This is a genomic window from Actinomyces sp. ICM58, assembly GCF_000283035.1.
Taxonomy (GTDB): Bacteria; Actinomycetota; Actinomycetes; order Actinomycetales; family Actinomycetaceae; genus Pauljensenia.
This window is the reverse complement of record NZ_ALIY01000061.1, coordinates 1-40,903: the sequence shown is the minus strand read 5'-3', so window position 1 is coordinate 40,903 and position 40,903 is coordinate 1. Positions and strand designations below refer to the sequence as shown.

Annotated in this window: 34 protein-coding genes; 24 read left to right on the top strand and 10 right to left on the bottom strand. The window is 67.3% G+C overall.

Features of this window, described 5'->3' with window-relative positions:
* Positions 1 to 41 precede the first annotated feature (41 nt).
* Entirely contained in the window at positions 42 to 2,756 is a 2,715-nt protein-coding gene (gene valS, locus HMPREF1138_RS03210; RefSeq protein ID WP_009056397.1) for a valine--tRNA ligase, read from the bottom strand.
* A gap of 225 nt (positions 2,757 to 2,981) precedes the next feature.
* Between valS and HMPREF1138_RS03205 the strand changes: the two genes are divergently transcribed.
* Positions 2,982 to 4,334 carry a M20/M25/M40 family metallo-hydrolase gene (locus HMPREF1138_RS03205; RefSeq protein WP_009056436.1) on the top strand — a complete coding sequence of 451 codons (1,353 nt, stop codon included), beginning with the start codon at positions 2,982 to 2,984 and terminating at the stop codon, positions 4,332 to 4,334.
* A 66-nt stretch (positions 4,335 to 4,400) separates the two neighbouring features.
* Here HMPREF1138_RS03205 and HMPREF1138_RS03200 read toward each other — a convergent pair whose 3' ends face one another.
* From HMPREF1138_RS03200 to HMPREF1138_RS03190, 3 genes are all read right to left on the bottom strand, one after another.
* Positions 4,401 to 5,765, bottom strand: a complete 1,365-nt coding sequence (locus tag HMPREF1138_RS03200; protein WP_009056396.1) for a Na+/H+ antiporter family protein — start codon at positions 5,763 to 5,765, stop codon at positions 4,401 to 4,403.
* 75 nt (positions 5,766 to 5,840) lie between these two features.
* Positions 5,841 to 6,647 carry a pyrroline-5-carboxylate reductase gene (proC, locus tag HMPREF1138_RS03195; protein ID WP_009056420.1) on the bottom strand — a complete coding sequence of 269 codons (807 nt, stop codon included), beginning with the start codon at positions 6,645 to 6,647 and terminating at the stop codon, positions 5,841 to 5,843.
* A 162-nt stretch (positions 6,648 to 6,809) separates the two neighbouring features.
* The gene (locus HMPREF1138_RS03190; protein ID WP_009056419.1) at positions 6,810 to 8,654 is read right to left on the bottom strand and encodes a helicase HerA-like domain-containing protein; all 1,845 of its coding nucleotides are present in this window, start codon (positions 8,652 to 8,654) and stop codon (positions 6,810 to 6,812) included.
* A 206-nt stretch (positions 8,655 to 8,860) separates the two neighbouring features.
* Here HMPREF1138_RS03190 and HMPREF1138_RS03185 point away from each other — a divergent pair, with 206 nt between their 5' ends.
* The 5 genes from HMPREF1138_RS03185 (at position 8,861) to HMPREF1138_RS03165 (ending at position 16,071) form a co-directional block, all read left to right on the top strand.
* On the top strand, positions 8,861 to 9,598 hold the full coding sequence (locus HMPREF1138_RS03185) for a ComEA family DNA-binding protein (protein WP_238318597.1): 738 nt from the start codon (positions 8,861 to 8,863) through the stop codon (positions 9,596 to 9,598).
* A 20-nt stretch (positions 9,599 to 9,618) separates the two neighbouring features.
* The gene (locus tag HMPREF1138_RS03180; RefSeq protein WP_009056443.1) at positions 9,619 to 11,145 is read left to right on the top strand and encodes a ComEC/Rec2 family competence protein; all 1,527 of its coding nucleotides are present in this window, start codon (positions 9,619 to 9,621) and stop codon (positions 11,143 to 11,145) included.
* Between the two features lie 209 nt (positions 11,146 to 11,354).
* Positions 11,355 to 12,332, top strand: a complete 978-nt coding sequence (gene holA / locus HMPREF1138_RS03175; protein WP_009056405.1) for a DNA polymerase III subunit delta — start codon at positions 11,355 to 11,357, stop codon at positions 12,330 to 12,332.
* 57 nt (positions 12,333 to 12,389) lie between these two features.
* Complete coding sequence (locus tag HMPREF1138_RS03170; protein WP_009056448.1) at positions 12,390 to 14,138, top strand: ABC transporter ATP-binding protein; 1,749 nt, start codon at positions 12,390 to 12,392, stop codon at positions 14,136 to 14,138.
* A 1-nt stretch (position 14,139) separates the two neighbouring features.
* Positions 14,140 to 16,071, top strand: coding sequence for an ABC transporter ATP-binding protein (locus HMPREF1138_RS03165; RefSeq protein ID WP_009056435.1), 1,932 nt, complete (start codon positions 14,140 to 14,142; stop codon positions 16,069 to 16,071).
* Between the two features lie 280 nt (positions 16,072 to 16,351).
* Here the strand turns inward: HMPREF1138_RS03165 and rpsT are convergent, their stop codons facing one another.
* Together rpsT and HMPREF1138_RS03155 are read right to left on the bottom strand one after the other, a co-directional pair.
* Entirely contained in the window at positions 16,352 to 16,618 is a 267-nt protein-coding gene (gene rpsT, locus HMPREF1138_RS03160) for a 30S ribosomal protein S20 (RefSeq protein ID WP_009056395.1), read from the bottom strand.
* 261 nt (positions 16,619 to 16,879) lie between these two features.
* Entirely contained in the window at positions 16,880 to 17,536 is a 657-nt protein-coding gene (locus tag HMPREF1138_RS03155) for a type II toxin-antitoxin system PemK/MazF family toxin (protein WP_009056427.1), read from the bottom strand.
* Positions 17,537 to 17,690: 154 nt separating this feature from the next.
* Between HMPREF1138_RS03155 and HMPREF1138_RS03150 the strand changes: the two genes are divergently transcribed.
* The 10 genes from HMPREF1138_RS03150 to HMPREF1138_RS03105 all read left to right on the top strand — a co-directional run bounded on the left by HMPREF1138_RS03150 (position 17,691) and on the right by HMPREF1138_RS03105 (position 28,708).
* Positions 17,691 to 18,710, top strand: a complete 1,020-nt coding sequence (locus HMPREF1138_RS03150; protein WP_009056415.1) for a hypothetical protein — start codon at positions 17,691 to 17,693, stop codon at positions 18,708 to 18,710.
* Positions 18,711 to 18,814: 104 nt separating this feature from the next.
* Positions 18,815 to 20,671 (top strand): translation elongation factor 4, encoded by a 1,857-nt coding sequence (gene lepA, locus HMPREF1138_RS03145; RefSeq protein ID WP_009056456.1) that lies wholly within the window; start codon positions 18,815 to 18,817, stop codon positions 20,669 to 20,671.
* A gap of 11 nt (positions 20,672 to 20,682) precedes the next feature.
* A complete protein-coding gene (gene trmB, locus HMPREF1138_RS03140; RefSeq protein WP_081495960.1) occupies positions 20,683 to 21,507 on the top strand; it encodes a tRNA (guanosine(46)-N7)-methyltransferase TrmB in 825 nt (274 codons plus the stop codon).
* A 9-nt stretch (positions 21,508 to 21,516) separates the two neighbouring features.
* The gene (gene hemW / locus HMPREF1138_RS03135; RefSeq protein ID WP_009056398.1) at positions 21,517 to 22,824 is read left to right on the top strand and encodes a radical SAM family heme chaperone HemW; all 1,308 of its coding nucleotides are present in this window, start codon (positions 21,517 to 21,519) and stop codon (positions 22,822 to 22,824) included.
* A 298-nt stretch (positions 22,825 to 23,122) separates the two neighbouring features.
* Positions 23,123 to 23,812, top strand: coding sequence for a SatD family protein (locus tag HMPREF1138_RS03130; protein ID WP_009056446.1), 690 nt, complete (start codon positions 23,123 to 23,125; stop codon positions 23,810 to 23,812).
* Entirely contained in the window at positions 23,805 to 24,638 is an 834-nt protein-coding gene (locus tag HMPREF1138_RS03125) for a hypothetical protein (RefSeq protein WP_009056409.1), read from the top strand. The genes HMPREF1138_RS03130 and HMPREF1138_RS03125 overlap by 8 nt, the downstream gene beginning before the upstream one ends.
* Before the next feature lie 133 nt (positions 24,639 to 24,771).
* Positions 24,772 to 25,566, top strand: coding sequence for a DUF3097 family protein (locus HMPREF1138_RS03120; RefSeq protein ID WP_009056450.1), 795 nt, complete (start codon positions 24,772 to 24,774; stop codon positions 25,564 to 25,566).
* Between the two features lie 126 nt (positions 25,567 to 25,692).
* Positions 25,693 to 26,736 (top strand): heat-inducible transcriptional repressor HrcA, encoded by a 1,044-nt coding sequence (gene hrcA / locus HMPREF1138_RS03115; protein WP_009056394.1) that lies wholly within the window; start codon positions 25,693 to 25,695, stop codon positions 26,734 to 26,736.
* A gap of 58 nt (positions 26,737 to 26,794) precedes the next feature.
* A complete protein-coding gene (gene dnaJ, locus HMPREF1138_RS03110; RefSeq protein ID WP_009056423.1) occupies positions 26,795 to 27,913 on the top strand; it encodes a molecular chaperone DnaJ in 1,119 nt (372 codons plus the stop codon).
* 6 nt (positions 27,914 to 27,919) lie between these two features.
* Positions 27,920 to 28,708 carry a 16S rRNA (uracil(1498)-N(3))-methyltransferase gene (locus HMPREF1138_RS03105; protein ID WP_009056437.1) on the top strand — a complete coding sequence of 263 codons (789 nt, stop codon included), beginning with the start codon at positions 27,920 to 27,922 and terminating at the stop codon, positions 28,706 to 28,708.
* Here HMPREF1138_RS03105 and HMPREF1138_RS03100 read toward each other — a convergent pair.
* A complete protein-coding gene (locus tag HMPREF1138_RS03100) occupies positions 28,705 to 29,604 on the bottom strand; it encodes an aldose-1-epimerase (protein WP_009056411.1) in 900 nt (299 codons plus the stop codon). The two genes, HMPREF1138_RS03105 and HMPREF1138_RS03100, sit on opposite strands and share 4 nt — an antisense overlap.
* 118 nt (positions 29,605 to 29,722) lie before the next feature.
* Between HMPREF1138_RS03100 and HMPREF1138_RS03095 the strand changes: the two genes are divergently transcribed.
* From HMPREF1138_RS03095 to HMPREF1138_RS03075, 5 genes are all read left to right on the top strand, one after another.
* Positions 29,723 to 31,054 carry an aminopeptidase C gene (locus HMPREF1138_RS03095; RefSeq protein WP_009056429.1) on the top strand — a complete coding sequence of 444 codons (1,332 nt, stop codon included), beginning with the start codon at positions 29,723 to 29,725 and terminating at the stop codon, positions 31,052 to 31,054.
* Positions 31,055 to 31,156: 102 nt separating this feature from the next.
* Positions 31,157 to 32,173: an adenosine deaminase gene (gene add, locus HMPREF1138_RS03090; protein WP_009056403.1), complete on the top strand. Its 1,017-nt coding sequence runs from the start codon at positions 31,157 to 31,159 to the stop codon at positions 32,171 to 32,173.
* A 164-nt stretch (positions 32,174 to 32,337) separates the two neighbouring features.
* The gene (locus tag HMPREF1138_RS03085; protein WP_009056441.1) at positions 32,338 to 33,114 is read left to right on the top strand and encodes a gamma-glutamyl-gamma-aminobutyrate hydrolase family protein; all 777 of its coding nucleotides are present in this window, start codon (positions 32,338 to 32,340) and stop codon (positions 33,112 to 33,114) included.
* Entirely contained in the window at positions 33,111 to 33,788 is a 678-nt protein-coding gene (locus tag HMPREF1138_RS03080) for a sugar O-acetyltransferase (protein ID WP_009056399.1), read from the top strand. The genes HMPREF1138_RS03085 and HMPREF1138_RS03080 overlap by 4 nt, the downstream gene beginning before the upstream one ends.
* Entirely contained in the window at positions 33,785 to 34,423 is a 639-nt protein-coding gene (locus tag HMPREF1138_RS03075) for a peptide deformylase (protein WP_009056421.1), read from the top strand. Before HMPREF1138_RS03080 ends, HMPREF1138_RS03075 begins: the two co-directional genes overlap by 4 nt.
* Positions 34,424 to 34,459: 36 nt before the next feature.
* On the opposite strand, the gene pflA is transcribed toward HMPREF1138_RS03075, so the two are convergent.
* From pflA to pflB, 3 genes are all read right to left on the bottom strand, one after another.
* A complete protein-coding gene (gene pflA / locus HMPREF1138_RS03070; RefSeq protein WP_009056400.1) occupies positions 34,460 to 35,338 on the bottom strand; it encodes a pyruvate formate-lyase-activating protein in 879 nt (292 codons plus the stop codon).
* A 134-nt stretch (positions 35,339 to 35,472) separates the two neighbouring features.
* Positions 35,473 to 35,724 carry an autonomous glycyl radical cofactor GrcA2 gene (grcA2, locus tag HMPREF1138_RS03065; protein WP_009056454.1) on the bottom strand — a complete coding sequence of 84 codons (252 nt, stop codon included), beginning with the start codon at positions 35,722 to 35,724 and terminating at the stop codon, positions 35,473 to 35,475.
* 124 nt (positions 35,725 to 35,848) lie between these two features.
* Complete coding sequence (pflB, locus tag HMPREF1138_RS03060) at positions 35,849 to 37,954, bottom strand: formate C-acetyltransferase (protein ID WP_009056417.1); 2,106 nt, start codon at positions 37,952 to 37,954, stop codon at positions 35,849 to 35,851.
* A gap of 275 nt (positions 37,955 to 38,229) precedes the next feature.
* Between pflB and HMPREF1138_RS03055 the strand changes: the two genes are divergently transcribed.
* From HMPREF1138_RS03055 to HMPREF1138_RS11370, 3 genes are all read left to right on the top strand, one after another.
* Entirely contained in the window at positions 38,230 to 39,537 is a 1,308-nt protein-coding gene (locus tag HMPREF1138_RS03055; protein WP_009056401.1) for a homoserine dehydrogenase, read from the top strand.
* 1 nt (position 39,538) lies between these two features.
* The gene (gene thrB / locus HMPREF1138_RS03050) at positions 39,539 to 40,489 is read left to right on the top strand and encodes a homoserine kinase (RefSeq protein WP_009056438.1); all 951 of its coding nucleotides are present in this window, start codon (positions 39,539 to 39,541) and stop codon (positions 40,487 to 40,489) included.
* A gap of 165 nt (positions 40,490 to 40,654) precedes the next feature.
* On the top strand, positions 40,655 to 40,903 hold a 249-nt coding region (locus HMPREF1138_RS11370; RefSeq protein ID WP_443110648.1), incomplete at its 3' end, for a Rho termination factor N-terminal domain-containing protein.

The following is a 40,903-nucleotide window of genomic DNA, read 5'->3' as shown; positions in this document are numbered from 1 at the left end:
CGTGGTGTTCCACGGGCGGCCCCCCAAGGCCAGCTTAAGGGTCAGGCCTTCTTGCGCTTGGCAGGAGCCTCGCCCAGCTCGAAGGACTCGACAACGGCCTCGGTGGCCTCAGTGTCATCGGAGGCGGCCACGGTCAGGGCGCCCACTGCCTTCGATGCGGCCTCCAGGTCGCCCTTCACGGACTCCAGGGCCTCCACCTGAGCCTGCGGGGCGCGCACCGTCACAGCCAGGAACGGCGTGCGCGGCGACACCTTCGCCTCAGACTTCACGCGGCGCAGTGCGATCAGAGCAGAGGACGCGGCCTCCAGCACCGAGGGATCGCCCTCGACGCCGGCCAGGTCCGCCACCACCGGCCACGGGGCGGTGTGCACGCTTCCCTCGCGGTACCAGCTCCACACCTCTTCCGTCACATACGGCAGGTAGGGGGCCAGCAGGCGCACGACGTTATCAATAACGATCGCCAGAGCCGCACGGGCAGACGCGGCCGAAGCCTCGTCCCACGCGCCATCACGGTTGTAGGCGCGCTCCTTGGCCAGCTCCAGGTAGTCGTCGCAGAACGTCCAGAAGAACGACTCCGTGACCTCGAGCGCGCGAGAGTGCTCGTAGGATGCCAGGGCAGCCGAAGCCTCGTCAATGACGGAGGCCAGCGCCGCCAGCACCGAACGATCCAGCGGCACCGTCACCAGCGCCGGATCCAGATCGATCGCCGCGCCCTCGCCGCCCATCGTCAGGGCAAACTTCGAGGCGTTCAGCACCTTGATCGCCAGGCGGCGACCAATCTTCATCTGCTGCTCGTCGAAGGCCGCATCCAGGCCCAGGCGAGCCGACGCCGCCCAGTAACGCACGGCATCCGAACCGTACTTCTCCAGGATGCCCATCGGGGTCACGACGTTGCCCTTAGACTTGGACATCTTCTTGTGGTCCGAATCCAGGATCCAGCCCGACAAGCCCGCGTGCTTCCACGGGAGCGCACCGAACTCCAGGTCCGCGCGCACCACGGTCGAGAACAGCCACGTGCGGATGATGTCCTGGCCCTGCGGGCGCAGATCCATCGGGTACGTGCGAGCGAAGAGGTCCTCGTCATCCAGCCAGCCACAGGCCAGCTGCGGGGACAGCGAGGACGTCGCCCACGTGTCCATGATGTCCAGCTCGCCCACGAAGCCGCCGGCCACGCCGCGCTGATCCTCCGTGTAGCCCTCCGGCACGTCCGTCGACGGATCAACCGGCAGAGCAGCCTCAGACGGGGTGATGATGTCGTCATAGTTGACCTGGCCGTCCGCGTCCACGCGGTACCACAGCGGGAACGGCACGCCGAAGAAGCGCTGACGGGACACCAGCCAGTCGCCCTTCAGGCCCTTCACCCAGTTCTCGTAGCGCACGCGCATGAAGTCCGGGTGGAACTCCAGCTCGCGGCCGCGGCCGATGAGCTCCTCGTTCAGGTCCGCTCCCGAGGACGGGTTCGTCCACGCGCGGCCACCGTTACGGATATACCACTGGCGCGAGGTGACGATCTCGAGGGGCTTGTCGCCCTTCTCGAAGAAGTTGGTCTGACGCATCGTCTTGGTCGGCTCGCCCTTCAGCTCGCCCGACTCGCGCAGGGCGGCCACCACGGCCTCGCGCGCGGAGAACGTCGTCTTACCGGTGATCTCGGCGAAAGCCGCGCGGCCCGCATCGGTCGTGATCCACTCGGGGGTCTCGGTGATGATGCGGCCGTCCTTGCGCAGGATCGCGCGCAGCGGCAGCTCCAGGTCACGCCACCAGTCAATGTCGGTCGTGTCGCCGAAGGTACAGCACATGGCGATGCCCGCGCCCTTGTCCATCTCCGCCTCGGGGTGGGGCAGGATCGGCACCTCGACGCCGTACACGGGGGAGGCGACCGTCGTGCCGAACAGCGGCTTGTAACGCTCGTCGTCCGGGTGAGCGATCAGGGCGACGCAGGCGGCTAGCAGCTCGGGGCGCGTCGTCTCGATGCACACGTCCACGCCGTCCTCGACGGGCGCGCCGGCGGCGGCAGCCTTCGCGGCGGCCTCGGCGTCGGTGATGTGGAAGGCCAGGCGGTGGTAGAAGCCCGGGTACTCGCGGCTCTCCAGCTCAGCCTGGGCGACCGCCGTCTGGAAGGTGACGTCCCACAGGCCCGGGGCCTCGGCCTGGTAGGCCTCGCCGCGCGCCAGGTTACGCAGGAACGCAGCCTGGGCGACCTTGCGCGCACGCGCACCGATCGTCTGGTAGTTCTGCTTCCAGTCCACGCTCAGGCCCAGGTAGCGCCACAGCGCCTCAAACTGAGCCTCGTCCTCGACGGTGAGGCGCTCGCACAGCTCCACGAAGTTCTTACGGGAAATCGGCTTTTGGTCGCGAGCCTTGATCGACTTGCCGTCGCCGCCCACGTGCGGGGGCTCAAAGTCGGGGTCGTAGGGCAGCGTCGCATCCACGCGCACGCCGAAGTAGTTCTGCACGCGGCGCTCGGTGGGCAGGCCGTTGTCGTCCCACCCCATCGGGTAGAACACGGACTTACCGATCATGCGCTGGTAGCGGGCCACGACGTCGGTGTGCGTGTAGGAGAACACATGGCCGATGTGCAGGGAGCCGGATACCGTCGGCGGGGGAGTGTCGATCGAGTACACCTGCTCGCGCGTCGCGGTGCGGTCAAAAGCGTAGGTGCCCTGGTTTTCCCAGGCCTCACCCCACTTGGCTTCGAGGCCTTCGGGGGCGGCGCGGTCGGGCACGCGAGGCGCCTGCGCACGGGTGTTCATGGCCATAATTGAGTTGTCTCCATCCGAGTCGTGGACTGTTTGCCCCACTAGCGTACTTTTGTGCGGGTACGCCGGTCCAACGCAGCGCCGACGCAGCGGGTGCGGGTTGCTCACACGGGCCGTTACAAAAGTTCCTCTCGTGGCGCGGTCGGGTGAAGTGAAGCGCGCGGGGATACCGTGGTGTCAGGCAGGGGAACCGGGACGAGGCCTCCTCGGGAAAGGGGATCAACCGTGAGCACGCAATCGCTGGGCGAACAGACCGTGGACCTGTTGGCGCGCCTGGTGCGCCTGGGCTGCGTCAACGACTTGACCGCCGATTCGGGCGGGGAGGAGCGAGCCGCCGACCTCCTTGAGGACTTCTTCGCCGATCTGCCCGTGTCAATCGAACGGATCACCCCGCACCCTGGGCGCACCACCCTCGTAGTCACGGTCGAGGGTGCGGATCCGCGCAGCGGCGGCACGCCCCTGACCCTCATGGGGCACACGGACGTCGTGCCCGTCGATGAGGCCAAGTGGACGCGCGATCCCTTCGGCGCCCAGATCGAGGACGGCGTCATGTGGGGGCGCGGCACGGTCGACATGCTCCACCTGACCGCGGCGATGGCCGTCGTCACCCGCGAAGTCGCGCGCCGCGCCCAGGACGGTAATCCTCCCGCGCGTTCTCTGGTGTTCGTGGCCGCCGCAGACGAAGAAGCACGAGGAGGGCTCGGCGTCCCGTGGATCGGTGAACACCGGCCGGACGCCTTCCCCTGGGAGGCGGCCCTATCCGAGATGGGAGGGGCGCGCATCGTGGGAGCCAGGGGAGGGGAGAGCATCGTCATCGTCGTCGGCGAAAAGGGGGCCGCCCAGCGCCGCCTCCACATCCGCGGCGACGCCGGCCACGGCTCGGTGCCGCTGGGCCGCACGAGCGCCGTCGAGCGGCTCGCACAGGTGAGCGCGGCGCTGTCCTCCGCTCGCTGGCCCGCCGCCACGGACGAGGTCTGGGCCGGCTTCGTGCGCGCCTTCGAGTTCGATGCGGCGACCGAAGAGAGCTTGATCCACGGAACCTACGAGGGCGACTACTCCGAGTTCGGGGACCTGGCCGCCTACGCCCACGCCGTCTCCCACGTGACCGTCGCCCAGACCGTGGCCCGCTCGGGCGGGCCCATCAACGTCATGCCCTCCCACGCCACCCTCGAGCTGGACATCCGCACGCTGCCCGGCATCGACGACGATGATGTGGACGCCGCCATCACCGCGGCCCTCGGCGACCTCGCCGAGCACGTGACCATCGAGCGCCTCCTCAGCGAGCCCGCCACGGCCTCGTCGATCGACACCGGCCTGTACCGAGCGATCGAAGCGGCGCTGAGTCGACGCTACCCGGGCGTGCGCGTCGTCCCCGTCCTCATGCCCGGTGGAACCGACCTGCGTGTGGCCCGCAGGCGTGGGGGCATCGGATACGGGTTCGGGGCCTACGACAGCGGCGCCAGCCTGGGCGACGTCTACGCCCAGCTCCACGCCCACGACGAACACATCGCCCTTGCGGACGTGCGCGCGACCGCCGAGGTGCTGCACAATGTCACGACCACCTACCTGGGCGCATAACGAGGCCGGGGCCAGGTCACGTGAACAGTGAACCCAGCCCCGGCCTCGTCAATGAGAGCGACGGTATTACAGGACCATCGCCGCGATCCAGCCACCGATCAACAGCGGAATGTTGTAGTGGATGAACTCGGGGATGACCGTGTCCCGCATGTGGTCGTGCTGACCATCCACGTTCAGACCGGCTGTCGGGCCAAGCGTCGAGTCGGACGCGGGAGAACCGGCGTCGCCCAGCGCGCCCGCCGTGCCGATGATCGCGACCGTGGCGACGGGGGAGAAGCCCAGCGCTATGCACAGGGGCACGTAGATCGCGGAGATGATCGGCAGGGTCGAGAAGGACGAGCCGATGCCCATCGTGATGACCAGGCCCACCAGGAGCATAATGACGGCGGCCAGCGCCTTGGAGCCGTTGAACATCGCGGAAGTCTGCTGGACGAGGGGCTCAATCTGGCCCGACGCCTTCAGAACCGCGGCGTAGCCCTGCGCGGTGATCATGATGAGGCCGATGAGGCTCATCATCTTCATGCCGCCACTGAACACGTCGTCGGCCTGCTGCCACGGCACGACGCGCATGGCGAGCATGAGGCACAGGCCCACGAGGGCACCCACGAGCAGCGGGTCGGCCTCGGAATCCATCTTGGTCAGGACAGCCTGGATGACGAAGCATGCGACGAGGGCCACGACGGCCGCCCAGACCTTCTTCATGTCGACGGGCTTGTTGTCGCTCTTGCTGAATTCCGTCTCGCGCTGCTCGTACTCGCGCGGCTTGCGGTAGGAGACGAACAGGGCAATGAGGCAGCCCACGGCCATCGAGGCGGCGGGGATCGTCATGGCGGCCATCGGGTTGACGATGCCCTCGACAGGCAGGCCCGCGTCCTCAATATTCTTGTAGAGAATGTCGTGCAGGAAGATACGACCAAAGCCAATCGGCACAAACATGTAGGTGGTGACGATGCCGAAGGTGATCGCACAGGCGACCAGGCGGCGGTCCATCTTCAGCTCGTTCATGACGCCGATGAGCGGGGGTACCAGCAGCGGAATGAACGCGATGTGAATCGGGATGAGGTTCTGGCTCATCACGCCCATGACGAGGACTCCACCGAGGATGCCCCACTTCGCGGAGCGAGCCACGCGCGCCGAGTTAGAGTCGTCAGCGTTGCGCAGCTTAGCGATGATCCAGTTCGCCAGCAGGCGCGGCAGGCCCGAGTGGGCCACCGACATTGCGAACGCGCCGAGCAGGGCGTAGGACAGGGCGATCTTAGCGCCGCCGGCGAGGCCATCCTGGAAGGCGACCATCGTGCCGGATATACCCAATCCGGCCACCAGGCCGCCCACCAGCGAGGCGACGAAAAGAGAGATGACGACGTGCACGCGAGCGATGCTGAGGGCCAGCATGACAATCACGGAGAGCACGACTGCGTTGAAAAGCAACATGAGCGTTCCTGTGTTGAGGGTGCGCGAAAGCGCCAAATAAGGGGGAGATAAGCCGCGTCGCGGCAGGGTGTAGTGTCAGCCGAGATGGGAATCGGCGTGGATGGAGGCGTCGACGGCACCTACCAGTGCACTCGACAAACCACCTTCCTCGGCGGCCAGCAATCCTGCGATCGTGGTGCCGCCGGGGCTCGTCACCCGGTCAATGAGTTGCGCGGGGATCGTGCCCGCCTCGCGCTCGGCGAGGAGCAGCGCGGCCGACCCCACCATCGCCTGCGCCGCGATCTCGACGGCGCTGTCCTTGGACAGCCCGTACTTGAGGCCCGCGCGGGCGAAAGAATCAATGATGTGGAAATACCAGGCCGGAGAGCACGAGGCCAGGGCCTGGAAAACAGGGAAATAGTCCTCGTCGATGAGGACGGTACGCCCAACCGAGTTCATGAGGTCGCGCACGGCGTTGACCTGATCGTCGGTGGTGCGGGTGGCCGTCAGGGCCGTCATGGACTGCCTGACGGTGGCTGCCACGTTCGGCATCACGCGAATGAGGGGAATGCCCGAGCCGAAATCCTGCGTGATTTGGTCGAGGGTACGCCCGGCGGCCAGGGACACGACGCACGCGTCGGGGCGACCGACCACACTGGGGGCTATCTCCTTGATGACCGCGCGCTGATCCTTGGGCTTGACGGCCAGGATGACGATGTCGGCCTGGCGGGCCAGGGACACGTTCGAGGACGCGGCGGTCGCGCCCAGCTCGTCGGCCAGGTCGCAGGCCTTGTCGGGCGTGCGGTTGGAGAAGATCAGCGTCGCGGGATCGACACCGGACGCGACGGCACCGCGAGCGATGGCCTGGGCCATGGCTCCCGTCCCGATAAATCCGATGCGCATGAGGGGCTCCCCGCGTGTGTTGGTTACTTGCCACGCAGCCTACCCGCATTTTGCCTGCGCTTGGTGCAGTGGTCGCACTGTGAGACGAGGCCGGGGCGAAGGCACCTGAAACGGCGACCTCAGCCCCGGCCTCGTGAGGGGGAAACGGCGAGAACGTGCGCCTCAGCGCTTGCGCGTCCCGAAGATGGAACGGGTGATCTCGCGTCCGGCGGTGCGCAGTACCGACCCGAGGGCGTTTTCGACCTGGCGTGCGCGACGCTCGGCGGCGCGCTGGCGCGCGGCCTCCTCGCGTTCCGCCTGCTTGTCGGCCTGGCGGCGCAGTCTCTCCATTTCCTTCTGGCGGGCGGCCTCTTCCTTGGCGGCGGCCTTCTCCGCTTCCTTTGCTGCCTTCTCAGCCGCCTTCTCGGCCTCCTTGCGGGCCTTCTCCTCCTCCTTGGCGGCCGCCTCCCGCGCGGCTGCTTCCTGGCGGGCGGCCTGGGCCTCCTCCGCGCGACGCGCCAGCTTCTCCTCGGCGGAGTCCGGGTTCACGGCGTCACGGTAGCGTCCCATGATGGCGCTGGACTGGTTGATGCGGGCGATCGTGTCGGCGGAGGCGGGGCCCATGACGGAGGCGGGCGCCCAGATGCCGACGGGGGTGACCGGCGTCGGGTTACCCTTCGGGTCCAGCACCGTCACCACGGCCTCGCCCGTGCCCAGCGTCGTGAGAACCTCGTCCAGCTCGAGGCTGGTTGTCGGGAAGGTCTGCACGGTCGCCTTCAGCTTCTTAAAGTCGTCGGGCGTGGAGGCGCGCAGGCCGTGCTGGATGCGCGAGCCCAGCTGTGCCAGCACGTCGGAGGGGATGTCCTTGGGGGTCTGCGTCACGAAGACGACGCCCACGCCCTTGGAGCGGATCAGGCGCACGGTCTGGACGACCTGGCGCTCGAACTCCTTGGTGGCGTCCGCGAAGAGCAGGTGGGCCTCGTCGAAGAAGAACACGAGCTTGGGGCGGGGTGCGTCGCCGACCTCGGGCAGGGTCGCGAAGAGGTTCGCCAGCAGGAACATGATGACCGCGCTGACCAGGGCCGGGCGCGAAGAGATATCGCCGACGCCCAGCAGGGAGATGATGCCCCGGCCCGTTGAATCGGAGCGCATCAGGTCGGCGGTGTCGAAGCCGGGGGCCCCGAAGAACTGGCCGCCGCCCTGGGATTCGAGGGCGGTCAGGGCGCGCAGGATAACGCCGGCGGTGGCCTTGGAGAGGCCGCCGATGGTGGCCAGCTCCTCCTTGCCTTCATCCGACGTCAGGAAGGAGATGACGGAGCGCAGGTCCGGCAGGTCCACGAGCTCCAGGCCCTGGCCGTCCGCCCACGCGAAGATCAGCTGCAGGGCCTGCTCCTGGGTCGTGTTCAGGGACAGGGCGCGGGCCAGGAGGATCGGGCCGAAGTCGGAGACCTCGGCGCGCACGGGTACGCCCGGGAACTGCGAGTCCGCCCCGCCCAGGCTCAGCAGCTCGATCGGGAACGACGAGGACGCCCACTCCTGACCGTTGGCGGCCGTGCGGGCTAGGAGCTTCTCGGAGCTCGCGCCGGCCTCGCCCAGGCCCGTGAGGTCGCCCTTGACGTCGCACAGGAGCACGGAGGAGCCCGCCGCCGACAGCCCCTCGGCCAGGAGCTGCAGAGTGCGGGTCTTGCCCGTGCCCGTCGCGCCCGCGACCAGGAGGTGGCGGTTGAACATGGGCACCGGCATCGCCGCGCTGACGCCGGGCACGCGCGCGCCGCCGTCGATCAGCGTACCGATCGTGATGGCCGGGACATCCCACGAGTAGGCGGCCAGAATCTGGGTGGCGAAAGCGGACAGGTCGCCGCTGGGGGACGAGGCCGGGGTGGTGGGAGCCGCGGCTGCGGAGCTGGCGGCTTCGAGCTGGAGACGTAAGGCTTCGGCCTTCGCGCGTGCGGCTTCGGCCTCGGCGGCCTTCGCTGCCGCCTCTGCTGCGGCGAGCTGCGCCTTGAGGTCCTCGATGTTCTCACTCATGGTGGTGTCTTTCGGGGCTGGGGCGCATCGCGCCCGGGGCTTCGTCGTTACTGGAACAGTATCCCTTGGGACGTCTGTCTCACGCTCGTTCAGGGAGGTCATCGCGCTGTGGCGTCCATCCACAGGCCCACTGGCCGCGTCGCAGTTATCCACAGGGGCACGAATCCGGCGCGACACCGGCGGCGCAGCAGGCATAGCGTCGACGAATGAACCCTCCACGATGGCTCGCGCGCCGCAGGATGGCGGCCCTGACCAAGGCCGTCTACGACAGCGCGCTGCAAGAAGACGAACCACCCGAACCCACTGCCCTGCGCCTCCTACCCGGAGGCGCCACCGCGGCCGCCCTCCTCATCGTCCTCGTCCTCCTCGCCTGTATCGGCGTGTGGCGCCACGCGACGGCCGTCGAACACGCCGCCGCGCGGGAGGCCGAGCAATCCGCTCACCAGGAAGCCGACACGCAGGAGCAGGGGACCCAAACCCCCACCAGCCGAGGTGCCAACACGCCGACCAACACCCCCGCCACCGACCAGGTCATCGTCTACGTCTCGGGGGCAGTCACAACCCCCGGAGTCCTCACCCTGCCCGCCTCCTCCCGCGTCGTCGACGCGATCACCGCCGCTGGCGGAGCACGCGAGGACGCCAACCTCGACACGATCAACCTCGCGCGCCCACTCGTCGACGGAGAACACATCCACGTCGGACTCATCGGGGAACCCGAGACAACCACAGCACCAGGCGAAGCCCCCACGCAGGCATGCGTGCGCCTCGACACCGCCACCGCCACCGACCTGCAAACACTGCCCGGAATCGGCCCCGCCCTGGCCTCCCGCATCATCGAGTACCGCACAACCCACCCCCACATCTCCTCCGTCGACGCGCTCGACGAGGTGCCCGGCATCGGCCCCAGCCTCATCGAAAAAATACGACCCGGGGTCTGCCCATGACCGAAGTCAGGGCTCCACGCATGGTCGACCTCCGCCTCATGCCCACAGCGATTGCCGCCTGGGCCGCCAGCTGGTGGGCTACCGCCCACCCCGTCCCCTGGCCACTCATCGCCGCCTGCGTGCTCGCCGCTACCGCATGCGCCGCCTCCTACGCGTGGATACACCGACACGCCCGACCTCCCCGGCACGCCCTGACCCCGCCTCGATCCCTCCGCCTGGCCTCCGCCCTCCTCCTCACCGCCAGCGCCTGCGCGCTCGCTGTCTCGTCGGCGGCGGGCCGCTCCTACCAAGCCGATCCCGCACACACGGGCTCCGGGCCCATCCACGCGAAGGTACTCCTGATGCGCGATCCCGCCCCGGCCTCGTCGGGACTGTCGACGAGGCGCCGAGCACGCGTGAGGATCCTCGCGGTCGAGGTGGGGCAGCGGTGGCTGACCTCCGGCGCCACCGCCCTGGTCAGCGCTCCCTCATGGCGGGACGCAGCACGCGGCGATGTGTACGAGCTCGATGGGACCCTGGACACCACATTCGCCGCAGAGGCGCCATCCGTGGGGACGATCCGAGCCCGCAACGCCCGGCTCATCGAGCGCCCCGGCGGACTCGACGCCTGGAGACGCGACACGCACAGCGCCTTCGCGGACGTGTGCCAGACCCTGCCACGCGACGCACGCGGACTCGTCCCAGGAATGTCCATCGGCGACGACCGACTGGTGCCATCCGACCTCGCCGACGCCATGACAGCCACCTCCCTGACACACCTGACGGCCATATCCGGCTCCCACATCGTCATCATCCTGGCCACCCTCAACCTCCTCCTGCCCGCGCGCAAGCCCCTGCGCGTCGGAGCAACGATCCTCGTCCTGGCCACCATCGTCATCCTCGTCGGCCCCGAAGCATCCGTGCTCCGATCCGTCTGCGTCGCCTCAGTCGCCTCCCTGGGCCTGGTGCTCGGGCGCGAGGGACAAGCCATCGCGGCGCTGTGCACGGTCGTCACCGCGACACTCCTCATCGACCCCTGGGCCTCCCGATCCTACGGATTCGCGCTGTCCGCGCTCGCGGCCCTGGCCGTCGTGGGACCCTGCGCCGCTCTCGCACGAGGGGTCAAGCGGCGTGTCAGGGGCGACACGCGGGTCGGGAAAGCCCTGCGCCGCCTGGCCGAACTGGTGTGCGTGCCCGCCCTGGCCGAGCTGTTCACCGCGCCCCTCATCGTCTCTCTGTCCGGAACCGTCCCCGTGTGGGGGATTGGCGCCAACGTCGCCGCCGAGCCCGCCGTGCCCGTGGCTACGCTCGCGGGCCTGTCGGGTGCCCTCCTCGCGCCGATCAGCCCTCCCATGTCGAGCGCCTGTGCGCGCGTTGCCTCCTGGGCGACCGGCTGGATCGCTGGAGCCGCGCGATTCTTCGCCGGGATGCCCAGAGCGGGGATTCGGGTGCCCGGCGGGGGAACGACACTCCTGAGCATCTACGGGTGCGCGGGACTTGGATGGGTGGCGTGGCGGGCGTGGAAACGCTGGGTGTTGCCCCTCATGGACGAGGCCCGGGACCCGTGAGCGGCTCGGCGCGGCCAGCGCGGGGTAGGGGTATCTCGGCGGGGTATCGCCCGGCGTGCCCCGGCTCCTTGACGCGATGTCAACGCGCATGGGGCACGAGGTGGTGACACCTGCCACGACTTGTGTCCGCCCAGGGCCAAGGCGGACGCAGATGAGCGCCCGCGGTGGCAGACTTAGGGAGTTACCATCGCGTCGAAAGGCAGGAAGACGTGGCAGCACGCGGATCTCGACCGGCGGCACCAGCCCAGATCACGCTGGCCCCCATCGTGTTGATTAAGGGGCCCGAGGGGCTCCTCGTCGACCGCGCCCTCGACCGGCTGCGCGCCCTGGCCTACCAGGCCGACCCGAACCTGGAACGCACGGACATCAACGCCGCCACCTACCAGGCGGGGCAGATCGACGTCATCGCCTCACCCTCCCTGTTCGGCGAATCCCGCATGGTCATCATCCGGGACCTGGAGACCATGAGCGACGCGCTCGCCGCCGACCTGATCGCCTACGCGGCCGCCCCCGCGCCCGACGTATGGATGTTCCTGGCCCACCCCGGCGGCAACGCCCGCGGCAAGAAAGTCACCGACGCGATCGCGAAGGCCAAGTGGCCGGTGATCCCCGCCGACCCGCTGAAAAACGACCGCGACAAGCTGGCGCTCATCGCCTCCGACGTGCGGGCCGCCCGTCGGCAGATGGACACCGAGGCGCAGCAAGCCCTCGTCGACGCGCTCGGCAACGACCCCCGTGCCATGGCGGGCGCCCTGTCTCAGCTGCTCTCCGACGTGAGCGGGCGCATCACACTCGAAGACGTGCGCCGCTACCAGGCGGGTCGCGTCGAGGCCACCGGCTACGACGTGGCCGACGCCGCTGTTGCCGGCAACTCCGCGAAAGCCCTGACCCTCGCCCGGCACGCCTTTGCGACCGGCATCGCCCCGCAGGTGCTCGTCGCAGCCCTGGCGATGAAGTTCCGCGCCATGGCGAAGGTATCCATCGGCGGGGCCGCCTCCGCTCTCAAGATGGCGCCCTGGCAGGTCGACCGGGCCCGGCGTGAGCTGCGCGGATGGTCCGACGCCTCCCTGGCCGGCGCATTCGGCGCCATCGCCACCGCCGACGCCGAAACGAAGGGTGCCTCGCGGGACCCGCAGCGCGCCATCGAAAAAGCCATTATCACCATCTGCAGGCTGCACGGGCGCTGAGAGCTGCTCCGGTCTCGTCGATGAAGCGACCGAAACCCGAAGGAACTGAGGAGATACATGAAGACGATTCGAACCTTGCTGGGCCGACTGCGGGAGTTCACAACTCCCTCGATCCTGACCCCGCTGTTCATCATCGGGGAGGTCATCCTCGAGTGCCTGATCCCGCTGACCATGGTCTCGCTGGTGGATGCACTCGATGGCGACACGCTGACCCCCGTCCTTCGCCTGGGCGCGATCCTCATGGGCCTGGCCTTCGCCTCGCTGACCTGCGGAATCCTGTCCGCTCGCTTCGCGGCGACCGCGTCGGTGGGCCTGGCCAAGAACCTGCGTCAGGACCTCTTCTTTAAGGTGCAGGACTTCTCCTTCGCCGACATCGACCGCTTCTCCACGTCCTCGCTGGTCACCCGCATGACGACCGACGTCACGAACGTCCAAAACGCCTTCGGCATGATGATCCGCATCGCCGTGCGCGTGCCGCTCATGATCATCTTCTCCATCGTCATGGCGTGGCGCATCAACTCGTCGATGGCTCTCATCTTCCTGGGAATGGTGCCGCTGCTCGCCATCATCCTGGCGGTCATCGTGCTGGTCGCCTTCCCGATCTTCCGTCGCATCTTCAAGAAGTACGACGCCCTGAACAACTCCGTGCAGGAAAACGTCGCCGCGATCCGCGTGGTCAAGTCCTTCGTCACCGAGGAACACGAGACCACCAAGTTCCGCCACGCCTCCGCCGACGTGCGCAAGGACTTCACGAACGCTGAGAAGCTCATCGCCCTCAACAGCCCCGTCATGATGTTCTTCATCTTCGCCGCAATCACGGCCGTCGACTACGTGGGCGCCTCGATCATCGTGAACTCGGGGGCAACCGAGCTGACGAAGGGCGGCCTGACCGCCCTCATCACCTATGGCATCCAGATCCTCTCCCAGATGCTCATGCTCGCCTTCATCTTCGTCATGACGACGATGGCCGCCGAATCCGCGCACCGCATCGCCGAGGTCCTCACCCACGCCCCCTCCCTGACCTCTCCGGCCGGCGGGGCCACGGACGTCGCGGATGGCTCCGTCGTCTTCGACGGCGTGTCCTTCAAGTACTCCCAGAACGCCGAAGAAAACGCGCTGTCCGACATCAACCTACGCGTCGAGTCCGGGCAAACGCTCGGTATCGTGGGCGGCACGGGCTCCTCCAAGACCTCGCTCATCCAGCTGATCTGTCGACTCTACGACGTCTCCGAAGGTTCCGTGAAGGTCGGCGGGCGCGACGTGCGCGACTACGACCTGGGCGCCCTGCGCGACGCCGTCTCCGTCGTCCTGCAGAAGAACGTGCTCTTCTCCGGCACCATCAAGGACAACATGCGCTGGGGCAACCCGGAGGCCACCGACGAACAGATCGAGCGCGCCTGCAAGCTCGCCCAGGCCGACGAGTTCATTCAGCAGCTGCCCGGCGGCTACGACTACGTGGTCGCGCGCGGCGGCACCAACGTCTCTGGCGGCCAGAAGCAGCGCCTGTGCATCGCACGCGCGCTCCTGAAGACCCCCAAAATCCTCATCCTGGACGACTCCACCTCCGCAGTGGACACCAGGACGGATTCGCTGATTCGAAGCGCCTTCGAGACCGAGATCCCGGGCACGACGACAATCATCATCGCCCAGCGCCTCTCCTCGGTGAGCCACGCCGACCAGATCATCGTGCTGGACGATGGCCGCATCAAGGAACGCGGCACCCATGAGGAGCTGATGGCGGCGGGCGGGGAGTACCGCGAGATCTACGAGTCCCAGAACGCCGCGAGTGAAAGCGAGGTGGCCTGACATGGCACGCGCGCGCAACTCCCGGATCGACGATGGCGAGAAGCTCGAAGGCATCGATCGTCCCTTCGGCCGTCTCCTGCGATACGTCTTCCGTCACTACCCGGTGCGCATCAGCCTGACGGTCGTGTGCATCATTACGTCCGCCGTGGCCTCGGCGGTCGGTTCGATCTTCATGCAGCAGATCGTCGATAATGTCGTGACGCCGGGCCTCGAGTCCGGCTTCGACGCGGTGCGTGGCACCCTCGTGCGCCTCGTCGTCACCATGGGCGTCATCTTCAGCGCCGGCGTCATCGGTAACTTCATCTACACCCGCGCCATGGCGATCGTGACCCAGGGGACGCTCAAGCACATGCGAGACGACATGTTCGACTCCATGGAACGCCTGCCCCTGCGCTTCTTCGACACGCACCCGCACGGCGCGATCATGTCGACCTTCACGAACGACACGGACGCGATACGCCAGCTGATCGGTCAGTCGATCCCGACGCTCATCCAGTCGGGCCTGACCATTGTCGTGCTCATCGCCACGATGCTCTACTACTCCGTGTGGCTCTTCCTCGTCGTCCTCGTGGTGGGCGCCCTCATGGCGTTCCTGACCGGAAGGCTCGGCGGGCTGTCGGGTCGCTTCATGAAGGCCCAGCAGGCGGCCCTGGCGGACGAAGAGGGCTTCATCGAAGAGATGATGGACGGCCAGAAGGTCGTCCAGGTCTTCAACCACGAGCAGGACGCCAAGGACGAGTTCGTCGAGTACAACCAGAAGCTCTTCGACTCCTCGCAGAAGGCGAACGTCTACGGCAACGTGCTGATGCCCGCCCTGGGCAACATCGGCAACATCATGTACGTCGTCATCGCGATCGTCGGCGGCGTCATGATCCTCGAACAGACGCCGAATATTCACCTTATCGGCATCGACGTCATCACGGTCGGCATCGTCGTGTCCTTCCTGGGCATGGTCCGTAACTTCTCGCAGACGATCGGACAGATGTCGATGCAGGTGCCCATGATCGCGCTCGGCATGGCGGGCGCGGGGCGCGTGTTCGCCCTCATCGACCAAGAACCCGAGGAAGACCACGGGTACGTGACACTCGTGAGGGCCCGCGAGCTGCCCGACGGCTCGGTCGAGCCGACCGAGGAACGTACCGGAATCTGGGCCTGGCGTCACCCCCACCAGGCGGACGGCACCGTCACGTACACGCGCCTGCGCGGCGAACTCGTCATGGAGGGCGTGGACTTCTCCTACGATGGCAAGAAGGAGGTCCTGCACGACATCTCCCTGTGGGCGAAGCCGGGCCAGAAGATCGCTTTCGTGGGCGCGACGGGCGCCGGCAAGACGACGATCACGAACCTGATCAACCGCTTCTACGACATCGCCGACGGCAAGATCCGCTACGACGGCATCAATATCAACAAGATCCGCAAGTCGGACCTGCGTCGCTCCCTCGGCGTCGTCCTGCAGGACGTCAAGCTCTTCACGGGCACGGTCATGGACAACATCCGCTACGGCCGCCTGGACGCCACGGACGAGCAGTGCATTGAGGCCGCGAAGCTGGCCAACGCGGACTCCTTCATCCGGCGTCTGCCGGACGGATACGACACGATGCTGACGGGTAACGGCTCCAACCTGTCCCAGGGGCAGGCCCAGCTGCTGTCGATTGCCCGCGCCGCCGTGGCCGATCCGCCGGCGATGATCCTGGATGAAGCGACGTCTTCGATCGACACACGCACCGAGGCGCTCGTGCAGGCGGGCATGGACAACCTGATGGAGGGACGCACAGTCTTCGTGATCGCCCACCGTCTCTCGACGGTGCGTAACTCGGACGCGATCATGGTCCTGGAGCAGGGGCGCATCATTGAGCGCGGCAGCCACGACGACTTGATCGCTCAGAAGGGCGTGTACTACCAGCTCTACACGGGTGCCTTCGAGCTCGACTAGAGTTCGCGAAGCTCCTTCGCTCTGCCCCGGCCTCGTATTGACGAGGTCGGGGCTTCGTCATGCGCGCAACGCATCGGATAGGGGCTGTGCGTGAGCCGTGTGGCGCAAGGAACCAACGAGCGTGGTCGTTGGCGACGTCTGCGTGAGTGGGCGGCGTAGGCGCGTGGAAGCCTTCGGGGTGGTTCCTAAACGCCTGCGCACGCGATGGGGGAGAGGGGGTATACGACAGCGGGCCGCCCCGAAGGGCGACCCGCTATGCGTCAAACGAAAGCGTCTGCGATCAGTCAGCGATCGAGGCGACGCGACGAGCAAGCTTGGACTTGCGGTTCGCGGCCTGGTTCTTGTGGATGACGCCCTTGGAGACGGCGACGTCCAGCTTGCGCGAGGCAACGCGCAGGGCGGCCAGAGCCTTGTCCTTATCGCCGGCCTCGACGGCCTCGCGGGTCTGGCGCACCAGAGTCTTGAGCTCGGACTTCACGGACTGGTTGCGAACGCGGCGCTTCTCGTTGGTGAGGATGCGCTTCTTCTGGGACTTAATGTTTGCCACAGTCGGATTTCTCCTTGATGTATGTCTGACAGGGTCGGTGAGGGCTGTGTCAAGACCGGGACTTAGGCGTGGGGACACCCGCAAACGGTCCTAACCAGACCCCCTGCCCGACCAGGCCGGGAGTCCAACGGCCAAGCATACCAGCAGCGGGGCCCCGCGTCATGCCCCGATGCCCGCCAATGCCTCGTAAGGTCGGTCACGTGGGTACGGTCGCCGGGGCGTGAGCGCCCGTCGCGGCCGGTGCGTTGTCGTTGTGGCGCGTTAGCCGCCGTGGGTGCGGTGGTGCTCCTCGAGCGCGTCGACGATGCGTCGCCAGGTGACCTCCGGCAGGATCGAGCCTTCGCGGCGCACGTCGGTGGCCTTGACCCACAGGGCGCGATCGAGGCGCACCTCGGAGGGGCGGCCCTTCGGGTCCCACGCGCCCGATCCGATGTCGAACCAGTAGCGTCCGGCAGCGGCCTCCTCGGCGGCGTCGCGCGAATGGTCCTTGCTGGTCAGCTGCAGGAGGTAGACGCCCTCACCCTGGGCGCCGATGACGACGGCGGGGCGGTCCTTGCCGACGGACGTGTCCTCCTGGTAGGGCACCCATGTCCACACGACCTCGCCAGGGTCGGCGTCGCCGTCCATGATCGGCTGGTAGGAGGCGTGGGCGAGCGCGTCGGCGATGCTGGCTTCGCGGATGGAGGTGCGGGGGCGCTTCGAGGTCGCCGGATCCTGATGCTGCGAGGAGCCGTGCGGGCGCGAACGGTCGGAGGGCTCGTGGGGGTGGGTTGGCGTGCTCGTGGTCGAACGAGGCCGTGGGGCGTTCTCCTGGCGCGTGGCGGTCGTGTCCGTGGTTGAGGGGTCGCTGCTCGACGAGCTCAGGGTCGAGATGAACTCGGCGAGAGCGCGCACAACTCCGGTGACGAATGAATTCATGGCACCAGCATACGTGAGCCGAATCGAACAGCAGTTATCCACAGGTCCGTCGAAGACGCGAGTTATCCACAGGGTCCGTTCGGGCGCGTGACAGTCGGTGCGTTTAGGTGTCACTCTGGATGTGTTCGCGGAACAACTTCCTACTGAAAGACAGGTGACAACGATGTCGACCGCAACGATTCATGGAATGACCGTCTCCCTGGACGCCTTCGGGCGCCCGAGCGATGCCCCGGCACCAGAGGCGGACATGCAGGCCCGAGCCTGCCTGGGGGCGGCCCTTCGTAGTGCCCAATCAGGGAGGCTGGAGTGCGCCCTCGATCACGCGCGCGACGCCTTCGATAACGAGGGGGCCTCGATCGAGTTGCGCCTCGAGGCCGCCAAGCTCTGCATCGACTGGCACGCCGCCCTGGGCGCCTTCGGGCAGTGCCGCAAGGTGGCGGCCGACGCGGCTCGCCTCGGTGCGTGCTACCTCGAGCGCGACCATCCGCTCATTCTCATGCTGCGTAACTCCGAGGCCTACTGGCTGGCCGTTCTGGGGTGCGAAGACATGGCCGCGCGCAAGTTCTCCGCCCTGGTGGCCGACGTCAAAAGCTGCCCGAATCTGGATCCTCAGCTGGCATTCGCGATCCGCAACAACTCCGCCATGCCGTGGAAGAGCACTGGCAAGTGGGCGAAAGCCGCGCGCGTGTACCGCGAGCTCCTGGCCGACATGGAACCTCAGTGCGAGGCGGAGGATATGACGGTGCTGACGGTGCGCGACAACCTCGCCGAGGTCTTGTCGGCGGACCGCCAGTACGAGGAGGCTCTCCACCTGTACGAGATCAACATGGAGGCGCTGCTGCGCATCACCGACCGCGGCGATTGGAGGGTGTTGCGGCTGCGCAACGAGATCGCGCGCAACACCTGGATGGGCGGGGATCGGGAGGCGGGGGAGGGCCTGTGGACGGTCCTTGCCGAGGACTGCCGCAGGTACCTCGGGGACCGTGACGAGTTCACGGCCCGCATTCGAACGATCCTGCTGATGCTGGCCACCCTGCGCGGAGACGAGGAGAAAGCCATGTCGATCGCCCGCAAGCTCCAGGCCGACCATCCCGACGACTGGGACGAGTGCGACATGAGCGAGGCTGTGGCGTTGCTCGCCGAGGTTGGCATCACCGGGGAGGATTTCCGCTAGCGGTGTGAGGCTGGGCTCCTGTGCGCGACCTCCCGCCCCATAAGTCGCACAACAGGGCACGTCAATGGGACGATAAAGAGGTTAACGACTTCACGGAGGTACACGTGCCCATCCCCACGCCCGCGCAGCAGGCGCAGATCCGCCCGTCCCACACCCCGCAGGCGCAGATCCGTAACTTCTGCATCATCGCTCACATCGATCATGGGAAGTCGACGCTCGCGGACCGTATGCTCCAGCTGACCGGCGTCGTCGAGGCACGCGAGATGCGCGACCAGTATCTCGATCGCATGGACATCGAACGCGAGCGCGGCATCACGATCAAGAGTCAGGCCGTGCGCATGCCGTGGGCGTATGAGGAAACCCCCTACGCCCTCAACATGATCGACACGCCCGGACACGTGGACTTCACCTACGAGGTGTCCCGCTCTCTGGCCGCCTGCGAGGGCGCGGTCCTCCTGATCGACGCCGCGCAGGGCATCGAGGCTCAGACGCTCGCGAACCTGTACCTGGCCCTCGAGAACGACCTGGCGATCATCCCGGTGCTCAACAAGATCGACCTGCCCGGCGCCCAGCCCGAGAAGTATGCGCACGAGGTCGCCCAGCTGATCGGCTGCGACGAGGACGAGGTCCTGAAGGTCTCGGGTAAGACCGGTGAGGGTGTTGAGGAGCTCCTCGACCGAATCGTCGAGGTCGTTCCCGCCCCCGAGGGTGCCCCCGATGCGCCGACGCGAGCCATGATCTTCGACTCCGTCTACGACACCTACCGCGGTGTGGTGACATACGTCCGCGTGGTCGATGGCGTGCTGTCGACCCGTCAGCGCGTGCGCATGATGTCCACGGGCGCCACGCACGAGCTCCTCGAGCTGGGCGTCATCTCGCCCGAGCCCAAGCCCGAGGAGGGGATTGGCGCCGGAGAGGTGGGCTACCTGATCACGGGCGTGAAGGACGTGCGTCAGTCCCGCGTGGGCGACACTGTCACCAGCCAGGTGCGCGGCGCGACGGAGGCGCTCGCCGGATACCGCGATCCTAACCCGATGGTCTTCTCGGGTATCTACCCGGTGGATGGCTCGGACTTCCCGGACCTGCGAGACGCGCTGGAACGCCTCCAGCTCAACGACGCGGCCCTGACCTTCGAGCCGGAGTCCTCGGCGGCCCTGGGCTTTGGGTTCCGCTGCGGCTTCCTGGGGCTGCTGCACCTGGAGATCATCCGAGAGCGACTGGAGCGCGAGTTCAACCTGGACCTGATCGCGACCGCCCCGAACGTCGTCTACCGCGTCGTGACGGAGGACGGCACCGAGGTACGCGTCGACAACCCCAGCGAGTTCCCCGAGGGAAAGATCGCTGAGGTGCGTGAACCGATCGTGAACGCGACGATCCTGACGCCCACGGAGTTCACGGGCACGATCATGGAGCTGTGCCAGGATCGACGCGGCTCGATGCAGGGCATGGACTACCTGAGCGAGGATCGCGTCGAGCTGCACTACCAGCTGCCCCTGGCCGAGATCGTCTTTGACTTCTTCGATCAGCTCAAGTCGCGCACGCGCGGCTACGCCTCCCTGGACTACCAGGAAAGTGGCGAGCAGAGCGCGGACCTGGTCAAGGTCGACATTCTGCTCAACGGCGACCGCGTGGACGCGTTCAGCGCGATCGTGCACCGCGACGGCGCCTACGCCTACGGTCAGCGCATGACCAAGCGCCTGAAGGAACTTATTCCTCGCCAGCAGTTCGAGATCCCGGTCCAGGCCGCGGTCGGCGCGCGCGTCATCGCCCGCGAGACCATCAAGGCGCTGCGTAAGGACATGCTCGCCAAGTGCTACGGCGGCGACATCAGCCGTAAGCGCAAGCTGCTGGAGAAGCAGAAGGAAGGCAAGAAGCGTATGAAGTCGATCGGCCGCGTGGACGTGCCGCAGGAGGCGTTCATCGCCGCTCTGACTTCCGACGTGCCGACGGGCAAGAAGTGATCGTGGATCAGATGAACGAGGCCGTGGAGGGACACGCTCCCGTCGGCCAGTGCGCGGCTCGTCCGGGCGAGGCCCCCGAGGGCACGGTTTTCATGAGCCGCACGAAGTCTTTCACGCGCCGAACGCGCGAGCTGCCCGCGAATCTGGCTCGCACGTGGGAGGCGCACGCCCACCGTTACGTGGTCGAGCCGCGTCGCGGCGTCGGCTACACGACGGTCGCGCAGGATTTCACGCTGGATCTGGCCGAGCTCTTCGGGCGCCGTGCCCCCGTCACCCTCGAGATCGGGTCGGGCACGGGTGAGCAGATCGTCGCGGCGGCCTCGGCGCACCCCGAGCGCAACTTCCTGGCCCTCGAGGTGTGGGTTCCGGGCATCGCGAAGCTGATCTCCAAGGCCGTCGAGGCCGACGTGGACAATATTCGCGTCATCGAGGCGGACGCTGCACAGGCGCTGCCCATTATGCTCGGGGAGGCGTGTCTCGACGAGGTGTGGACCTTCTTCCCGGATCCGTGGCGCAAGGCCCGCCATCGCAAGCGCCGCCTCGTCTCGGACGCGTTTGCTCTCGAGGTTGCGCGCCTCCTGCGCGATGGGGCTGTCTGGCGCCTGGCGACGGACTGGGATGACTACGCCTGGCAGATGCGCGACGTCGTGGAGGCATGTGAGCTTTTCGAGAACCCGCACGCGGGGGAGCGCCCGGACCCGGCGGATCCCCAGCCCGCGCGTGGCGGCTTCGCGCCGCGCTACGACGGGCGCGTCGTCACCCACTTCGAGACGCGCGGTATTGACGCGGGTCGCCATGCCCACGACATCGTCGGCGTGCGCCGCCCGCGCGGCTGACGGGCACGCATGAGTCCCGCTCAACCCGACGGAACGCGGTGGCCGGAGAACGGCTCGCTGGACCCCGGCCTCGTTGAGGCGGAGCGGGGGCGTCCCCTGTCCCTGTATGTCCACGTGCCGTTTTGCCGCGTGCGCTGCGGCTACTGTGACTTCAACACGTACACGGTGGGCTTTGGGCCGGGGGCGCAGGTCGGTGACTACGCGCCGTCGGTGCTGTCGGAAGCCTCGCTCGCCGCCCGCGTGATGGCGGAGGCGGGATTGCCCGACCGCGCGGCCGAAACCGTGTTTTTCGGTGGCGGGACGCCGACGATGCTGGATGCGGCGGAGCTGAGTGAGATTCTGGCGGGGTTGCGCGAGCGTATCGGGATTGCAGCCGGCGCCGAGGTGACCCTGGAGGCGAATCCCGACACGGTCACGCGGGGCGATCTGCGGGTGCTGGCCGATGCGGGTTTTACGCGCGTGTCCTTCGGCATGCAGTCCGCGGTCCCGGCTATCTTGGCGACCCTGGATCGCACTCATGTGCCCGAGCGTGTGCCTCTCGTGATCGAGTGGGCGAAGGACGCGGGGCTGAGCACGTCCGTTGACCTCATTTACGGGACGCCGGGGGAGAGCCTTGAGGATTGGGAGACCTCGGTGCGCGCGGCCCTGTCTTACGACCCCGATCACATCAGCGCCTACGCGTTGGTCGTGGAGGAGGGGACCAAGATGGGCGCGCAGGTAGCGCGGGGCGAGCTGCCGAGCCCCGACCCCGATGATGAGGCGACGAAATACGAGCTTGCTGACGCGCTCCTGGGCGGGGCGGGGTATGCCTGGTATGAGATTTCGAATTTCGCTCGCGTGAGCGCGTCGGATCGTGCCTCTGGGCGCGCCTCGACGACGTTTGAGCACGCGTCGCGGCATAACCTGGCGTACTGGCGTGACTGGGATTGGTGGGGTTTCGGTCCGGGCGCGCACTCGCACGTGGGGCGGATGCGCTGGTGGAACGTGAAGAATCCGGGCGCCTATGCCGGTCGCCTGCACGCGGGCGTCTCGCCGGCGGCCGCGGGGGAGATTCTGGGCGAGGAGGAGCGCGAGCTTGAGCGTGTCATGCTGGGGTTGCGCACGTCGGAGGGCGTCGAGCTCGATGGGTTGCCGGGCGCCGCGTCGGGGCACGAGGCCGGGGCTGGCTGTCCGAGCGTGTCCGCGGGTGGGCGCGTCGCATCGCTCATCGCGGACGGACTGGTCGATGGAGCTGCCGCGCTGCGTGGGCGGGCCTGCTTGACGTTGCGTGGGCGCTTGCTGGCGGACTATGTGACGCGTGAATTGATGGGCTACTGAGGGCGCGCGGCCCGTGTGAGGCATAATCCACACTATTTGGTCAATATTCGTAATTGTCCAGACAAATAACAAACTTGCTTGTATTTACGCCGAAACAAGCAAGTCTGTGGTTACCGATACTCGCCATTTGTCAGATGGGGCACGTCGGTGATGTGACAAGCTTGTGGAAGCTCTCGATAATGTTGACATCCTGGTTGAAGTATGTTTGCCTAGAGGTGTCATGTGAAGCCGAGCTATCAATAGGCCCCCTCCGCAAAGGCGCTTGTTGAGGTTCAGATACAAGGAAAAGTGTGGGACTGTGACTCTGCGATACGCTGTCATTGCTGACATCGTGGGCTCTCGTACGTTGACCAATCGTGCAGAGGCTCAGGGAATCTTTGAAGCAGCCCTCGAGAGGGCGGCGGAGGGGCTGGCCCTCCTCGAAGCTCCCTATCCGACGGTGGGCGACGAGTTCCAAGCGGTTGCGTACACGCTCGAAGATGCGTTGCTCTTCACCTTGCGTGCCCAGCTTCTGCTTCCGCCCCAGCTTCAGCTTCGCTTTGGTATCGGCGCCGGGCGTATTGAGGAGTTCTCCTCCGGCGTACATCGCCAGGCTCCCTCGCGCCTGCGGGCGGGGGAGGGTGCTTCCCTCCAGGACGGATCGGCGTGGTGGGCGGCGCGCTCCGCGATCAACCGCGCACACGACGTCCAAGACTCCTCGAACCCCTTCATTCGCACCTGGTTCGTGGCTCATGCCTCCGTCGAAAGCTACATGTCCTCGAGCTGCCAGACCAGTGTCAATGCGCTGCTGAGCCTGCGCGACCACGCGATCCTCAAGCTGTCGGCCCGTCATCGCCGCATCACCGCCTCGCTGCTGCTGGGCAAGACGCAGGTGGAAATCGCCCGCGTTGAGAAGCTCTCACAGCAGGCCATTTCCGACTTCGCTCGCGGTACGGGAGCGGGGCTTATCCAGTCGTCTCTCCTCATCGCGGAGGCCGCCCGTGCATGAAACGCTACTCCTGGGCATCGCTGCCTCGGAGCTCACCGTCCTCCTGACGTCCGACCCTCGACGGTGGTCGCGCCGCCTCATCGTCTTTCTGACGCTGATCACCGCAGTCGCGTGCTACTCGTGGTTTGTCCTGGGCGTGAGCCTGGTCGCCATCACCATCGCGACGGTGCTCGCCATTATCTGGTTCGGATGGGACCTGGCTGACGGATCCGCCCGCTCGGTGCTCGCGCGCTGGGCGCTCGCGACGCTCGGCTTCCTGACCCTCATGAGCCTGAACGCGGATAACTTTCCTCACCTGTCGCTGCGCAGCGGGCGCTCGATCGACCTCATCATCGCGGTGCTCTTCCTGGCGACCGGCCCCGTCAATCACCTGATCACGGCCATCCTCATGTGTGCCCGCGGGCGCGCGACGGAGCCGGTCCCCGGATGGATCAACGCGCCCGTGCTGCCGGCGATGCCCAGTGTTCAGGACGCGGCGACACAGGAGGACGCGGCGGAGTCGGCGGGCGATGAGGAAGCTCCGCTGACCCCGAGCTCCCTGCCGATCATCGCCGCGCAGGACAACCCGGGCGACGATAAGGGGCCCGCCCTGCGCGGCGGGCGCTGGATCGGCCCCCTTGAGCGCCTTCTGATCATCGTCCTCGCGGGAGCGGACGCGCAGGTTGCGATCGCCGCCGTCGTCGCCGCCAAGGGTGTTATTCGCTTCCCGGAAATCTCCCAGGACTCCTCGGGTGAGAAGGCCGAAGAGTTCCTGATTGGGTCGGTCTCCTCCTGGATCCTCGCCGCGCTCGTGGCGATGTTCATTCGCGTCACTTTCCAGCCGTGAGCGCCTCGCCGCTAGAGTATGCCGGGTGAGAACAACAGACCCCTACGGGCATGACATCTTCGCCCACGACCCGCACCGCGACGGACCGGGAGCGCGTCGCCCCCGATCGGTGGCTGTTCATGTCGAGATCGGCATGGTCCTCGAAGACGTGGGATCGGGCTGGGTCGGTGCGGTCACACGCGTCGAAAAGTCCGGCGGTGTCTACCTGGTCGAGCTCGAAGATCGGCGCGGGGTGCGTCGCTCCTTCCCCCTCGGTCCCGGCTTCTGGCTCGACGGGCGCCCCATCGAGGCCCTTCCTCCCAAGCCCAAGACAGCCCCGGCCTCGCCCGGGGTGCAGCTGAGCGCCTCGGGTCGCCGGATCACCAATTCGGGGTCCTTTGCGCCAGCCTCCAGCGCCCCCACGGTCGCCAAACGCTCGCGAATCTGGGTGGAGGGCCGCCACGATGCCGAGCTCGTCCAGCACGTGTGGGGCGAGGATCTGGCCGCGGCCGGCATCGCCGTCCAGCTGCTCGAGGGCGTGGACAATCTCGAGGATGTCCTTGAGGTCTTCGGCCCCACCGACACCGCCCGCGCGGGTGTGCTTGTCGACCACATGGTGCCCGGTTCGAAAGAATCGCGTATCGCCGAGGCCGTCTCGGCGCGCTGGCCGGGCGCTGTCCTGGTGCTCGGGCACCCTTTCGTCGACATCTGGCAGGCCGTCAAGCCCGAGCGCGTGGGCCTGCGCGCCTGGCCCGACGTGCCGCGAGGCATTGATATCAAGCATGGCACGCTGGACGCACTCGGCTGGCCGCACGCCGACCAGCGCGATATCGCGATGGGGTGGAAGCGAATCCTGTCCACCGTGCGCACCTATCGCGACCTGGAGCCCGCCCTGCTCGGCCGCGTCGAGGAGCTCATCGACTTCGTGACGGTGCCCTGGGCGCAGTGATGCACATGCGTGCCGTGAGGTTCGCAATGAGCGCACGCTCGGTGCCCCGTCCGGGTCGCCGCCGCTCGCGCGCGGGGGGTAGCATTGGCACTCAGAAAGAGAGAGTGCCAGGACGGAGGGAGTGACATGGCACGCAACAGCGCGCAAAGCCGCAGGCTCGACGTCCTGCGGGCCATCGTCACCCAGTACGTGGCCACCCGCGAACCAGTCGGCTCCAAAGCCATCGCAGCTGGGGGACTGGGCGTCTCCTCCGCGACGATCCGCAACGACATGGCGGTCCTGGAGGAAGCGGGCCTCATCTACCAGCCGCACACCTCCGCTGGCCGGGTCCCGACCGACCGCGGCTACCGCGTCTTCGTCGACCGCCTTGCCCAGCTCAAGCCCATGAGCGCCCCGGAACGCCAGGCCCTGGAGACCTTCCTGTCCGAGTCCGTCGACATCGACGACGTCGTGGAACGCTCCGTCCGCCTCCTCGCGCAGGTCACCCACCAGGTTGCCCTCGTGCAGTACCCGGGTTCGCGCGTGCGCACCCTCAAACACCTCGAGGTCCTCGCCATCGCGCCGGGGCGCGTCCTCATCGTCGTCATCACGACAGACGGTGAGGTGGGGGAGCGGACCCTCACCCTCGACACGCCCCTTGACGACGCCCAGCTGCGCGCCGTGCGCGACCATCTGCGCACCCACTGTGACGCCACGACCTCGCAGACCGCGCGCTCCTGCGTGGACGCCGCCACGGCCTCGTCCAGGCCCGAACTCGCGGCGGCCGTCGTCGCGGTCGGCTCCGCGCTCACCGAGGTGCTCACCGGCGCGGGAGAGGCAAAGATCGTCGTCGCCGGAGCCGCCAACCTGGCGCGCGGCGCCCTCGACTTCCGTGACATCGCCCCCGTCCTGGACGCGCTCGAAGAGCAGGTCGTCCTCATGCGCCTCTTCTCCGAGGCAGACCCCGACGAAGACCTGCACGTGAGCATCGGCGCGGAAAATCCGCACGACGCCCTGGCCGAGGCAGCCGTCGTCACGGGCACCTACCGGGCCGGCGCGGACGAGAGCGGCGGCTCCGCCCACCTGGGCATCGTGGGCCCCATGAGGATGGACTACGCGCGCACCATGAGCTCCGTGCGAGCCGTCGCCGCCTACCTGTCCCGGTACCTGGCCCGAGAGGCGGACAACTGACCATGCGTACCGCACACCAGAGCCCAATGAACGCCCCCCACGAGAAGGAACAGCAAGCGTGAGAGACTACTACGAGGTCCTCGGCGTCGCTCGAGACGCCAGCCAGGACGAGATCAAGAAGGCGTACCGCAAGCTGGCGCGTAAGCTCCACCCCGACTACGCGGGTGCTGACTCGGAGGAAGCCTTCAAGGAGCTGTCGGTCGCCTACGAGACCCTGTCCGACCCCGAGAAGCGCCAGATGTACGACATCGGCGGCCCCGACGCCTTGCGCGGCGGCGGCGCGGGTGGGGGCGCCCCCTTCACGGGCTTCTCCGACATCTTCGAGGCCATGTTCACCGGTGGCTTCGGCGCCTCCTCGCAGGGCCCGGCCTCGCGCGTGCGACGCGGCAAAGACCAGCAGGTCACCGTCGACATCACCCTCGAGGACGCAGCATTCGGCGCCGCGAAGGAAGTCTCCTTCAAGACGCACGTCCTGTGCGACACCTGCCACGGAGCGATGTGCCAGCCGGGCACCTCCCCCGAGCAGTGCACAACCTGCCACGGTTCCGGTTTCGTCACGCAGATCCAGAACTCGCTCTTTGGGCGCATGCAGACCCAGGCTCCCTGCCCCACGTGTCAGGGGTTCGGCTCCACGATCGCCCAGCCCTGCACGGAGTGCTCCGGCGCGGGACGCATTCCCACGCGCCGCACCCTCAACATCAACATTCCGGCCGGCGCCAGCGAGGGCACGCAGATCCGCGTGAGTGGCGAGGCGGAGGTCGGCCTGGGCGGCGGCCCGAACGGCGACCTGTACCTGCTGATCCGCGAGAAGAAGCACCCTGTCTTCGACCGTCGCGGGGACGACCTGCACACGTGGATCACGATCCCGATGACGACCGCCGCCCTGGGCACCGAGTTCGAGCTGGACACGCTGGACGGCAAGAAGACGGTGACGATCAACGCCGGCACGCAGCCCAACGACGACATTGTGTTGGAGGGGCTCGGCGTGGGTCACCTGCAGCGCTCGGGTCGCGGCGCGATGCACGTGCACGTGGATGTGGAGATCCCCAAGAAGCTGGACGAGACCTCGCGCAGCCTCCTCGAGCAGCTGGCCAAGGCGCGCGGCGAAGTCCGCGTCGAGCCGCACCGTCAGCAGCCGACGTTCTTCGACAAGCTGCGCGACACTTTCATGGGCTGAACGGCCATGACGCTACCCGTTTTTCTCAGTGACGACCTCACTCCCGCGCCCTCGTCCCTGTCGGTGGGGGAGCGGGCGGCCCTGTCCGGCTCGGAGGGGCGCCACGCAGCCTCCGTGCGTCGCATCGGCGCCGGGGAATGGGTGGACGTCGTCGACGGAGCAGGCCTGCGTCTGCGCTGCGAGGTGAGCGGCGCGGACAAGTCCTCGCTGTCCCTCATCGTGCGCGAGGTGGTCCAGGAAGAGTCGCCGCGCCCGCAGATCGTGCTCGTCCAGGCGCTCGCCAAGGGCGGGCGCGACGAGGCCGCCGTGGAAATCTGCACCGAGATCGGTATCGACCGGGTCATTCCCTGGGCCTCCCGGCGTGCGATCGTCCAGTGGAAGGGGCCCAAGGCCGAGAAGGGTCGCGTCAAGTGGGAGGGCGTCGCGCGAGCCGCCGCGAAGCAGTCGCGCCGCGCCTTCGTCCCGGCCGTGGAGGACGTCAAGGACAGTCGTGAGTTGGCCTCCTGGGTGCGCGCCCTCACGGACGAGGCCGGGGTGGCCTTCGTGTGTCACGAGGAGGCCACGGTCTCGCTCGGGGCCGCGCTCGCCCACGTCCAGGACTCGTGGGTCGATGGGACGCTCCCCGCGCGGATTGCGCTCATCGTGGGGCCCGAGGGCGGAATCGACGCCGAGGAGACGGCGCAGCTCGTGGACGCCGGTGCCCGCGTGATCGGCTTGGGGGCCAACGTGCTGCGCTCCTCGACGGCCGGCGCGGTTGCCCTGACGCTCATCCGCGCTGCGGCTGGGAAATACTAGCCCTGCGCGGCGCGGATGGATGCGCTCAGCGAGTGGGTCTGTCCCGCGCCCAGCGCGACGACGTCCGTGCCGGAGTTGAAGGCGTTGGGCGGGCAGCTCATCGGCTCGACGGCCACGCCCACGCGGCCGATGTTGTCGGCCGTGTACACCTGCAGCCAGCGCGCATCGGACGAGAGCGACACCCCCACGCCGGAGTCGGGGTCGCGCAGCGTCACAGTCCAGGTCCCCGGCGGCAGCCCCGCGAAACAGTGATCCAACCCGGCCTCGCCGATTCGTGCCGGGGATCGGAAATCCAGGCCGAAGCCCGCCACGTCGTGCGCGGCGACCGGGATCATGCTCGCGTCCGCCTCGTAGATGATCGATGCTGGGTTGGTGAGCTCGAGGTCGTCTGCGGCGATGCCGTCGACGGCCAGGTACGGGTGGAACCCGACGCCGAGGGGAGCCGTGCCCTGCCCGACGTTCGTCGCGGACAGCTCAACGGCGAGGCCCGCCCGCGCGTCCAGGCTGTAACGCGCGGACGCGAGAAGCGTCCACGGATAGGAATAGCGAGCCGCGATGAGCGTGCTGAGCTGCACGCAGGACGCGTCGGCACGGTCGACCTGCCAGTCCTGGAAGGCCACGAAACCGTGCAGGGACGTTCCGAAGGCCGGCTCGTCGACGGGCAGGTCGTAGCTCGTCCCCTCCCACGAGTAGGCGCCGCCGGCCACGCGGTTCGGCCAGGGCATGAGGACCTTTCCCAAGTATGCGGGAGGGCACTCGTCCACGCGATGGGGGACGATCACCTCGTGGCCCCGATACGTCAGGCCGGCCAGACCCGCGCCGACCGTAACAATCCGCGCCTCGTAGCCGCCGTCGCGCAGCACCACTTCGCGCCCCGACGCGCCGTACCTGACCATGGATGCTCCTTTGCGTTGTCTCATTATCGCCATTCTAATCGGGGCCGGCTCGTCTGTGTCACGCGGCCGGGCGTATCCTTATAGAGAATGACTCTCGATTGAAAGGAAGCTCAGTCGCATGGCACACGAGATCACAGACGAGCTGGTCGAACGCCTCCACGCCTACACGGACACCGCCCGCACGGTCGCACGCAACGCCGTCTCCCACGCTGGTGTCGAACCCGTCGCCTTTGACCGCGCCAAGGTCGTCGCCACCCCCACCGTCGTCTCCCACAAGGTGGATGACTGGAAGGTCACCTCGCAGAAGAAGTCCGGACGCTGCTGGCTCTTCTCCTCCCTCAACCTCCTGCGCTCCACGACCCGCACACACCTGGGCGTCAAGGACTTCGAGTTCTCGCAGAACTACGTCCTCTTCTGGGACAAGTTCGAGCGTGCCAACTTCTTCCTCACCGACGTCATCGCCACCGCCTCGACGGAGGACCTCGACGGCCGCCTCCTGCAGTTCCTGCTCGGCGACGTGCTCTCCGACGGCGGACAGTGGGACATGGCCGTGTCCCTCTACCTCAAGCACGGCCTCGTTCCCAAGACCGCGATGCCCGAAACCGAGTCCTCCAGCCATACCGCCCCGATGAACGGGCGCCTCAAGGTCCTCCTGCGCCGCACCGCCCTGGAGCTGCGCGCGCTCGTGGCCGCCGGAGCGTCCGAGGACGAGATCGACGAGGTCAAGGAGGCGGCCCTGGCCGACGTGTGGCGTATCCTCGTCATCTGCCTGGGAGAGCCGCCGGCCTCGTTTGAGTGGGAATGGCGCGACGATGCGGGCGAGTTCCACCGCGACGGCGTGCTCACCCCGCGCGAGTTCTACTCCCGCTACGTGGACGTGGACCTGACCCAGTACGTGTGCCTCGTCGATGACCCGCGCGCCGAGCACCCCAAGGGGCACACCCTCACCGTCGACCACATGGGCAACGTCGTGGGCGGGCGCCCGATCCTCTACGTCAACGCCCCCGTCGAGCAGATCCGCACCATCACTGCCTCCGTCCTGGCGTCGGGCCGCGTCGTCTGGTTCGGCGCCGACTGCGGCAAACAGTCCGACCGCGCCTCCGGCCTGTTCGTCGACGGCCTCTACGACTACGACAACCTGTTCGGCGTGGACTTTTCCACCTCGAAGGAACAGCGCGTGAATACCGGCGAGTCCGCGATGAACCACGCGATGCTCTTCACCGGCGTCGACATCGACGAGGCCGGGGAAGGGCGCCGCTTCCGCGTGGAGAACTCCTGGGGCGAAGAGCCCGGCGAGAAGGGATTCTTCACCATGGACGCCGCCTGGTTTGACGCCAACGTCTTCGAGGTCGCCGTCCACGTGGACGACCTGCCCGAGGAGCTGCGCGCCGTCATCGCCGAGGAGCCGACGCACCTGCCGGCATGGGACCCGATGGGCGCCCTGGCCTGAGCGAGTCGCGTTCAGGCGCTCATGCGTGAAACACTCCGTGTGGGGTGGGTGACGTGGGACAATAGTTCTGCGACACCCACCCCACATCCGTCAGGAGGATCCATGAGCACCGACGTCACCCGCGACTTCGCGTTTGGCCTGCCCAAGGCCGAGCTGCACCTGCACCTGGAGGGCACCCTCGAGCCCGACCTGAAGCTGGCCCTGGCACGCAAGAACGGCGTGGATATCGGCCAGAGCACCGTCGAAGAAGTGCAGGCCACCTACCGCTTCAACGACCTGACCTCCTTCCTGGCCGTCTACTATCCGGCGATGGACGTCCTGCAGGACGAGGACGACTTCTACGCGCTGGCGGCCGCCTACTTCCAGCGTGCGCGCGCCAACGGCGTCGTGCGCGCCGAGTGCTTCTTCGACCCGCAAGCCCACACCACGCGCGGTATCGAAATCGACACCGTGATCCGCGGCTATCACCGCGCTGTCGTCGAGGCCCGCGAAACCGGCCTGTCCGCGGATCTCATCCTGTGCTTCCTGCGTGACATGAGCGCCGAGTCGGCGCTCGAGACCCTCCAGGCAGCCTTGCCCTACAAGCACATGTTCATCGGCGTGGGGCTGGACTCCGACGAGCGAGACAACCCGCCCACCAAGTTCGCCCGCGTCTTCCAGCTGGCGCGCGAGGCCGGCCTGCACGTCACGATGCACTGCGACATCGACCAGGTCGGCTCCATCGACAACATCCGCGCCGCCCTCACGGAGCTGGGCGCGCAGCGCCTGGACCACGGCACGAACATCGTGGAAGACCCCGAGCTGGTCGCCTACGCGCGAGACCACGGCATCGGCCTGACCTCCTGCCCCCTGTCCAACTCCTTCGTCACGGAGGAGATGAAGGGCAAAGAGATCGTCGAACTGACCGCAGCCGGCGTGAAGGTCAGCATCAACTCCGACGACCCCGCCTACTTCGGAGGCTACGTCGGCGACAACTACCTGGGGCTTGCCGAGCGCTTCAACCTTAGCCGCGCGGACCTGGAGCGCATCGCCCGCAACTCCATCGACATCGCCTGGATCCCGGACGAACAGAAGAAAGCGATGCACGCGCGTATCGACAGCTTCGTCGCACAGCACTGACCCTGTGGGAGCGCGAGGCCGGGGCTCGGGGAGACCCGCCCCGGCCTCGTCCGTCGAGGAAAGCACCTGTTGGACTCGTGCCACCCGGTGGACCGTTCCGTCACAATTGGTCACCCCGTGAACGCGGAGCGCGCCCGAAGCCTCGGCCTGACATGATAGAAGCCATGTTGAACCACACGAAGCCGACGTTGTTGATTTCCAACGTCCTGCCGGCACGGCCGGGGGACGAGGCATACAACAACATCTGCATGCGCTTGTGGGATCGTCTGCTTGAGGCCGCGCTGCCCACCTGGAACGTCATCCGCGAATACGCGCAGGAAGACGGAGCCGAGGGCGCCACGCTGCGCGCCAGCGCCGCCGACGCAATCATCATCATGGGCGGCGAAGACGTCCACCCCGCCCACTACGGAGCCTTCCAGGGCTACAAGCGCGAGGGGCGCCACTGGTACCGCGCCGACCTCGGACAGCTCGCCCTCGTCGACTACGCTGCCCGAACCGGCACCCCGCTGCTGGGCATTTGCCGCGGTATGCAGATCATCAACACCGCGTTCGGCGGCACCCTCGAACAGGACATCGCCGACGGCACCCACTCCAACCCCACGATCCTCTCCGATCACCGATTCGTGCGCCACAGCGTGCGTGTCGACGCCGACAGCCACCTCGAGCGAGCCCTGGCCCCCGTGCTCGTCGATTCCTGCCTGACCATCTCGTCGGCCCACCACCAGCGCGTCGCCCGTCTCGGCGACACCCTGCGCGTGAGCGCCTACGCCCCCGACGGAACCGTCGAGGCCATCGAATCTCCCGACGCCCCGATCATCGGCGTGCAGTGGCACCCCGAGGACCCCGCCGACGACATCGCCCAGCTGCGTTGCCTGCTCGGCCACCTCGACGCGCGCCGCGTCCCCCGACTCGAGAAGGCGTCCACTACCCTGGTCGCATGACCATCACACCGGGAACAACCTTCGAGGACCCTCGATTCCGCGACGACGCGCGCACGCCCGCGCAGCGCATGCGCGACGGCGACTACTACATCGCCGACGACGAGCTTTCTGTACTCACAAAGCGCGCGGTACGCCTCCTGAGCCTTTACGAACAGGCGCACCCCACCGACCCGGACATCGCCCGCTACCTGCTCGCCCAGGTCCTCGGCGAGGTGGGGGAGGACATCGACATTCGCCCGCCCCTGCGCGTCGACTACGGGCACAACATCACCATCGGTGACGGATCCTGGATCAACTACGGCCTGACTGTTCTCGACGTAGCCCCGGTCGTCATCGGTGCCGACGTCCTCATCGGCCCCAACTGTTCGCTCTACACCGCGATCCACCCGACCGAGCCCGGGCCTCGTCGCGCCAAGTGGGAGTCCGCCGCCCCGATCACCCTCGAAGATAACGTGTGGCTGGGCGGCTCCGTCGTCGTCTGCCCGGGCGTCACCATCGGCGAAAACTCGATCATCGGAGCCGGGGCCGTCGTTACCCGCTCCGTGCCCGCCAACTCCATCGCCGTGGGCAACCCCGCCCGCGTTATCAAGGAACTCGACCCGACCGCCCCGCGCGCGCTCCAGGCCGCCCGAGCCGGCGTCGTCGATGAGCGAACCTGGCGGAAACAAGCATGAGCGTCCTGCCGATCTGCATCACGGGCGAGCCAGTCCTGCACAGGATCGCCGACCCCGTCGAACGTTTCGATTCCTCCCTGACCGACCTCGTCGCCGACATGATCGACACCATGCACGAGGCCCCCGGCGTGGGGCTGGCCGCCCCGCAGGTCGGCGTCGGGCTCCAGCTTTTCGTCTGGTCGTACCGGGGAGGCGGGCCCTTCGACAGGCGCTACCGTGACGCCCTCGCCCTGGACCTCGCCCCCACCCTCGGCTTCAACGACGCGATGAGCGGCGTCGTCGTCAACCCCACGCTTGACCTCGTCTGGGACGAGGCCGGTGCGGGCGCGATCCTCCCCGCCCAGCCAGACATCGCCGACGAGGCCGAGGGCTGCCTGTCGGTCCCCGGCGTGACCTATCCGCTGCGCCGCGCGCTCGGCGCCATCCTGCGCGGCTACGACGCGAATGGGCGCCCGATCACGGTGGCCGCGCGCGGCTGGCTCGCGCGCATCTTCCAGCACGAATACGACCACCTCCGAGGAACCCTCTACGTCGACCGCCTGGAGGAGCCCTACGGGCAGATGGCCGCGGAGCTCGCGCACTCCAAGGGCTGGGGACGCCCCGGATACACGTGGACCCCGGGGGAGCGAACCTAAGCCGCCCCCGCCGGGGTCCGTCACACGCGGTGTGTCTCAGTGGACCTCGAAACCCAGCGAGCGGAAGTACTCGCGCACATCCTCCGTTGCCTCGGGCGTGGGAGCCTTCGCATCCTCAAGCTGATACTCCAGGCCGAGGGAATGCCACTTGTCCTTACCCAGCTGGTGGAAGGGAAGAACCTCGATACGGTCGATGACATCCTTCCAGCGGGTGACGATCTCACCGACCTTGCGGATGTTCTCGGGGTCGTCCGTCAGGCCCGGAACCAGGACAAAACGAATCCAGATGCGTGTGTCCCCGCCTCGAGCCGCGATGCGGTCGCCGAACGCAATTGTGGGTGCCAGCTCACGGCCGGTCGCCTTCTTGTAAGTCTCCTCGTCGCCGCTCTTGACGTCCAGAAGCACCAGATCGATCGCGTCGAGCATCTCGTCGTCACAGTTCGCGCCCAGGTAGCCGGAGGTGTCGATGCACGTGTGCACGCCCATCTCCTTGGCACCCAGCAGGATGCGCTTGGCAAAGTGGGGCTGCATGAGGACTTCGCCGCCGGATAGCGTGATGCCGCCCTTCGTCGTTCGGAAAATACGACGATAGCGGGCGATGCGGGAGAGCAGCTCCGTGTCGGACACGGGAGCGCCGTCCTTCATGAGGAACGTATCAGGGTTGTGGCAGTAGAGGCAGCGCAGCGGACAGCCGTTGAGGAACACAGTCATGCGCGTGCCGGGGCCGTCGACGGCGGTCACCAGCTCCCAGGAGTGAATGGAACCGAGCGTGCCCTCTCGCATGCGTCGCAAGCGTTCGGAACGCTCCAGGTCCGTGATTTCCTCAAGGCCCTCGACGCCCGCGCCGACGGTACGGGATTGGGGAGCCTGGAAGTCCTGCTCGCGGAACGTGGGAATGGCGAGGGGCTGCGTCATGATTCCTTCTTCGAGGTAGTACGGGCGCGGCGATGGCGCGAACGATGTCGGGGCGTCAGCGATTGCGGGCGGAACCGGCGGGCATAGTAGTGGGGCGCCGGGCGTGCGCCCAACGCCCCACTACCGTCGACCGATCAGGCCGAGTGGTGGAAGGTGCGGGACAGGACGTCCAGCTGCTGCTCACGGGTGAGCTTGACGAAGTTCACGGCGTAGCCGGAAACGCGAACGGTCAGGTTCGGGTACTTCTCGGGGTGCTCCATCGCGTCCTTCAGCGTGGACTCCTCGAGGACGTTGATGTTCGCGTGGTACAGGCCATCCTTGTCGCCGCGCTCCTCGCGGGCGGCCTTCATGTCAGCGAGACGCTCTTCGTAGGTCTTGGTTGCCATAACATTTCTCCTTAATTGTGAGACTCCGGCGGTGCCGGCTGGGCAGGCCGGGTCGCGGCCTCACCCACGGGTTGGGTGGCGGGGATCAACATACGGATACGAGTTGATCCCCGCCGATGGTGGATCAGTAGCCCTTGGTGCCGTCGTAGGCGCAGGAATCGTCGGGGACGAAGCCGGCGTCGAGGATACCGACCAGGTTCTGGATCTGCTCTTCCTTGGAGCGGCCCAGGCCCTGCGGGGTGATCGTGTTCGTCAGCGAGATGCCGTCGAGCGCGTCGTTGTAGTCCAGCTTGCCGACCGACAGCATGGAGGCGACCATGCCGTGCGTGTCGATGCCGTTCTCGGGGTTCGCGCCGGGGGCGAAGGGGGTGCCCTTCTCGTGGCCCGACGGGAAGGAGCCGGTGGCCTTGCCGTAGACGACGTTCGAGGTGATCGTCAGGACGGACTGGGTCGGGATCGCGTCACGGTACATGGGGATCGCGCGGATCTTGTCCATGACGGTGTGGACGACGGTCGCGGCGATGTCGTCGGCGCGGTCATCGTCGTTGCCGTAGGTCGGGAAATCGCCCTCGGTGCGGTAGTCGACGACCAGGCCGGTCTCGTCGCGGATCGGGTAGACCTTCGCGTACTTGATGGCGGCCAGCGAGTCGGCGACGATGGACAGACCGGCGATGCCGCAGCCCATGGTGCGGATGATCTCGGCGTCGTGCAGAGCCATCTCGATGGCCTCATAAGCGTAGCGATCGTGGCAGTAGTGGATGATGTTGAGGGCCTCAACGTAGGTGCCAACCACCCAGTCGAGCATCTCCTCGTAGCGCTTCCACACGTCGTCGAAGTCGAGGGGGCCGTCGCCCTGGACGGGCTCGTAGCCTTCCATGACCTGCTTGCCGCTCATCTCGTCGCGGCCGCCGTTGATGGCGTAGAGCAGGGCCTTGGCGGCGTTCACGCGGGCGCCGAAGAACTGCATCTGCTTGCCGACGCGCATGGGGGACACGCAGCACGCGATGGCGGCGTCGTCGCCCCAGTGGGCACGGATCTGCGGATCGGACTCGTACTGAATCGACGAGGTCTCGATCGAGATGCGGGCGCAGAACTCCTTGTAGCCGCGGGGCAGGTTCTCGTCCCAGAAGATGGTGATGTTCGGCTCGGGGGCCGGGCCGAGGTTCACCAGAGTCTGGAGCAGACGGAACGAGGTCTTGGTGACCAGCGTGCGGCCGTCGTCGCCGAAGCCGGCGTCGGACCAGGTGGCCCAGTAGGGGTCGCCCGAGAAGATCTGGTCGTAGGCGATGGTGCGCAGGAAGCGGGTGATGCGCAGCTTGATGACCAGGGCGTCGATGATCTCCTGCGCGCCGGACTCATCGAGCGTGCCGTTCTTCAGGTCGCGCTCGAAGTAGCAGTCGAAGAAGCCGGAGAGGCGGCCGATCGACATGGCGGCGCCGTCCTGAGACTTCACGGAGGCCAGGTAGCCGAAGTAGGTCCACTGCACGGCCTCGTGCGCGTTGGTGGCCGGGCCGGAGATGTCGTAGCCGTAGGAGGCGGCCAGGTTCTTCAGCTTCTTCAGGGCCTTGATCTGCTCGGAGTGCTCCTCGCGGTAGCGCGCCCAGTGCTCGGAGAAGGGCTGGTCGGCGTAGCGATCCTTGTCCTTCTGCTTCTCGGCGATCAGGTGATCAACACCGTAGAGGGCCACGCGGCGGTAGTCACCGATGATGCGGCCACGGCCGTAGGCATCCGGCAGGCCGGTGATGATGTGGGAGGAGCGGGCGGCGCGAATGCGCGGGGTGTAGATGTCGAAGACCGCGTCGTTGTGGGTTTTGCGGTACTGGGTGAAGATCTTCTTCACCTCGGGGTTGTATTCCTTGCCGGCCTCGTGGATGGCGGTCTCGACCATGCGCCAGCCGCCGTTGGGCATCATTGCGCGCTTGAGCGGAGCGTCGGTCTGGAGGCCGACGATCACGTTGTCGTCCTCGCAGATGTAACCGGGCTTGAAGGCGTCGATGTCGGCCGGGGTGTCGGTGTCAACGTCGAGGATGCGCACCTTGCGCTCTTCGGAGAGGTACTTTTCCTCGAGGGTGTTCCAGACCCGCATGGTCTTTTCAGTGGGGCCAGCCAGGAACGAGGCGTCGCCCTCATACGGGGTGTAGTTCAGCTGGATGAAGTCGCGGACGTCGATCTCATCGCACCAGTTACCCTTGACAAAACCTTCCCAGGCTTTCTGGTCTGCTGTCGTCATTCTTCCTCTTCTCGGATTTTCCGTTTCCCTGTGGGGACGGTCGTTGGGAGCATAGCTCCGTCAGTGCGCCGGATTCCGGCGCTTGGGTCTATTGTCCTACGGTCGATGCGGACCAGACAACCTGTTTCGCCCATCGATCTATGTTCTGTGTCTCAGGGGTGTGGGTCTAAAGTCTCTCGCACCTCAATTATAGGACAAAGGTCCCCGTTAGGGAAGGGGGGCCTTTGACCACCTACACTGGTACCAGTGCCCGTTTCACGAAGGAGATAATCCCTATGTCCGCACCCCGTCCGGTCCTCGCAGTTGGCGTTCTTGGCGCTGGAACCGTCGGTAGCCAGGTCATTCGCATCCTGCAGTCCAGCCGCGAGGATTTCGCCGCCCGCTCCGGTGCGCAGATGGAGGTCCGCCGAGTCCTTGTCCGCAATGTGGATGCCCCGCGCGACTCCCCGATCGACCGCGAGCTGTTGACGACCGACCCCGCCGAGGCCATTGACGGGATGGACCTCGTCGTCGAGTTGATCGGCGGCATCGAGCCGGCGCGCACGTTCGTGTTGCGCGCCCTCACCCAGGGCATCTCGGTCGTGACGGGCAACAAGGCCCTGCTCGCCGCGCACGGTCCGGAGCTGTACGAGGCTGCCGCCTCCAACGACGCCGACCTCTACTACGAGGCTGCCGTCGCCGGCGCCGTGCCCGTCGTGTACGGCCTGCGTGAGTCCCTCGCAGGTGACCGCGTGACGACGGTGATGGGCATTGTCAACGGTACGACGAACTTCATCCTGGATGCGATGAGCTCCAAGGGACTGAGCTACGAGGACGCTCTTAAGCAGGCGCAGGACATGGGTTTTGCCGAGGCCGATCCGACGGCCGACGTCGAGGGACTGGACGCCGCCGCCAAGTGTTCCATCCTGGCCTCGCTCGCCTTCCACACCCGCGTGGGAATCGACGACGTCGCGGTCGAGGGTATCTCCAACATCACCAAGGAGGACATGGAAGAGGCCGCTCGCGTGGGCCACACCATCAAGCTCCTGGCCATCGCCGAGCGCCGCATCGGCGAGGATGGCCGCGAGGGCGTCGCGATGCGCGTCCATCCCGCCCAGGTGCCCTCGGATCACCCGCTGGCGTCCGTCGACGGCGCCTTCAACGCCATCCTCGTCGAGGGTGAGAACGCCGGGCGCCTCATGTTCTACGGGCAGGGAGCGGGCGGCGCCCCCACGGCCTCGGCCGTCCTGTCCGACCTCGTGGCCGCCGCGCACCACCGCGCCTTCGGCGGGCACGCGCCGCGCGAATCCGTCTACGCGCACCTGCCGATCCTCGACCCCGGCTCGACCCACACGCGCTACCAGATCCGCCTCCAGGTGGAAGACCGCCTGGGCGTCCTGTCCGACGTCGCCGGCATCTTCGCCCGCCACGGAGTGTCGATTCAGTCCGTGCATCAGCGCAACGACCAGGTGCCCGGCGCCTGCGTCATCGTCGTGACCAGCCACCGGGCTCGCGAGGCAGACCTGCGTGCTGTTGCCCGTGCGCTCGCCGTCTCCGACGCGGTGCGCGAGGTGACCTCCACGATCCGCGTTGAGGGTGAGTGACGTGCGCGTTCATGACGATTTCGTCGCCGTCAAGGTTCCCGCGACGAGCGCGAACCTTGGCCCCGGCTTCGACTGCATGGGACTGGCCCTCGACCTGTGGGACGAGGTCTCCGTTCACGCCACGACGGGCCCGACCTCCGTCGTTGTCGAGGGCGAGGGCGCCGGCAACGTGGAGCAGGGCGAGGACAACCTCGTCGTGCGCGCCTTGCGCCTGGCGCTGGACCGAGCAGGCGCGCCCCAGGTGGGGGTGCGCATGCGCTGCACGAACCGCATCCCTCATTCGCGAGGCCTGGGCTCCTCCGCCAGTGCGATCGTCGCGGGCGTGACGCTCGCCCGCGCGCTCATCGGCGATGCCGACGTGCTCGGACGCCAGGAGATTCTCGAGATCGGCTCGCAGATGGAAGGCCACCCCGACAACGTCGCCCCCGCCGTCTTCGGTGGCGCAACGGTCGCCTGGATGAACGAGGAGACCGAGGAGGTTGGTGCGCTGCGGTTGAGCCCGCCCGAAGGCATCGAACCGGTCGTCTTCATTCCCGACTTTGAGCTGCGCACGGCCACGGCCCGCGCCGCCCTGCCGCGCACCGTTGATCACGTGGACGCGCGCTTTAACGTTGCCCGCGCCGCCTCGCTTGCGGCCCTCCTGTCGGGACAGGCCCAGGCCAGCGGGGGAGCGGACCTGCATACGCTGCTCATGGAGGCCACGCGCGACCGCCTCCACCAGGAGCAGCGACGCGGCGCCATGGAGCCCTCCCTCGCGCTGGTCGATTGGCTGCGCGGCGCGGGATACGCGGCCGTCGTCTCGGGCGCCGGCCCCACCGTCATGTCGCTCGAGCCCGTGGGCGCGGACATCCGCCGCGAAGCCGCGCGTTCCGGGTGGCGCGTCCTGCCGCTCGGCGTCGCTGCGTCGGGTGTGCAGATCACCCGCGGCTCCCTCGCGAAAGTCGAGTTCTGAACAGCCTGCGAGCTGTGAGTTTCTGCGCAAGCACCGCCAGTCGCGCCGTCTGATCGACAGCGGGCTGGCGGTCTTGCTATATTTTCCCCAGGTCCGAGTCGACTGCTCGACTCCGACCGTTGCGATGCGCCTTCCTTGCGCATCTCCCTTATCAAGCTTTTTCTTGTGCTTGAGCAATTCACCCGCCCGATATGGGCGCATTCCAGTAAGGATCCCTTCGTGAGCAACGAAACCCCCGCCGAGATGACGACCGCGTCGCTGTCGGCGATGAAGCTGCCCGAGCTCAAGGCTCTGGCCGCATCCCGCGGTCTCAAGGGCTTTTCCCAGCTTCGTAAGCCCCAGCTGATCGAGCTCCTGAGCAACGATGCCAGCGCTCCGACCACGCCTGCCGCCGCTTCCCGCGACGAGGCCCCG

What these genes read in the sequence shown, in the direction of transcription:
- valS (WP_009056397.1), bottom strand. Translation starts at nt 2,756, where the DNA reads ATGGCCATGAACACCCGTGCGCAGGCGCCTCGCGTGCCCGACCGCGCC.
- HMPREF1138_RS03200 (WP_009056396.1), bottom strand. Translation starts at nt 5,765, where the DNA reads ATGTTGCTTTTCAACGCAGTCGTGCTCTCCGTGATTGTCATGCTGGCC.
- proC (WP_009056420.1), bottom strand. Translation starts at nt 6,647, where the DNA reads ATGCGCATCGGATTTATCGGGACGGGAGCCATGGCCCAGGCCATCGCT.
- HMPREF1138_RS03190 (WP_009056419.1), bottom strand. Translation starts at nt 8,654, where the DNA reads ATGAGTGAGAACATCGAGGACCTCAAGGCGCAGCTCGCCGCAGCAGAG.
- HMPREF1138_RS03185 (WP_238318597.1), top strand. Translation starts at nt 8,861, where the DNA reads ATGAACCCTCCACGATGGCTCGCGCGCCGCAGGATGGCGGCCCTGACC.
- HMPREF1138_RS03180 (WP_009056443.1), top strand. Translation starts at nt 9,619, where the DNA reads ATGGTCGACCTCCGCCTCATGCCCACAGCGATTGCCGCCTGGGCCGCC.
- HMPREF1138_RS03170 (WP_009056448.1), top strand. Translation starts at nt 12,390, where the DNA reads ATGAAGACGATTCGAACCTTGCTGGGCCGACTGCGGGAGTTCACAACT.
- HMPREF1138_RS03165 (WP_009056435.1), top strand. Translation starts at nt 14,140, where the DNA reads ATGGCACGCGCGCGCAACTCCCGGATCGACGATGGCGAGAAGCTCGAA.
- HMPREF1138_RS03155 (WP_009056427.1), bottom strand. Translation starts at nt 17,536, where the DNA reads ATGAATTCATTCGTCACCGGAGTTGTGCGCGCTCTCGCCGAGTTCATC.
- trmB (WP_081495960.1), top strand. Translation starts at nt 20,683, where the DNA reads ATGAACGAGGCCGTGGAGGGACACGCTCCCGTCGGCCAGTGCGCGGCT.
- hemW (WP_009056398.1), top strand. Translation starts at nt 21,517, where the DNA reads ATGAGTCCCGCTCAACCCGACGGAACGCGGTGGCCGGAGAACGGCTCG.
- HMPREF1138_RS03120 (WP_009056450.1), top strand. Translation starts at nt 24,772, where the DNA reads ATGGTCCTCGAAGACGTGGGATCGGGCTGGGTCGGTGCGGTCACACGC.
- hrcA (WP_009056394.1), top strand. Translation starts at nt 25,693, where the DNA reads ATGGCACGCAACAGCGCGCAAAGCCGCAGGCTCGACGTCCTGCGGGCC.
- HMPREF1138_RS03105 (WP_009056437.1), top strand. Translation starts at nt 27,920, where the DNA reads ATGACGCTACCCGTTTTTCTCAGTGACGACCTCACTCCCGCGCCCTCG.
- HMPREF1138_RS03100 (WP_009056411.1), bottom strand. Translation starts at nt 29,604, where the DNA reads ATGGTCAGGTACGGCGCGTCGGGGCGCGAAGTGGTGCTGCGCGACGGC.
- HMPREF1138_RS03095 (WP_009056429.1), top strand. Translation starts at nt 29,723, where the DNA reads ATGGCACACGAGATCACAGACGAGCTGGTCGAACGCCTCCACGCCTAC.
- add (WP_009056403.1), top strand. Translation starts at nt 31,157, where the DNA reads ATGAGCACCGACGTCACCCGCGACTTCGCGTTTGGCCTGCCCAAGGCC.
- HMPREF1138_RS03085 (WP_009056441.1), top strand. Translation starts at nt 32,338, where the DNA reads ATGTTGAACCACACGAAGCCGACGTTGTTGATTTCCAACGTCCTGCCG.
- HMPREF1138_RS03080 (WP_009056399.1), top strand. Translation starts at nt 33,111, where the DNA reads ATGACCATCACACCGGGAACAACCTTCGAGGACCCTCGATTCCGCGAC.
- HMPREF1138_RS03075 (WP_009056421.1), top strand. Translation starts at nt 33,785, where the DNA reads ATGAGCGTCCTGCCGATCTGCATCACGGGCGAGCCAGTCCTGCACAGG.
- pflA (WP_009056400.1), bottom strand. Translation starts at nt 35,338, where the DNA reads ATGACGCAGCCCCTCGCCATTCCCACGTTCCGCGAGCAGGACTTCCAG.
- grcA2 (WP_009056454.1), bottom strand. Translation starts at nt 35,724, where the DNA reads ATGGCAACCAAGACCTACGAAGAGCGTCTCGCTGACATGAAGGCCGCC.
- pflB (WP_009056417.1), bottom strand. Translation starts at nt 37,954, where the DNA reads ATGACGACAGCAGACCAGAAAGCCTGGGAAGGTTTTGTCAAGGGTAAC.
- HMPREF1138_RS03055 (WP_009056401.1), top strand. Translation starts at nt 38,230, where the DNA reads ATGTCCGCACCCCGTCCGGTCCTCGCAGTTGGCGTTCTTGGCGCTGGA.